Origin of the sequence: Solilutibacter pythonis (genome assembly GCF_003697345.1) — a bacterium.
GTDB lineage: Bacteria > Pseudomonadota > Gammaproteobacteria > Xanthomonadales > Xanthomonadaceae > Solilutibacter > Solilutibacter pythonis.
The window spans coordinates 57,672-113,816 of record NZ_RFLY01000008.1; the positions used below are offsets into that span (position 1 = coordinate 57,672).

The 56,145-nt window shown below is 64.4% G+C and carries 56 protein-coding genes and 2 tRNA genes (1 of these 58 cut by a window edge); 31 read left to right on the forward strand and 27 right to left on the reverse strand.

The genetic code is table 11. The features are described from left to right. Window positions 1-362: 362 nt before the first annotated feature. From EBB59_RS07015 to EBB59_RS07045, 7 genes are all read left to right on the forward strand, one after another. On the forward strand, window positions 363-587 hold the full coding sequence (locus EBB59_RS07015; RefSeq protein ID WP_122101442.1) for a hypothetical protein: 225 nt from the start codon (window positions 363-365) through the stop codon (window positions 585-587). A gap of 95 nt (window positions 588-682) precedes the next feature. After that, complete coding sequence (locus EBB59_RS07020; protein ID WP_122101443.1) at window positions 683-1,618, forward strand: ABC transporter ATP-binding protein; 936 nt, start codon at window positions 683-685, stop codon at window positions 1,616-1,618. Between the two features lie 102 nt (window positions 1,619-1,720). Next, entirely contained in the window at window positions 1,721-2,683 is a 963-nt protein-coding gene (locus tag EBB59_RS07025) for an ABC transporter permease (protein WP_122101444.1), read from the forward strand. 33 nt (window positions 2,684-2,716) lie between these two features. Then, a complete protein-coding gene (locus tag EBB59_RS07030; RefSeq protein ID WP_211327706.1) occupies window positions 2,717-3,262 on the forward strand; it encodes a zinc metalloprotease in 546 nt (181 codons plus the stop codon). Between the two features lie 23 nt (window positions 3,263-3,285). After that, window positions 3,286-3,552, forward strand: coding sequence for a hypothetical protein (locus EBB59_RS07035; protein WP_147455527.1), 267 nt, complete (start codon window positions 3,286-3,288; stop codon window positions 3,550-3,552). Window positions 3,553-3,608: 56 nt separating this feature from the next. Beyond that, the gene (locus tag EBB59_RS13445) at window positions 3,609-3,974 is read left to right on the forward strand and encodes a hypothetical protein (protein ID WP_147455528.1); all 366 of its coding nucleotides are present in this window, start codon (window positions 3,609-3,611) and stop codon (window positions 3,972-3,974) included. A gap of 87 nt (window positions 3,975-4,061) precedes the next feature. Next, window positions 4,062-4,775, forward strand: coding sequence for an ABC transporter permease (locus tag EBB59_RS07045; protein WP_147455529.1), 714 nt, complete (start codon window positions 4,062-4,064; stop codon window positions 4,773-4,775). A gap of 339 nt (window positions 4,776-5,114) precedes the next feature. Here the strand turns inward: EBB59_RS07045 and folE2 are convergent, their stop codons facing one another. The 6 genes from folE2 to efp form a co-directional block, all read right to left on the reverse strand. Continuing rightward, window positions 5,115-6,017, reverse strand: coding sequence for a GTP cyclohydrolase FolE2 (gene folE2 / locus EBB59_RS07050; RefSeq protein WP_245979126.1), 903 nt, complete (start codon window positions 6,015-6,017; stop codon window positions 5,115-5,117). A gap of 43 nt (window positions 6,018-6,060) precedes the next feature. Next, complete coding sequence (locus EBB59_RS07055) at window positions 6,061-6,648, reverse strand: isoprenoid biosynthesis enzyme family protein (RefSeq protein ID WP_147455530.1); 588 nt, start codon at window positions 6,646-6,648, stop codon at window positions 6,061-6,063. Next, window positions 6,645-7,316 carry a phosphoglycolate phosphatase gene (gph, locus tag EBB59_RS07060; RefSeq protein ID WP_245979127.1) on the reverse strand — a complete coding sequence of 224 codons (672 nt, stop codon included), beginning with the start codon at window positions 7,314-7,316 and terminating at the stop codon, window positions 6,645-6,647. The genes EBB59_RS07055 and gph overlap by 4 nt, the downstream gene beginning before the upstream one ends. Next, entirely contained in the window at window positions 7,313-8,020 is a 708-nt protein-coding gene (gene ubiG / locus EBB59_RS07065) for a bifunctional 2-polyprenyl-6-hydroxyphenol methylase/3-demethylubiquinol 3-O-methyltransferase UbiG (protein WP_122101450.1), read from the reverse strand. The genes gph and ubiG overlap by 4 nt, the downstream gene beginning before the upstream one ends. A 42-nt stretch (window positions 8,021-8,062) precedes the next feature. After that, window positions 8,063-9,409 (reverse strand): TRZ/ATZ family hydrolase, encoded by a 1,347-nt coding sequence (locus tag EBB59_RS07070; protein WP_122101451.1) that lies wholly within the window; start codon window positions 9,407-9,409, stop codon window positions 8,063-8,065. Between the two features lie 88 nt (window positions 9,410-9,497). Beyond that, entirely contained in the window at window positions 9,498-10,064 is a 567-nt protein-coding gene (gene efp / locus EBB59_RS07075; protein WP_122101452.1) for an elongation factor P, read from the reverse strand. A gap of 54 nt (window positions 10,065-10,118) precedes the next feature. Between efp and epmB the strand changes: the two genes are divergently transcribed. Together epmB and EBB59_RS07085 are read left to right on the forward strand one after the other, a co-directional pair. Beyond that, entirely contained in the window at window positions 10,119-11,138 is a 1,020-nt protein-coding gene (gene epmB, locus EBB59_RS07080) for an EF-P beta-lysylation protein EpmB (protein WP_122101453.1), read from the forward strand. A gap of 70 nt (window positions 11,139-11,208) precedes the next feature. Beyond that, entirely contained in the window at window positions 11,209-13,272 is a 2,064-nt protein-coding gene (locus EBB59_RS07085; RefSeq protein WP_122101454.1) for an EAL domain-containing protein, read from the forward strand. A gap of 72 nt (window positions 13,273-13,344) precedes the next feature. Here the strand turns inward: EBB59_RS07085 and htpX are convergent, their stop codons facing one another. Then, window positions 13,345-14,262, reverse strand: coding sequence for a protease HtpX (htpX, locus tag EBB59_RS07090; RefSeq protein ID WP_122101455.1), 918 nt, complete (start codon window positions 14,260-14,262; stop codon window positions 13,345-13,347). A gap of 65 nt (window positions 14,263-14,327) precedes the next feature. Between htpX and gluQRS the strand changes: the two genes are divergently transcribed. Together gluQRS and phbB are read left to right on the forward strand one after the other, a co-directional pair. Beyond that, a complete protein-coding gene (gene gluQRS / locus EBB59_RS07095; protein WP_122101530.1) occupies window positions 14,328-15,221 on the forward strand; it encodes a tRNA glutamyl-Q(34) synthetase GluQRS in 894 nt (297 codons plus the stop codon). Between the two features lie 57 nt (window positions 15,222-15,278). Beyond that, window positions 15,279-16,019: an acetoacetyl-CoA reductase gene (gene phbB / locus EBB59_RS07100; RefSeq protein ID WP_122101456.1), complete on the forward strand. Its 741-nt coding sequence runs from the start codon at window positions 15,279-15,281 to the stop codon at window positions 16,017-16,019. Window positions 16,020-16,241: 222 nt separating this feature from the next. On the opposite strand, the gene EBB59_RS07105 is transcribed toward phbB, so the two are convergent. Beyond that, window positions 16,242-18,437: a TonB-dependent receptor family protein gene (locus tag EBB59_RS07105; RefSeq protein ID WP_122101457.1), complete on the reverse strand. Its 2,196-nt coding sequence runs from the start codon at window positions 18,435-18,437 to the stop codon at window positions 16,242-16,244. 346 nt (window positions 18,438-18,783) lie between these two features. On the opposite strand from EBB59_RS07105, the gene phaR reads away from it, so the two are divergent. Then, window positions 18,784-19,272 (forward strand): polyhydroxyalkanoate synthesis repressor PhaR, encoded by a 489-nt coding sequence (phaR, locus tag EBB59_RS07110; protein WP_122101458.1) that lies wholly within the window; start codon window positions 18,784-18,786, stop codon window positions 19,270-19,272. Between the two features lie 131 nt (window positions 19,273-19,403). Further along, window positions 19,404-19,574 (forward strand): hypothetical protein, encoded by a 171-nt coding sequence (locus tag EBB59_RS13800; RefSeq protein WP_158601741.1) that lies wholly within the window; start codon window positions 19,404-19,406, stop codon window positions 19,572-19,574. 84 nt (window positions 19,575-19,658) lie between these two features. On the opposite strand, the gene EBB59_RS07115 is transcribed toward EBB59_RS13800, so the two are convergent. Together EBB59_RS07115 and EBB59_RS07120 are read right to left on the reverse strand one after the other, a co-directional pair. Continuing rightward, window positions 19,659-20,573, reverse strand: a complete 915-nt coding sequence (locus tag EBB59_RS07115) for a M48 family metallopeptidase (protein WP_122101459.1) — start codon at window positions 20,571-20,573, stop codon at window positions 19,659-19,661. Window positions 20,574-20,669: 96 nt separating this feature from the next. Further along, window positions 20,670-22,526 carry a formylglycine-generating enzyme family protein gene (locus EBB59_RS07120; RefSeq protein ID WP_122101460.1) on the reverse strand — a complete coding sequence of 619 codons (1,857 nt, stop codon included), beginning with the start codon at window positions 22,524-22,526 and terminating at the stop codon, window positions 20,670-20,672. Window positions 22,527-22,571: 45 nt separating this feature from the next. Here EBB59_RS07120 and rnd point away from each other — a divergent pair, with 45 nt between their 5' ends. Further along, on the forward strand, window positions 22,572-23,657 hold the full coding sequence (gene rnd, locus EBB59_RS07125) for a ribonuclease D (RefSeq protein ID WP_122101461.1): 1,086 nt from the start codon (window positions 22,572-22,574) through the stop codon (window positions 23,655-23,657). A 47-nt stretch (window positions 23,658-23,704) separates the two neighbouring features. Here the strand turns inward: rnd and EBB59_RS07130 are convergent, their stop codons facing one another. The 4 genes from EBB59_RS07130 to dnaX all read right to left on the reverse strand — a co-directional run bounded on the left by EBB59_RS07130 (window position 23,705) and on the right by dnaX (window position 26,915). Beyond that, window positions 23,705-24,052, reverse strand: a complete 348-nt coding sequence (locus tag EBB59_RS07130; RefSeq protein WP_122101462.1) for a histidine triad nucleotide-binding protein — start codon at window positions 24,050-24,052, stop codon at window positions 23,705-23,707. Between the two features lie 41 nt (window positions 24,053-24,093). After that, window positions 24,094-24,690, reverse strand: a complete 597-nt coding sequence (recR, locus tag EBB59_RS07135) for a recombination mediator RecR (protein ID WP_122101463.1) — start codon at window positions 24,688-24,690, stop codon at window positions 24,094-24,096. A 200-nt stretch (window positions 24,691-24,890) separates the two neighbouring features. Further along, window positions 24,891-25,217: a YbaB/EbfC family nucleoid-associated protein gene (locus EBB59_RS07140; RefSeq protein ID WP_122101464.1), complete on the reverse strand. Its 327-nt coding sequence runs from the start codon at window positions 25,215-25,217 to the stop codon at window positions 24,891-24,893. 27 nt (window positions 25,218-25,244) lie between these two features. Then, window positions 25,245-26,915 carry a DNA polymerase III subunit gamma/tau gene (dnaX, locus tag EBB59_RS07145; protein ID WP_122101465.1) on the reverse strand — a complete coding sequence of 557 codons (1,671 nt, stop codon included), beginning with the start codon at window positions 26,913-26,915 and terminating at the stop codon, window positions 25,245-25,247. A 115-nt stretch (window positions 26,916-27,030) separates the two neighbouring features. Here dnaX and EBB59_RS07150 point away from each other — a divergent pair. From EBB59_RS07150 to EBB59_RS07160, 3 genes are all read left to right on the forward strand, one after another. Next, window positions 27,031-27,123: transfer RNA gene (locus EBB59_RS07150), tRNA-Ser, on the forward strand. A 220-nt stretch (window positions 27,124-27,343) separates the two neighbouring features. Then, window positions 27,344-29,479, forward strand: a complete 2,136-nt coding sequence (locus tag EBB59_RS07155; protein ID WP_122101466.1) for a DEAD/DEAH box helicase — start codon at window positions 27,344-27,346, stop codon at window positions 29,477-29,479. A gap of 3 nt (window positions 29,480-29,482) precedes the next feature. Continuing rightward, complete coding sequence (locus EBB59_RS07160; protein WP_122101467.1) at window positions 29,483-30,157, forward strand: DUF2290 domain-containing protein; 675 nt, start codon at window positions 29,483-29,485, stop codon at window positions 30,155-30,157. A 3-nt stretch (window positions 30,158-30,160) separates the two neighbouring features. Here the strand turns inward: EBB59_RS07160 and EBB59_RS07165 are convergent, their stop codons facing one another. After that, entirely contained in the window at window positions 30,161-30,415 is a 255-nt protein-coding gene (locus EBB59_RS07165) for a hypothetical protein (protein ID WP_122101468.1), read from the reverse strand. Window positions 30,416-30,757: 342 nt separating this feature from the next. Then, complete coding sequence (locus EBB59_RS07170) at window positions 30,758-31,129, reverse strand: hypothetical protein (RefSeq protein WP_122101469.1); 372 nt, start codon at window positions 31,127-31,129, stop codon at window positions 30,758-30,760. A 588-nt stretch (window positions 31,130-31,717) separates the two neighbouring features. On the opposite strand from EBB59_RS07170, the gene EBB59_RS07175 reads away from it, so the two are divergent. The 8 genes from EBB59_RS07175 (at window position 31,718) to rnfB (ending at window position 39,230) form a co-directional block, all read left to right on the forward strand. Continuing rightward, window positions 31,718-32,185: a TonB-dependent receptor plug domain-containing protein gene (locus EBB59_RS07175; RefSeq protein WP_122101470.1), complete on the forward strand. Its 468-nt coding sequence runs from the start codon at window positions 31,718-31,720 to the stop codon at window positions 32,183-32,185. A 57-nt stretch (window positions 32,186-32,242) separates the two neighbouring features. Further along, window positions 32,243-32,446, forward strand: coding sequence for a hypothetical protein (locus EBB59_RS07180; RefSeq protein WP_211327707.1), 204 nt, complete (start codon window positions 32,243-32,245; stop codon window positions 32,444-32,446). Further along, window positions 32,439-33,155, forward strand: coding sequence for a nucleotidyl transferase AbiEii/AbiGii toxin family protein (locus EBB59_RS07185; RefSeq protein ID WP_122101472.1), 717 nt, complete (start codon window positions 32,439-32,441; stop codon window positions 33,153-33,155). The genes EBB59_RS07180 and EBB59_RS07185 overlap by 8 nt, the downstream gene beginning before the upstream one ends. A gap of 56 nt (window positions 33,156-33,211) precedes the next feature. Next, the gene (locus EBB59_RS07190; RefSeq protein WP_245979134.1) at window positions 33,212-34,402 is read left to right on the forward strand and encodes an ISL3 family transposase; all 1,191 of its coding nucleotides are present in this window, start codon (window positions 33,212-33,214) and stop codon (window positions 34,400-34,402) included. A gap of 319 nt (window positions 34,403-34,721) precedes the next feature. Next, entirely contained in the window at window positions 34,722-35,897 is a 1,176-nt protein-coding gene (locus EBB59_RS07195; RefSeq protein WP_281273222.1) for a TonB-dependent receptor domain-containing protein, read from the forward strand. 290 nt (window positions 35,898-36,187) lie between these two features. Then, window positions 36,188-36,613 carry a DUF2147 domain-containing protein gene (locus tag EBB59_RS07200; RefSeq protein ID WP_122101474.1) on the forward strand — a complete coding sequence of 142 codons (426 nt, stop codon included), beginning with the start codon at window positions 36,188-36,190 and terminating at the stop codon, window positions 36,611-36,613. Between the two features lie 108 nt (window positions 36,614-36,721). Continuing rightward, window positions 36,722-38,773, forward strand: a complete 2,052-nt coding sequence (metG, locus tag EBB59_RS07205) for a methionine--tRNA ligase (RefSeq protein ID WP_122101475.1) — start codon at window positions 36,722-36,724, stop codon at window positions 38,771-38,773. Continuing rightward, a complete protein-coding gene (gene rnfB, locus EBB59_RS07210; RefSeq protein ID WP_122101531.1) occupies window positions 38,739-39,230 on the forward strand; it encodes an Rnf electron transport complex subunit RnfB in 492 nt (163 codons plus the stop codon). Before metG ends, rnfB begins: the two co-directional genes overlap by 35 nt. A 27-nt stretch (window positions 39,231-39,257) precedes the next feature. On the opposite strand, the gene EBB59_RS07215 is transcribed toward rnfB, so the two are convergent. The 5 genes from EBB59_RS07215 to EBB59_RS07235 all read right to left on the reverse strand — a co-directional run bounded on the left by EBB59_RS07215 (window position 39,258) and on the right by EBB59_RS07235 (window position 45,737). After that, window positions 39,258-40,211 (reverse strand): TraB/GumN family protein, encoded by a 954-nt coding sequence (locus tag EBB59_RS07215; RefSeq protein WP_122101476.1) that lies wholly within the window; start codon window positions 40,209-40,211, stop codon window positions 39,258-39,260. A 57-nt stretch (window positions 40,212-40,268) separates the two neighbouring features. Next, on the reverse strand, window positions 40,269-42,098 hold the full coding sequence (gene mutL / locus EBB59_RS07220; protein WP_245979136.1) for a DNA mismatch repair endonuclease MutL: 1,830 nt from the start codon (window positions 42,096-42,098) through the stop codon (window positions 40,269-40,271). Between the two features lie 42 nt (window positions 42,099-42,140). Then, the gene (locus EBB59_RS07225) at window positions 42,141-43,649 is read right to left on the reverse strand and encodes an N-acetylmuramoyl-L-alanine amidase (protein WP_122101477.1); all 1,509 of its coding nucleotides are present in this window, start codon (window positions 43,647-43,649) and stop codon (window positions 42,141-42,143) included. 76 nt (window positions 43,650-43,725) lie between these two features. Further along, window positions 43,726-44,271: a tRNA (adenosine(37)-N6)-threonylcarbamoyltransferase complex ATPase subunit type 1 TsaE gene (gene tsaE, locus EBB59_RS07230; protein WP_122101478.1), complete on the reverse strand. Its 546-nt coding sequence runs from the start codon at window positions 44,269-44,271 to the stop codon at window positions 43,726-43,728. Next, window positions 44,268-45,737, reverse strand: a complete 1,470-nt coding sequence (locus tag EBB59_RS07235; RefSeq protein ID WP_122101479.1) for an NAD(P)H-hydrate dehydratase — start codon at window positions 45,735-45,737, stop codon at window positions 44,268-44,270. The genes tsaE and EBB59_RS07235 overlap by 4 nt, the downstream gene beginning before the upstream one ends. Window positions 45,738-45,759: 22 nt before the next feature. Between EBB59_RS07235 and queG the strand changes: the two genes are divergently transcribed. After that, complete coding sequence (gene queG, locus EBB59_RS07240; protein WP_122101480.1) at window positions 45,760-46,824, forward strand: tRNA epoxyqueuosine(34) reductase QueG; 1,065 nt, start codon at window positions 45,760-45,762, stop codon at window positions 46,822-46,824. 12 nt (window positions 46,825-46,836) lie between these two features. Here the strand turns inward: queG and pgi are convergent, their stop codons facing one another. The 6 genes from pgi to pcnB form a co-directional block, all read right to left on the reverse strand. Beyond that, window positions 46,837-48,417 (reverse strand): glucose-6-phosphate isomerase, encoded by a 1,581-nt coding sequence (gene pgi / locus EBB59_RS07245; protein ID WP_122101481.1) that lies wholly within the window; start codon window positions 48,415-48,417, stop codon window positions 46,837-46,839. Between the two features lie 2 nt (window positions 48,418-48,419). Further along, window positions 48,420-48,800, reverse strand: coding sequence for an aspartate 1-decarboxylase (panD, locus tag EBB59_RS07250; RefSeq protein WP_122101482.1), 381 nt, complete (start codon window positions 48,798-48,800; stop codon window positions 48,420-48,422). A gap of 77 nt (window positions 48,801-48,877) precedes the next feature. After that, entirely contained in the window at window positions 48,878-49,762 is an 885-nt protein-coding gene (panC, locus tag EBB59_RS07255) for a pantoate--beta-alanine ligase (protein WP_122101483.1), read from the reverse strand. A gap of 10 nt (window positions 49,763-49,772) precedes the next feature. After that, window positions 49,773-50,585 (reverse strand): 3-methyl-2-oxobutanoate hydroxymethyltransferase, encoded by an 813-nt coding sequence (gene panB / locus EBB59_RS07260; protein WP_122101484.1) that lies wholly within the window; start codon window positions 50,583-50,585, stop codon window positions 49,773-49,775. 30 nt (window positions 50,586-50,615) lie between these two features. Continuing rightward, the gene (gene folK, locus EBB59_RS07265) at window positions 50,616-51,119 is read right to left on the reverse strand and encodes a 2-amino-4-hydroxy-6-hydroxymethyldihydropteridine diphosphokinase (RefSeq protein ID WP_122101485.1); all 504 of its coding nucleotides are present in this window, start codon (window positions 51,117-51,119) and stop codon (window positions 50,616-50,618) included. Further along, window positions 51,116-52,525, reverse strand: a complete 1,410-nt coding sequence (gene pcnB / locus EBB59_RS07270; protein ID WP_425451812.1) for a polynucleotide adenylyltransferase PcnB — start codon at window positions 52,523-52,525, stop codon at window positions 51,116-51,118. Before pcnB ends, folK begins: the two co-directional genes overlap by 4 nt. 9 nt (window positions 52,526-52,534) lie before the next feature. Between pcnB and EBB59_RS07275 the strand changes: the two genes are divergently transcribed. The 5 genes from EBB59_RS07275 to EBB59_RS07295 form a co-directional block, all read left to right on the forward strand. Then, a tRNA-Glu gene (locus EBB59_RS07275) sits at window positions 52,535-52,610 on the forward strand. Between the two features lie 22 nt (window positions 52,611-52,632). Further along, complete coding sequence (gene fdxA / locus EBB59_RS07280; RefSeq protein ID WP_122101487.1) at window positions 52,633-52,956, forward strand: ferredoxin FdxA; 324 nt, start codon at window positions 52,633-52,635, stop codon at window positions 52,954-52,956. Between the two features lie 287 nt (window positions 52,957-53,243). Beyond that, window positions 53,244-54,035: a DUF4198 domain-containing protein gene (locus EBB59_RS07285; RefSeq protein ID WP_158601743.1), complete on the forward strand. Its 792-nt coding sequence runs from the start codon at window positions 53,244-53,246 to the stop codon at window positions 54,033-54,035. Between the two features lie 14 nt (window positions 54,036-54,049). Next, window positions 54,050-54,901, forward strand: coding sequence for an EF-hand domain-containing protein (locus EBB59_RS07290; protein WP_122101489.1), 852 nt, complete (start codon window positions 54,050-54,052; stop codon window positions 54,899-54,901). A gap of 153 nt (window positions 54,902-55,054) precedes the next feature. Continuing rightward, a protein-coding gene (locus EBB59_RS07295; protein WP_245979138.1) for a TonB-dependent hemoglobin/transferrin/lactoferrin family receptor crosses the window boundary here: on the forward strand, window positions 55,055-56,145 show its 5' portion. 1,228 nt of this gene lie beyond the right edge of the window; only the first 1,091 of its 2,319 coding nucleotides appear in the window; it begins with the start codon at window positions 55,055-55,057; its stop codon lies off the right edge, out of view.

The window sequence follows — 56,145 nt, forward strand, 5'->3', positions numbered from 1 at the left end:
CGAAGGGAGCGCTCATGATTCCCCTGCACCATGAAACGTGTACCACGACACCTCGCTGCAAAGGTGATCATGCTTCGGGGATACATTACGCCAGCACGCTTCAACGGCTGCAACCCAAGCCATTGCCGTCGCTCGTTCTTGACTTGGAGATGGCTACTGAAGCCGGGGCGATTCAGAGCAGGCATCAACCAGATCCATTCGGAACGAAAATGATGTAGGAATTCCCCCGCCCCCGCATTGCCATTTTTCCGACTTGCGCACATAAGTCTCGACTGTTAGGTTCATGAAACCTTACAAAGTCAAGATTTCGTGAAATCTCACTGTCCTCCCTGTTGATTCAACACCCTCCAAAGGAAAACCGTATGAATTTTCCAGGTACCGTCGGTGCATCCGAATTCGACATCACCATCCACCGAGATTCATCATTCGATCCATTCGCCGATGGCGAACTGAGCGTGGCCTTCAACTGCCTTGGCACCTTCGGTTGTGCGGGCACCTTCGGCACCGGCACCGGCTGCCTTGGCACCGCGGGCTGTGCAGGTACCTTCGGTTGTGGCGGCGGCGAACAACCCGTCATTACCCAGTAATTCACACTGCAAATGCCGCGCGTCGCCGGCAGCGGGGGAACAGTCCCGCTACCGGTAAGCTGCCTGCGGCCAGCCCGGACTTGTTACGGTGACTCATGGCGCAGAAGAATTTGGCAGGGACGCCCCTTGATATCCAGGCACTGACCCATCGGCTTGGCAATCGCACTGTCTTGCACGACCTCAGTTTGGAAGTGGGGCTTGGCGAACTGGTTGGCCTGCTCGGCCCAAATGGAGCTGGCAAGACCACCCTGCTGGAAATCATCGAGGGCATCCAGACACCCAGCCTGGGCGAAGTTCGGTTGTTCGGTCATCATCCACGCCGGCTTCCGCCGGCAGCGAGGGCCAGAATCGGGTTCATCTTCCAGCGTAATGCCATTCCCGAGCATGCCACGGTCGCCCAGCTCATCGAATTGTATCGACGAGTCCACGGCGACAGTTCCACCTTGCAGCAAACTCAGCAACGGCTGGGCCTTTCCCACCTTCTTACCCGTAACGCAGGTGAGCTCTCGATAGGACAACGGCAACGGGTTTCGGTGTTCGCCGCGCTGGCCGGCTCACCTTCACTGGTACTGATGGATGAACCCACCAACGCATTGGACCTGCGCTCCAAACGCGCGGTCTGGGACACGATCATCGAACGCAAACGCGAGCACACCCTGTCCGGACTGATCGCCACTCACGACATGGAGGAGGCCGAGGCACTATGCGACCGCGTCGTGTTCATCGAGGAAGGGCATCTGCGCGGCACGCTTTCGCTACTCGCACCCGCGGAAGCGATGCCGACGATGTTGAACGTGGATTTCCATGCGCCAGCCAGTTTCATCCATAGCAGTGCAGCGATGCAATCCGTGACCGTCATCGCGGCCGACCGTGGCGACCGCTGGCGGGCACGCTGCCCCAAGGAACAGATTCCGGGATTCAACGCGGCGTTGCTTGAAGCCGAACGCGAACATGGCTTCAACGCACGCCTGGGTATCAATCCAGTGGAGACTGAATCTACCTACCTCAACTACGTTTCCAAGGCCGACTGACCGATGAACAGCATCTACCCCGCGGGCGGTCGTTGATCAGTCTTCAACGCTTTCCTGGCCCAGTCCTTCAGCCACTTCCGCCGCAATGGCGTTGGCCTTGCCATGACGCTGGCCGTGCCGCTACTTTTCATGTTCATCTATGGCTACGCCTACATTTTAGGTAGCCCCGAACGCACCGTTTCCGTGGGCCTTCTGCCCGCCGCGTTGGCAGCCGACGACTGGCGGTCAGCACTGCCAGCCGACAGTTTCCGGATCAGCGAGATCGCTCCTGAAAAGCTGGAGGAGCACCTGCGTGACGGTGAACCCGCGCTGATCCTGGACCGCAACCCGACCACGGGCGAAGCCATCGTCCACACTGCGTCCTACTGGCGCCCGGTTGCCGAACTGATGCTGTGTGCGATCGAAGCCGCACCAACTCTACCTGCCGACATCGATTCGCGGTTGCGGGTGGTAGCTCCGGGTAACTCGCCGTTTTTCATGCTGCCAGCGATCATGGTGATGGCGCTACTCAATGTGGGGCTGTTCACTGCCGGAGTGAAACTGCTGCAGGAGCGTGCCCGCGGCACGTTGCGCCTATACCGTATGTTGCCTGTATCCATGATCTGGTACTTCGCCGCAGAGCTATGCACCAAGCTAGTGCTCGCCATGGCCATCGTCGCCGGCTACATGGTGCTGGCGATGGTGATGTTCGGACTCGAACTGAGCTGGATGCAGGTGGCTTGCGTGGGTTTGATATCGCTGTTGCTCTCGGCCGTTTTCATCTCCATTGGCCTGTGCCTGGGCTCGGTATTGTCAAGCTATTCACTGGGCATCCATGCCTTCACCCTGTGCAACCTGCTGGTGTTGTTCCTCGGCGACCTGTTCTTCAATGCCAGCAAGTTCGCCGCCACAAAATGGATCGCACTGGCAATGCCAACGACCTATGGCATGGACCTACTGCGCCATGTGATGTTCGATGCCTCCCTGCAGTTCCCAGTCACCCTGTCGCTGGGAGCACTGCTGTGTTGGCTGCTGACCATGCTCGCCCTCGCCCTGGGCTGCTTCAACTACAAGGCGAGGGAATAATGTCCGACAACCAGATTCCCTGCATTCACGTTCGTGCCGGTGGGCGCCTGCCTGGCCGTTGTTACCATCATCGTGCTGGCAATCCCCAAACTCTCGGTGCTGCCCTGGTGGGCAGGGTTGTTTCTGCCATTCATGCTTACAGCAACATCGTTGATCCATGAAATCGGGCATTTCCTCGTCGCCCGGCTGCACGGCCACAGTGCCTTGATCCAGATGTTCAAGCACGGGCAGTTGCAGGCGCGTTGCGTGATCGAAGCAACAGGAGAACTCCCCGACTCGCACACCACTGTGCGCATCCTCGCCTCAGGTCCCTGGACGGACTGCGCCATCCTGGTCGGTTGCGCCGTCGCAGTCCACTTCATCGCCCCGCATCCGCTCATCAACCTCTCGCTCATGTGCGCGTTACTGGGCTTTACCTTTAATTTGCTCCCCGGCAAGACATCCGACTTCGCCAGAATGCTGGGAATGGTATCGGTCCACCGCGGCCTGCTGGTCGCAGCAGCCTGGCTAGGCTCCGTGCTGCTTCTTGCAGTGGCACTGCTGACGCTTTCGCGACTGACCGGGCTGTCCCCACTCTGAACACCGCGTAGGAGATCCACACCATGAGCCCCAATGTGCCGCCCCCCCCACCTGCCAAGGTCGGCGTTGTCGTCGGTGCCATCCTCGGCCTGCTTGGCACGATGGCCGGCTTCTCCTTCGGTGTCATCCGTCCGGCGCTAGCCAGTGGGAGATGGCACGAACTCCCCATCCATTCGATCTGGCTCGGTGGACTGATCATGACTGCGATCATCGCGGTGTGCGCGCGATTCCTGCTGCGTTGGTATCGCCAGCCACACCCCGACGCATTGCTGGACGAAGACAACTGGTGAAACCAAAGCACAGCGATCGACAATCCGCGCCACCGCACGAGGTCTGCTGACCACCGATGTCCCACCTCCATATGATTCTTGTGGAATTTGGTCGCAACCGGGTCCGCAGTTCGCTGACAGTGGCCGCCATCGCTTGTGCATTCCTGTTGTTCGCGCTGTTGAACAGCGTACGCAACACCTTCCTCGACGCCGGCTCTAGCGCCCACGGTGCGGCACGATTGGTGACTCAGTCGCGACATGCTGTGTCCAGCCCGTTACCCTTGGCGCTTCAGGAACGCATGGCCACAGTGAGTGGTTTGACTGCCCATGGCCACGCCACCTGGTTCGGCGGCTACTATCAGCAGCCCAGCACCCCCCTCGCAGCATTCGCAATTTCCGACGGTTATCTCGATGTATATCCAGAAATCGAAGTCGACCCTTAGGCACGCCGCGAATTCGCAGCACAGCGCAATGGCCTCTTGGTCGGTGAAGCGATCGCACACCGATTCAAATGGCGAGTCGGGCAGACGGTGCCCCTCGGCTCGTTGGTCTTCGTCGATCGTGCAGGCAATGACCATTGGTCGTTCGTGATTGTTGGTCTGTTACGCTCGCGCGATGGCGGAGCCAGCAACTTCCATGCGAACACGGTACTGATGCACTGGGACTACTTGGATGCCGCCTCACCCTATGTGGATGGGCACGTCGGTTGGTATGCCAGCCGTGTCGCCGATGTCGGACGCTCGGATCAGCTGGCGCGGGAAATCGATGCTCTGTCGGCCAACTCAGCGACGGAAACCCACACCATGTCCGAACAGGCTGCGTTCGCCGCGCGGGTCCGGCAACTCGGAGACATTGATCTGATCACCCGTTCGATCATGAGTGCGGTATTGTTCAGCCTGCTTTTCACTACGGCTTGGACCATGGGGCAAACACTGCGTGAGCGCCGATCGGAACTGGCGACACTACGCGCAATCGGTTTCTCGACACGCCGCTTGGCACTCCTGCTGACTGCCGAGACAATCCTGCTGTTCAATGCAGGTTGCCTGCTCGGTCTGTTGGTGGCCAGCGCGGTCATCGCAGTGACGGGGCACGTCATGGGTGACGTGCTCACCTTTGCAACTGTTACCACCGCAGACGGCTTTGCTGCCATTGGGTTGGCGCTGTTACTTGGCTGCGCGGTAGGCACAGCAGCATCCCTGCGCCACCTGCGTGGGAACATCTCCAGCGTGCTGGTTCGTCATTGACCCCCTCGCTGCATCGACGTGTAAACAACCCATTGCTGGGCCAACCTCCCTAAGAACCGCATGTGGAAGGTTGCGGTCGGCTGAACTATGACAATTCGTTGGCATTTGCCCCTGATACGGCACGATCCGGCTTTCTCTCGCAACGCTCCATATGCGGCTCTTAGCCCACGCGGTCGCAGCTCCACAACGCGACCCGATATAAGCCAAGTTCCCGTCTCGCTTGAGCTTTCGGTTCCCTGACGGCTTCCGCCAAAAGATTGACGCGGGAGTTTTTTGGTGTCTGTCCGCTTCATCGATCCTCCGGGAACCACACTTCGCGCCGGGCAGGATCAACAACGCTCAGTCGTTGCGGCCACTCAGGCGCGCGACCGCGTCGTGAGCGTGCAGGCTTTCCAGGTGAGCCACACTCGCCTCCCACGCCGCCAGCCACGGCAAGGCCGCCAGCGTGGCACCCACTCGGCGCGCGGCATCCTCGCAGAACATGAGGTTCTCGGCATTGGCGCGGGCGAAAGCCTGTTCGTCCTCACGTTTGACCGCGGTCTGCACCGGCGTGCCCAACGCCGCCTCCAGCGCATCGACCAGCGCTTGCAGCGGCAAGTCTTCGAAGCCTTCGCGCAACGCCACCCGCACCGTCGCCACGCTGCGCTGGGCATGCGGCGTCGCCGCCAAGCCAGCCTTCGAGGCCAGCCAGTCGCGTACCGCATCCGCTTCGACCACGCCTTCACCGAACTCGGCGGCAAAGGCTTCGGCATTCAACTCGCGCGACAATGCCGCCGAGGCGGGACAGGTGCTGGAATACTCGACTTCGACCCGCAACCACGCGCGCAAGGCATCCTCTTCGGCCTCCAGCGCCAGTTCGACCGGGTAGCGCTTCCAGCCACGATTCGCACTGATCAACGCCGGGCGTTCGAGCAATTGGTCGAAGCGAAGCACCAGCCGCGCACGTTGGGCAATACCCTCCTGGGAATCGATCAGCCCGCGCATCAGCGCGCGCAGGTTGGCGTCATCGAGACGCGCGGATGGCAGCACCTGTTGCAGCTTGAGATACAGCCTGGACATGTGGATGCCACGTTGTCCCGCCTCGCCCAGGTTCACCGCCACATCGATGCTGGCCGGCACCCGCACGCCACCCAGCGCCAGCGGTAATGCGATGCCCTCCATGCCGACCCAATCGAGCGGCCGCGCCAGCGCTGCGGACTCGAAGGCGACATCGGGCAAGGGACGTGAAACGGACATCAACATGAACGGCTCTAATGCGAATGGCTCGCATATTGTACCGGCGGGTTCAACGCCTCGCCGCCCGCCAGCTGCAACAGAGCGTTTTCCACGGCGACAATGCCCGCTCCCCCCTGCGAGCACCGGCGAGGGCGGCGAGCAAGCGGCGTGGACGGGTGGCGGAGCCGGCCGCGACTGGTTCATCGGGCAGCCCCAGCCGTTCGCGTAATTCATGGCTGATGAGGGCGCAGCCGTCGCGGTCTTCGTCAAACAGACGGCGTTCGGCGATGTCCAGCATGCAGGCGAAGCGATCCAGAGCGGTGAGATCGTACCCATCGCCACGCCGCATCAGCGCGGGCAAAGCGGCGGCCAGCGCATTCCAGTCGACTTTTTCCTTTTGCAGCAGCGTGCCCAGCGGGTGCCGGCGCGCACCCTTGGCCCAAGCGTGCAGTTCCTCCTGCCACCAGGCCAGCTTGGCTAGGCCCGGCGCGGGATCGGGGGTGGAAGCGGCATCCAGCCATTCCTGCAACAGGGCGAACCATGCCTCGGCGACCTCACGCCGGGCCACCGGCACGAATACCCGCGCGATGCTCCACTCCGGCCAGCGCGCGCGCCATTTGTCGATGAAGCCGGCGGCCTCGGCCCGCGCCTCGCTCACGGCCAACGCTCCGCATCGAGCAGATCGGCGGGCGTTTCGATCATTACGTCGGCATGCCAGTCGTGCGGGTCATCGTCCGCCATACGGTAGCCCCAGAGCGCGGCGATCGCCGGCATGCCGGCGGCGCGCGCGGCTTCGATGTCGCGCCGGTCGTCACCGACATAGGCGCATTGCCCGGGCACCACGCCGAGCGTTTCCATCGAGTGCAGCAAGGGCAATGGATGCGGCTTGCGCGCCGGCAGCGAATCGCCGCCGATGAGCACCGCGCAGCGCGTGCTCCAGCCGAGCATCGGCAGCAGGTCGCGCGCGAGCCTCTCCGGCTTGTTGGTGACGATGCCCCAACGCCCGCCATCCCGTTCGATGGCGGCAAGCAGTGTTTCGATGCCGTCGAATGGGCTGCCGTGCTTGCCTAGCTCACCGGCATAGGTGTCGAGAAATTCCGGTACCGCGGCAAGGGTTTCCTCGTCGTTCCACCGGGGGAATGCCGCGCTGGCCATCGCCCGCGCGCCACGCGAGACGAAGGGACGAATGTCGGCCAGCGCCATCGGCGCCACGCCGCGACGCGCGCGCATCAGGTTGACCGTGGCCAGCATGTCCGGCGCGCTGTCGAGCAGCGTGCCGTCGAGATCGAACAACACCACCTCGGGGAAGCGTCGCACCCGGCTCACGCCTTCACCGCCGAAGCCAGGTAGTTGACCCCGGTGCGCGAGGTCAACCGCGCCGAATCCCGCCACGGCTCGTACATCAGGCCGCTGACATCCTCCAGCCGCAGGCCCGCCCCGCGCAGCCAGGTGGCGAGTTCGGAGGGTTTGATGAAGTCGCGGTACTGATGGGTGCCCTTCGGCAGCAGGCGGGCAACGTATTCGGCCCCGACGATCGCCAGCGCGAACGCGGCCGGCGTGCGGTTGAGGGTGGACAGGAACAGCCGCCCGCCCGGCTTCAGCAGGCGCGCGCAGGCGCCGATCACGCTGCCCGGGTCGGGAACGTGCTCCAGCATTTCCATGCAGGTGATCGCATCGAAAGCGCCGGGCATCTCGGCGGCCAACGATTCCACCGATTGCAGGCGATAGTCGATGCGATGGCCGGCTTCGAGCTGGTGCAGCTTCGCCACTTCGATCAGCTCCGGCGCCAGATCGATGGCGGTGACACGCGCGCCGGCGGCGGCCAGCGCCTCGGACAGCAAGCCCGCGCCGCAGCCGACATCCAGCCAGGTGGCGTCGGTCAATTCCGCCCGTTCGGCGACATAACCCAGCCGCGCCGGGTTCAACGCATGCAGGGCCTTCTGCGGGCCTTCCTTGTCCCACCAGCGGTTGGCCAAAGCACCGAATTTGTGCAGTTCGGACTGACGAAAATTTTGTTGTGCGTCTGACATGTCGTTCTCCTACGCTCTCGCCCACCCGCCCGGGAGGCGAGTTCAGCGCGCGCTGTCGATGGCGGCGATGCGGCTCCGCCACTGCCGCGCATTGGCGAGGATGCCGGCTTCGTCCATCCCCACCAGCTTGCGTTCGCACAGCCTGGCCTTACCGGCGATCCATACGTCGCTGACCTGATGGCGACCCGTTGCATAGATGATCTGCGAGATCGCCTCGAACATCGGCTGGCCCTCGATGCTGTCGAACGAGAGGCAGGCGATATCGGCCTGCTTGCCCGGCTCCAGGGTGCCGATCACATCCTCCACCCCCATCGCTTTCGCGCCGCCCAGCGTGGCCGCGCGTAGCGCTTCAGCGGCGGAGAACGCGGCCGCGTCCTCGGCCACCGCTTTGGCCAGCAGCGCGGCGGTGCGGGTCTCGCCCACCATGTCGAGGTCGTTATTGCTGGCCGCGCCATCGGTGCCGATGGCCAGATTGACGCCCGCCCGCAGCAGTGCGCAGGCCGGGCAGAAGCCCGAGGCGAGCTTCAGGTTGGATTCCGGGCAGTGCACCACGCTCACCCCGCGCTCGGCACAGAGCCGGATCTCCGCCTCGGTGAGCTGGGTCATGTGCACGGCGATCAAGCGATCGTTGATCAGACCGAGCCGGTCCAGGCGCGCGATCGGGCGAACACCGTATCGCTCGACCGACTGCCGCACCTCCTGCGCGGTTTCGTGCAGGTGCAGGTGAACGGGAATGTCCAACTGGTCGGCCAGCAGGCCGACGCGTTCGAAGTTCCCATCGTCCACCGTGTACGGGGCGTGCGGGGCGAAGGCGGTACGGATCAGCGCGTCGTCGCGCCAAGCATCGTGGACTTCGCCGGCGCGGTCGAAATACTCGTCGTCGCTCTTCGCCCAGGCGGTGGGGAAATCGATCACCGGCAGGCCGATGCGGGCGCGAAAGCCGAAACGCTTGTAGGTGGCGGCCTGCACGTCGGGAAAGAAGTAGTGCTCGTTGGCGCAGGTGGTGCCGCCCCGGAGCATCTCGGCGATGGCCAGCGTGCAGCCGTCGGCGACGAACTCCGGCCCGATCACCGCGCCCTCTATCGGCCAGATATGCCGCTGCAACCAGACTTTGAGCGGCAGGTCGTCGGCGACACCGCGCATCAGCGTCATCGGGTTGTGGGTATGCGCATTGACCAGGCCGGGAATCAACGCCGAATCCGGGCGCGAGACGGTTTCCCTCGGCGCATAGCGCCCGCGGGCCTCGGCGTGCGGCAGGATGGCGAGGATCACGCCCTTGTCGATGGCGACGGCATGGTCTTCCAGCACCACGCCATGCGGCGCGACCGGAATGACATGGCCCGCTTCAATCAGGAGATCGCAGGGGATGGGAGAAGTCGCTTCGTTCATGCGGCTATTCTGCCCGAACGCGATGGGGGTTCCATGAAAGACGAGGGCCGCGCGAGGCGGCCCCGATCAATCGGCGTCGAGCCGGCACTCACTTCACGCGGCTGACGTATTCGCCGCTGCGGGTATCGACCTTGATGATCTCCTCCTGGCCGACGAACAGCGGCACGCGCACCACCGCGCCGGTTTCCAGCGTGGCCGGCTTGCCGCCGCCGCCCGAGGTATCGCCGCGCACGCCGGGATCGGTCTCGGTGATCTTCAGCTCGACGAAATTCGGCGGCTGCACCGCGATCGGCACGCCGTTCCACAGCGTCACCACGCATTCCTCCTCGCCCTTCAACCACTTCTCGGCGCCGCCCATGCCGGCGGTATCGGCCTGCACCTGCTCGAACGATTCCGGGTTCATGAAATGCCAGTATTCGCCATCGGAATACAGGTATTGCATGTCGGTATCCATGACGTCGGCCACTTCCAGCGAGTCGGTCGCCTTCATGGTGATTTCCTGCACGCGGCCGGTCTTGATCTGGCGGAACTTGACGCGGGTGAAGGCCTGCCCCTTGCCCGGCTTGACGTACTCGGTCTCGGTGATGACCGCGGGTTCGTTGTTGACCAGAATCTTCTGGCCGTTCTTGACGTCGTTCATGCCCAGGCTGGCCATGCGGGGTCTCCTTCGGGCCGCGCGCGGGCGGCGATCAAATAAAATGGGTGCGACATGATACCCGCTGCCCCTCTCACGCTACAGCCCACGGGCTGGCAGGCCGAATGGCGCGATGCCGTGCGCGACCCGGTCGAGCTGCTGTCCCTGCTGGGGCTGGGGCATCTGGCCCCGCGCCTGTCCGCCGCCGCCGCCGCGCAATTCGCCCTGCGCGTACCTCGTGCCTTCGTTTCGCGCATGCGTCATGGCGATGCCGCCGACCCGCTGCTCCGCCAGGTGCTGCCGGTCGACGACGAGGAGCGCATCGTGCCCGGCTTCACGCACGACGCGGTGGGAGACGGCGCCGCCAAGGCCGCCGTTGGCGTGATTCGGAAATACCGTGGCCGCGCGCTTCTGATCGCCACCGGCAGTTGCGCCGTGAACTGCCGCTATTGCTTCCGCCGACACTTTCCCTATGCCGGCGAAACCGCCGCGCGCGGCGGCTGGGCGGACGCGGTGGCGGCCATCCAGGCCGATGAGGGCATCGAGGAAGTGCTGCTCTCCGGCGGCGATCCGCTCTCGCTCGCCACCCCGAAACTCGCCGAGCTGACCACACGGCTCGCCACGGTTCCGCATATCAAGCGGCTGCGCATCCATTCGCGACTGCCGGTGGTGCTGCCCTCGCGCATCGATACCGAGCTGACCGCTTGGCTGGCCGCCCTGCCCTGGCCGGTCGCCTTCGTCATCCATGCCAACCATGCCCGCGAGTTCGATGCCGAGGTGGATGCGGCGCTGGCCCGCCTGCGCACGGCGGGCGCCCATCTTCTCAACCAAGCGGTGCTGCTACGCGGCGTCAACGACTCGGTGAACGCATTGGCGGGGCTGTCCGAGCGCGGTTTCGCCGCCGGCGTGCTGCCCTACTACCTGCACCAGCTCGACCGCGTCCAGGGGGCCGCGCATTTCGAAGTGGACGATGCTCGCGCCCGCGAATTGCACCGGCAACTGGCGGCCCGCCTGTCCGGCTATCTGGTGCCGCGACTGGTGCGGGAAGTGGCGGGCGACAGCGGCAAACGGCCACTATCGGCACTGAATCCATGAACCACGTCCGATATAGTGACGGGCATCCCGACCGGCTCCGCCGTGCGGGTCCCACTCCCGGAGATTTCATATGCCCAAAGGCGCGGACGCCCCCATCCGTATCCTTGTAGTCAACGATGACGTTGCCGAAGCCGAGGCCACCGTCAGCAACCTGCGAAACTTCGGCATGTCCGTGCGCCCCTCGCGCCCGGCCAATGTCGGCGAATTGTCCACCCTGCTGGACAGCCATGCTTTCGACCTGGTGCTGCTGTCCTCTCCCGCCAACGTGGTCAGCGACGCCGAGACCTTCCGCCTGGTCGAAGCCAGCGGCAAGGACCTGCCACTGCTGGTGGAAGTCCCCCGCATCGACGATGCCACCCTGCTCGCCCTCACCGCCGCCGGCGCCCGCGGCGTCGTTCCGCGCGGTCGGTTCGAATACCTGCGCGACATCGTGGCGCGGGAGTTCGACGACCTCAGCGCACGGCGCGGGCTTCGCAAGCTGGAAGGCCAGCTAAGCGAAACCGAACGCCGCTGCGATGCGCTGATCGAGTCCTCTCGCGACCCCATCGCCTACGTCCACGAAGGCATGTACATCCGCGCCAACGGCGCCTACCTCGAAATGTTCGGCTACGACGACTTTGGCGACATAGAAGGCATGTCCCTGCTCGACATGGTGGCGCCGGCGCACGTCACCGAATTCAAGCAATTGCTGAAGGACCTATCGAAAGGCGAGGCGCCACCGCGCCACGAACTGCAAATGCGCGACAGCCACGGCCACGACTTCCCGGCGGTGATGGAGTTCACCCAGGCCAAGTACGAGGGCGAACCCTGCCTGCAAGTCGTGATACGCCGCCAGGAAATCGATCCGGCATTGGCGGCCGAAGTGGAGGAATTGCGCCGGCGCGACATGGCCACCGGCCTGCTCAACCGCCAGACCTTCCTTCAATACCTCGACCAATACGTGGCCGAGGCCGCGCGCGGCGAAAACGAGCACGCCCTGCTGCTGATCGAACTCGACCAGATCGCGCTATTGCGGCAACAAGTCGGGCTGGACAACATCGACGACCTCGCCGCGGCCGTCGCCGACCGCCTGCGCGAGACGCTCGGCACTGAAATGCTCATCGCGCGCATCAGCGAGAACACCTACGCGGTGCCGCTGGCCAACAGTCAGTACCGGCAGACCCTCGAAGTGGCGGAACGCATTCGCTTGGCCTTCAACAGCCGTCTGCTGGAAACCACCGAAAAGACCCTCAGCACCACCGTCAGCGTGGGCGGCGCCCAGATTGGCGAACGCATCGCCCAGGTCTCGCGCGTGCTGACCAAAGCCAGCGAGAGTCTTCAATACGCCAACAGCGTGGGGGGCAACCAGGTGCAGGTGTTCGACCCCCGCGAGACCGAACGTGCCGAAGAAGAACGCATCGCCGCCTGGACCACCCATATCCGCGACTCGATCACCAACGATGCGTTGGTGCTGCACTACCAGGCCATCGTCAACCTGCACGACGAAACAGAGCAATTCCACGAATCGCTGCTGCGAATGAACGCCAGCGACGGCCACTTGCTGCTGCCCGACCAGTTCGTCCCGCTGGCCGAGGAACATGGCCTGTCCAACGTCATCGACCGCTGGACGATCCGCCACGCGCTGAAGGAAATTCGCATCCGGCAGGATCGCGGCATGGTGGTGCGAATTCTGGCGAAGATCTCGCAATTGTCGCTGGACGACGCCACGCTGCTGGCCGATATCGAACGCATGCTCAAAGAAACCGGCGTACCGGCCGACCGCCTCGTGCTGCAATTGCCCGAGTCCAAGATATTCACCAACCTGCGTTCCGCGCAGCGCTTCAACGACGGACTCGGCAAGCTCGGCGCCAGCTTCTGCATCGAACACTTCGGCACCGGCCTCAATTCGTTGCAGATGCTGAGCCACGTCCAGCCGCGTTTCCTCAAGCTCAACGAAGACTTCATCGAAGATTTCAGCGAGTCGCAGGAAAACCTCGAACGCATCACCGAGATCGTGACCGCCGCCGACAGCCTGAACATCCCCTGCATCGCGCGCGGGGTCAAGGATGCCGCGACCATGACCGCGCTGTTCACCGCCGGTGTGAAGTACATGCAGGGCGACTTCATCGCCCCGCTAACCGAGCAACTGCCCTGAGCCGAACGGGTGGAGACAAAGAAAACGCCGGGATTTCCCCGGCGTTTTCATTTTGGATGCGGTCTGGTCGACTCAGGCGGCGATACCCTCGCGCACCGCGTTCTGGTCGAGACGCGCATCGCGCAACGCCTGGATCCGCTCATCCAGTGGCGGGTGGCTCAGCATCAGTTTCTTGAGACCGTGGCCGATGGCGCCGCTGATCCCGAAAGCGGCCACCTGCTTGGGCAGCGTGTTCTCGCCGTGGTTGAGCTTGAGGCGTTCCAGCGCGGAAATCATCTTCTCGCGGCCGGCCAACGTCGCCCCGCCAATGTCGGCGCGGAACTCGCGGTGACGCGAAAACCACATCGCGATCATGCTGGCAAAGATGCCGAAGATCATGTCCAGCACGAACACGATGGCGAAGTAGGCCAAGCCCGGGCCATCGCTGTTACGCCCGCCGGAAAGATAGCCATCGATGGCGCGCCCGACCACCCTCGCCAGTACGATCACGAACGTGTTGAGCACGCCCTGTAGCAACGCCATCGTCACCATGTCGCCGTTGGCGACGTGGGCGATCTCGTGGCCCAGCACCGCCTCGGCCTGGTCGCGGTCCATCGCCCGCAGCAGGCCGGTCGAGACCGCGACCAGAGCGTTGTTGCGGTTGGCGCCTGTGGCGAAGGCATTGATTTCCGGGGCTTCGTAGATGGCGACTTCCGGCATCCCGATACCGGCGGCCTGCGCCTGCCGCCGCACCGTGGAAAGCAGCCACTGCTCGACTTCGTTGCGAGGCTCGGCGATCACCATCGCCCCGGTAGCGCGCTTGGCCATCCACTTCGACATCAGAAGCGAGATGAAGGAGCCACCGAAGCCGAACAGCATGGCGAATACCAGCAGGCCGCCATTGTTGCCGAGACGGATGCCGAACATCGGCAGCACCACGTTCATGATGATGCCGAGCAGCAGCAGCACCGCAAGGTTGGTGGCGAGAAAAAGGAAAACGCGCTTGAACATGTTGGATTTCACAAATGGCGGAATCAATCGGGAAAATATGCCCGATGACCATTGAATTCAATGTGATGGCTGAACGAAAGCGACAGGCGACGAGCGTCCGCGGCCGTTTCGCGCCCTCGCCCACCGGGCCGCTGCATCTGGGTTCGCTGCTGGCCGCGCTTGGCAGTTGGCTGCATGCGCGCGCGCAAAACGGCGAGTGGCGGGTGCGCATCGAAGACATCGACCACGCCCGCGAGGTGCCGGGCGCCGTCGAGGCGCAACTGGAAACCCTGCGCCGGTGCGGGCTGGAGTGGGATGGCGAAGTCGTCCGCCAGTCGCAACGTGACGCACGCTACCAGGCCACGTTGGACAGGCTGCTGACGCGCGGCCTCGCCTTCGAATGCCATTGCAGCCGCGCCGATCTCGATGGCGGCGGCCCGCACCGGCGTTGCCTGGCGGTGACGAAGCGCCAAACCCCGGCCATACGCCTGCGCGTGCCGGATGATAGCCATGTGGCTCATACCGACGGCATCCACGGCCGGCGGACGCAGACGCTAGACCGCGAAGTCGGCGATTTCGTGCTGAAGCGCGCCGATGGCTACTGGGCCTACCAACTGGCGGTGGTGGTGGACGATGCCGCAATGGACATCAGTGAAGTGGTCCGCGGCGCCGATCTGCTCGACTCCACACCCCGGCAAATCTTCCTGCAACGCACACTCGGGCTGCCAACGCCCCACTACGCCCACCTTCCACTGCTGCTGGACGACAACGGACGCAAGCTCGGCAAATCGCTGGCGGCGCTGCCGGTCGATACCGGCGACCCGCTGCCCGCCCTGCGCTTCGTCTGGCAGGCGCTTGGTCAATCCACCGCAATAGTCTCCAGCGCGACCTCGCCCCAGCGGTTCCTGCGCCTTGCACTGGCCGATTTCGAGGTTTCGCGCATCCCGCGCGCACCTGTCGCGCCGCACAACATGATTTGAAGACCGCCGCTCTAGAATCGAGTCAACCATCACACCAACCTCAATGGGGGAAGCGACATGACTTCACGCGTGGCATTGGTTACCGGCGGTACCGGCGGCATCGGGACGGCAATCATCAAACAGTTGGCCGACATGGGGCACAAGGTCGCCACCAACTATCGCAACGAAGAAAAAGCGCATGCCTGGGCCGAGAAAATGAAGGCCGAGGGATACGAGGTACTGCTGGTCAAGGGCGACGTCACCTCCACCGACGAAGCATCGGCGATGGTCAAGGCGGTCGAGGAAGCGCTTGGCCCGATCGACATCCTGGTCAACAACGCCGGGATCACCCGTGACGGCACCTTCCACAAAATGCAGACCGAGCAGTGGAAGCAGGTGATCGACACCAACCTCAACTCCTGCTTCAACGTCACCCGGCAGGTGATCGAGGGCATGCGCGAACGCAAATGGGGGCGAGTCATCCAGATCAGTTCGGTCAACGGCCTCAAGGGACAATACGGTCAGGCCAACTACGCCGCCGCCAAGGCCGGCATGCACGGCTTCACCATTTCGCTAGCGCGTGAGAACGCGAAGAACGGCATCACCGTCAACACCATTTCGCCCGGCTACATCGCCACCGACATGGTGATGGCCGTGCCGGAAGAAGTGCGCGCCAAGATCGTCGCCGACATCCCTACCGGCCGCCTCGGTACGCCGGAGGAAATCGCCTACGGGGTCGGCTTCCTGGCCGACGAAAAAGCCGGCTGGATCACCGGCTCCAACCTCGACATCAACGGCGGCCACCACATGGGCTGGTGATTGCCACTTGATGCCGGCGCCTGACGACGCACCCGTACCCCAAACAGTCTCGCCCAGCATGCGGAAGGCGCGCCCGCTATGATGAATTGGTCAAAAGGGATTTCGCCCGCCATCATCGCGCGACCCTGGACGGAACGAAGCCCGCCCCGGCAATGAAAAGAAAAGGCCGGCACGCCCGATAAAGCGTGCCGGCCCATGTCACACATACCGGGATGCCGAGTATCAGAACTTCATCGAAGCCTGGAGATACAGCGTCCGTGGCTGCCCGACATAGATACCGCGATTATTGTCGTCGAACGAGCGGGTGAAGTAGCGTTTTCCAAACACGTTGCGCACCCCCACGCCCAACGTCAGATCCTTGTAATTCGAACCGAATGCATGGCTGCCATGCAGCCCCCAGACCATATGGCCGGGGATTCGGCCATTGTTGCCCGCGGGACTCTCCATCGAAGTGTTGCGGTTATCGGAAAACTGCCCCGATTGCGCGCTGCCATCCACCCCCAGCTTCCACGGCCCCTGACGGTAATCCAGCCCCATGACCAACTTGTGCCGGGACGAAAAAGGCACCTGGTTTCCCTTGTTCGGCCCCTCTTCCAGAATGCGGGCATCCACGTAGGCATAGTTCGCATAAGCGCTGAACCCACTCAGCGCGGGATGCCAACCGGCCAGCTCATAGGCAACGTTCGCCTCCAGGCCCTGGTGGCGCGTCTTGCCTCGCGCATAAACGCTATTGGTCTGCTGGTTGCTTTCGTACTGGTTGCTGAAAGTGATGGCGAACAGTCCGGCCGACACCAGCAACCCGTCGTTATCGTAACGGGTGCCAAGTTCCCAGGAGCGCCCTTTCTCTGGCGCCACGTCCCCGCTAGTGACCGCGCTCTTCATCTTGCTGTATTGCAAGGTACCGAAGGAGGTATCGGTATTGGCGTACAGATTCCATTGCTCGTTCAACGCATAGGTCACGTTCAGCGCCGGCAGTATCGCAGTGTAGTTACCCGCATCGCGTTTACTGCTGAACGCATTGATCTGTCCCGAACTGATGCGCTCGACCCGCACGCCGGGCACGATGACCCAAGGGCCATACGTGATGCGGTCATCGATGAAGAAAGCATTGGCCCGGGTATAGCCGTGCGTCTTTCGATCCAACGGGCTGGATTCGGTCGGCAAAGTGTTCCCGCTGGCGGGCAAACGATAACGCCATTCCCGGCTGGACTCGCGCACATAACGGTGGCCGACACCGATCTCGTGCAAGGATTCGCCAATGCCGAACCCCCGGCTGAAGCGGGTCTCGATCCCATCCACGGTATAGCTGCGCGGGGAAAGGGAAAAGAACGCCCCCTGATCCAGATAACCGCTGCGCAAGGTTTCGGTACGGAAGGCCTTGACCGAGAACCGGGCCGCGGTATCCGGCTCATAATCGTAACCGACCGTCAACAGATTGCGATGCCCCCAGAAACTATCCCAAGGCCGGGTGGATTGGTACGGGTCGCGCTGGTAGTTGGCCACACTCAGGCCGCCGGGCATGTCCGCCCTGCCCTCGTAACGCTGCGCCATCGCATTGAAGGCGTGCGGGCCGCTGTCAAAACGCATCTTGAGCATCAGGTCGTCGATCTTCGTGCCGCTGCGCGCGCGCCAGTCGCCGCCGCGCACGCCGCTGTAAAGCAGCGCCACTCCCAAACCATTGTCCAGCGTACCGCCCAATAACGTGCTGGCCGTGGTCTTGCCCCCCGTCTGAGCCGAATTGGGCATGAAAGCAGTCTGTACGTTGAACGTGGCCGTGGGGTTTTTCGGAATCCGCCGCGTCACGAAATTGATGATGCCGCCGACATTCTGTGGCCCGTAACGCACGGTGGCGCCGCCGCGCACCACGTCTATCGCATCCAGGTTGCCCAGCGAGACCGCGCTGAACGAAAGCTGCGGCTGCCCGTAAGGTGCGAAAGGCAGCGGAATACCGTCAATCAACACGGTGGAGCGCCCGGCCAGACGGGGATTCAGCCCGCGCACACCCAGATTGAGCGCCATATCATGACTGCCCGTGCCGTTGTTTTCCGGCGCGTTCAACCCCGGGATACGCGTCAATACTTCACGGATGGTGGTCGCGCCCTGTGCCTGAAACTGATCGCGGATAATCAAATCGCGCGTACCGGGATGGCCAAACACCGTGGTGCTCGAGGGGTTGTTCAGCCAGTTTCCGACGATGGTGACTCTGAACAAGGTGGGCGGAGTGTCGGCCGTCGCCGAATCAGCAGGCGTATTCTTTTGCGTGGATGGCGCCCGCTCCCGTTCCGGGGCAGGCGTCGAGCGCCCATCCATTTGACTTTCCGGCGCCTGCGCCACAGCGAGCGGCTGCGCCTGGGCGCTCCCCGCGAGCGCCGCGCAGGCAAGCACCATGCGAGCTACGGGGTATTTGTGTCTATTCATTCATATCTCCAAAATTATTCGTCAGATACATGGCAACGGCTCACGCACCCATGAAGGTTCGAGAAGGTGTGAAATTGCCTGGATATGCATCCCCTGGGTATTTTTCAGCACGATCGGCACGCCCCCCTGCAACGTGTCGAGCGTCGCTTGCCGAGCCAATCTCGTACGCTGCCAGCGCCGCCAATCATAAATGAATCTCATTGCCACCGCTTGACCGACATCAACCAATCGCCCTGGCACGGGGACATCGAGGAGTCGCCATGGCGAAGGGCCGCCCGCCAAGGCAGTTGCGCCACCTGTTGTGGTGCGTCATCCTGGTGGAAATTCCACAGGGGATAGACGCAGCATGGCCACGCGGATCATCAAGAAGTACCCCAATCGCCGCCTGTACGACACCGAGATCTCCAGCTACATCACGGTGGAGGAAGTGCGGCAGCTGATCCTCGACGGCGAGGAGTTCGAGGTGCGCGATGCCAAGACCGGCGAGGATCTCACCCGCCAGGTGCTGCTTCAGATCATCGCCGAGCAGGAACAGGGCGGCGCACCGGTACTGTCCACCCAGCTATTGAGCCAGATCATTCGCTTCTACGGCGACTCCATGCAGGGCTTCATGGGCAACTACCTGGAGCGCTCGATGCAGTTGTTCCTCGAACAGCAAAGCCAGTTCCGCCAGCAACTCGGCGGCATGATCGGCCAAAGCCCATGGGCGATGATGAACCAGATGGCCGAACGCAACCTCGAAGCGTGGACCCAGTTCCAGAAATTCATGGCCGGCCAGGCCGGCGTCGCCAAACCCGAACCCAGGGATGACGCCAAACCGACCGGCAAGCGCTGAGACCGGCGCTTCAAAAGCCGGTAGACCTCGCGCCGTTCAGCGCCGGCGGTGCCGGCACTGTCATCCGCGCCAACCCGCCACGCTACGGCGGGCCGTTCATCGATTTCCGCCCTCCATTGCTCCCGAAGCCCATGAGACTGACACCCCCAGCTTTCGCCACTTGGTTCATCGCGCTGCTGATCGGCGCCCTCGCCACCGCCGGGAAACTCGGCTATTTTCCCGCCGCCGCGCCCTATTCGTTCTGGATGATGACCGTGGCCTTCGTGATGCTGGTATTGGGTTCGCTGTTGAAAGGACTCTAGCTGTAGCGCCCCCGCCACCCTGCCGATGGATACGTATCGAGAACGGGCCTTGCGGCCCGTTCTCGTTCCGCTGTGGAGTGCCGCTCAGGACAGGCCGGCGACCGGCTGGGCCGCACCGCTCTGACAGAATTGCTGGCGATACTGGCGCGCCTTCGGCAGCAGCGATTGCAGGTGCTGGATGCGGCTTTCCGCACTGGGGTGGGTCGAGGCGAATTCCGGCGGGCTGTTGCCGCCCGATTGTGCCGACATCCGCTGCCACAGCGGGACGGCTTCATCGGGGTTGAAGCAGGCGGCGGCCATCAGCATCAGGCCGACTTCGTCCGCCTGCGATTCGTGACTGCGCGCATACGGCAGTTGCGAGGTCACACCGTAGGCTTGGTAGATCATCTGCTGCATCTGCGGGTCCATGCCACTGGCCGCGCCCGCCATCGCGCCGATCTGCTCCAGCTTGCCGCGCGCCATGCGCTGGGCGCCGTGGCGCATCAAGGCATGCGCGATCTCGTGGCCCATCACCACCGCCATGCCGTCGGCATTCTTCGCCACCGGGACCAAGCCGGTGTAGACCGCCATCTTCCCGCCAGGCAATGCGAAGGCATTCGCCTGCGGTGAATCGAGGACATTCACTTCCCACTTGAAATCCCTGGCGAAGTTGCCGGGTTGCAAGCCACGCTCCCGCGCCAGCGCCGACTCCACCTCATCCACCTTGTCGACCAGCCGCGCCGCGATCTCGCGCACCTGACGGGCAATCTGCGAACTGGAATCGACCGGCCGCTCCTGGGCCAGGATGTCCCGATAGGCTTGCAGGCCCAGGGCTTCTTCCCGCGAAGCATCGAGGTTCTTGTCGATCAGCACTTTTTCGCCGGTATAGGGATCCACGGTGCGGTTGGAGAAGTAGTAATAAAGCCCGTAAGCCGCGAAAGCGATCAGGATCAGAAGGCGGGGGTTGAATCCGCGACGACGCGGCTGGCGGTACTGGCCCTGGTTGGGATCTTGGCGCATCTCGATGGTTCCTCGAAGTCATCCGCAGCTTACGGCATGCCTGACGGCCGGGAAATTGGACTTCGCCCCACGCCACGACGGCGTGAAACCGGCCGCTCAGATATCCCGCACCACCCGGAATCCGGTGCGGGCGTTGGTGACGTCATGCGCTTGCGACATCCGCCAGGCCGAGCGCGTCTGCGCCGGCGCACTGGACCACGAGGCCCCGCGCACCACGCGCGTGCGACAGCCGGGGTTGTGCCAAGCGCCGCCATCGGCCGGGGCGCGACGGAAGCCGACATGCCAGCAATCCGTCACCCATTCGCTGACATTGCCGCCAAGGTCATGCAGCCCGAAGCGATTGGCGCGGAAGCTGCCCGCGGGGGCCGGCCCCCAGTAGCCGTCGCCATAGCCGGTGAAGGCGTTGCCCCAGCGCCGCCCGGATGGCGAGCGGTCGAGTGCGCCGGTCAGGTTGCCGGTCTGGCGCGGCGGCGCGCCATCGCCCCAAGGGAAGCGCGTCTGCCCGCCGGCACGCAGGGCGTACTCGAACTCCGCCTCGCTCGGCAGCCGGTAGCGCTGGCCGGTCTGGGCTGAAAGCCATTCGGAATAGGCTTCGGCATCGCGCACGTCGACATGGATCACCGGCAGATTGGGCGAGGCCGGCCTGCCGTGGTAATCGCTGCGCCAGGTAACATCGTTGCGCAACACGAAGTTACCGCTGCGCTCGTCGTATACCACCGAATAGCCGCGCCGCTCGGCACGGGTGCGGTAGCCCGTGGCATCGATGAAGCGGCGGAAATCCGCCACCGTGGTCTCGCTTCGGGCGATGGCGAAGCCGCGCCGAAACCGCACCTCGTGCCGTGGCCACTCGGCCTTGGTCGAATCCTTTTCGCTCTCCGGCGCGCCCATCAGGAAGCGGCCATGCGGCAATACCGCCAGCGGCGGGCCATGGCCGCCACCCTTCAACGGATCGGAGAATCGCTGGCCGGGGCGGTGGCGGCCGTAGTGGGCAGCCAGCAGCATCTTTTCCCGCAGGCGGGCGATACGCCAGTCGTTCTCCACCGCGATCGCGGCCATCTCGTCGATCTGTGCCTGCGCCTGACGGAAAGCACCGAACTCATCCGGCGCATCGAGAGTCTTGAGCGTGGCCGCGTAGAGCGTCGCCACACGCGCCTCACGCATCAACCGCAGTCGCCTGCGCGCTTCGTCCACCCTCCATGGCGATTCCGGCCGCAGCTTGGCCGCGCGCGCCAGCCACTCGCCGGCTTCAGCGTAACGGTCGGCGGCGCGGGCCGATTCGGCGCGGGCGATCATGGCCGCTTCCACCTGGCCGATGCCGGCTTCGGCGCGCGCATCGCCCGGACGCGCCCGCAACACTTCACGGAACGCGGTCAATGCGCCCAGCCCGGATTCCCCGAGGCGACCATCGCGCAATTCGTTTTCGCCGTGCTCCACCAGCGCTTGCAGGCGATCGGCGGCATCGACGCGATCGAGATAGGCCACCGTCTCCGGCGCGTCGCCATCGAGCGTGCGCAACACCGCGGCGATACGATGCGCCTCGGCAATGCCGGCATCGGGGCGGCCAAGCGCCGCCAGCACCGCATCCCCCTGCGCCAGCAGCTTCGTCAAGGCCGCTTGCAGACCTTCATCCGCCGCCGCATCCCGCGGGTCGCGCTTCTTCAGAGCCAGCCAGATCGGAATCGCCGAATCGGCATCGGCATACAGATCGCCGCGACGGAGCGCTTCTCGGGCGCGCTTCCGGGCAGCCTCGGCCGCCGTGTCGTCGGCAATCGCCACCAGTGGCGGCTGCCAGTCCAGCGCATAGGCCGGCAGTTCGTCCTCGCTGACACTGACCAGGCCACGGCGCAGGCGCGCTTGCGCCGAACCGGCCTCGGGCGCGGGCGTCGCGTCCTCCCCGCCGCAGGCGGCAAGCACGAGCAACCAGGACAGCAAGGCGAGGCGGAAGCGTGGCATGGCGCTTAGGGTATCGTTAGCCGCCCCGCATCGCCCGGATACCGCGTGAACCACTGGATCGACCACCCCGAAAAACTGTGCGAATTCCTCGCCACCAAGCCCACGCGCGTGGGGCTGGACACCGAATTCGTCCGCGAGCGCACCTGGTGGCCAGTGCTGGCACTGATACAGATCGCGATCGGCGAAGACATCCTGCTGGTCGATGCGCGCATACCCGGGATGAACGAGGCCATCGCCGGTCTGCTGCGCGACGAATCGATACTGAAGATCATGCACAGCCCTAGCGAGGACCTGGTCGCCTTCGGCCACGATTGCGACGCCCTGCCCTCGCCGTTGTTCGACACCCAGGCCGCGGCCGCCCTATGCGGGCTGGGCGCCGGGCTCGGCTATCAGAAGCTAGTGCAAATGCAGCTCGACATCGCACTGGAAAAAGGCGAGCAACGCTCCGACTGGCTGCGCCGCCCGCTGTCGGATTCGCAATTGCACTACGCCGCCGAGGACGTGCGTCACCTGTTCGCCCTGCATGACGATCTCTCCTCACGGCTGGCCGTCAATGGCCATGCCGCATGGCTGACGGAAGATTGCGCGCGCGCCGTACGCAATGCCGCCGCCGACGCCATCGATCCCTGGCCCCATCTCGGCGTGCGCCCGGCGCAGGATTTCAGCCGCGAGGCACAGGCCCGCCTGCTGCGGCTGATGCGCTGGCGCGAGGCCACCGCGCGCGAACGCGACCTGCCGAAGAACTGGGTGATCGACCAACCCATGGCGCTGCAACTGGCCGAACGCCCGCCGGCGGATTTCAACGCGCTGCGCGATATGCTGGAGCGCACGCCGAAATCGCCGCGCAAACTGGCAAAGGAACTGTGGGCCGCGCTGACCACCCCGCTGGCCGACGAAGCCACGATGCCGCCGGTGCGCCGTGATAACGACATCGACAAGCAAACGCTGCGCAAGCTTCAGAACGCGGTGACGGAAGTCGCCGGCGAGCACACCATCCCCGAAGGCATGCTGGCCTCGCGGCGCTGGCTGGAAGCCCTGCTCGAAAGCTGGCCGACCTGGCCGGAAGCGCTCGACGGTTGGCGGCGCGGGCTGCTGCAATCCCGCATCGAGGCCATGCTCGGCAAGCATTGACCGCGCCCCGGCCGCCCGCTGGCCGGGAGGCGTGCCGAGCGGCAACCTTAGGCCGGCGTGCCGAAACGGCCCAGCGGGGCGCCGGCCAGCAGATGCAGGTGAATCTGAAACACCGTTTGACCGGCATCGCCATTACAGTTCATGACGATGCGGTAGCCGCTCTGATCGAAACCCTGCGCCTTGGCGTAGGCGGTCGCGGCCACCACCAGGCGGCCGACGATTTCCGGCTCGTCCGCCGGTACGTCGTTGAGCGTGGCGAAATCGCGCTTGGGCACGAACAATACATGCGCCGGCGCCTGCGGCGCGATGTCGCGGAAAGCAAACAAGTGCTCGTCCTCGTAGACGATCTCGGCGGGAATCTCGCGACGCTTGATCTTATGGAAGATGGTGCTCATGGTCGGCTCCGGACATGGATGCGCCGATGATAAGCGCTGGCTCACTCCATCTCGCTGCGGCTGCCGAAAGCATGCGAGAGCGTGCCGCGATCGACGTACTCCAGCTCGCCACCAAGCGGCACGCCATGCGCGAGCCGGCTGGGCCGCACCTTGGCCTGGCGCGCCAATTGCGCCAGGTAGTGCGCGGTGGCCTCACCCTCGACGGTGGGATTGGTGGCGATGATGAGCTCGCGCACCTCGCCACCGGCCAGCCGCTCGGCCAGCGCATCGAGCCCCAACTCGGCCGGGCCGATGCCGTCAAGCGGGCTCAGCCGCCCTTGCAGGACGAAATACAGGCCGCGATAACCGGTTGCCTGCTCGATGGCGAGGCGATCGGCCGGGGTTTCAACCACGCACAACTCGGCGGCATCGCGCGCGGGATTGGCGCAGGTCGGGCAAAGATCGCCCTCGCTGAAATCGCGGCAGCGTGCGCAATGGCCGATCCTCGCCATCGCCTCGGCCATCACCCCGGCCAGTTTTTCGCCACCGCCACGCTCGCGCTCCAGCAGGTGATAGGCCATCCGCTGCGCCGATTTCTGCCCGACGCCGGGCAACACGCGCAACGCCTCGATCAGTTGTTCGAGCAAGGAAAGACTCATCGAAGCTCCATCATGCGCACGGGGAGGCCGCGCTCGCAATCCACGCAAACGACGCGAGGCGGCGCGACACCATCGTAAAAACACACATCCTCAACCGCGAAGGCGCGACCAGGAACGCCAAACGGCTCTGGACAAACACCGGCGTTTCAATTCCCACGCCCGTGCTGGCGGGATGTCACGACGGGCCATCACTCCCCCGTTCAAAACAGGCCCGGCAATTTCATTCCCGGCGGCATCGGCATGCCGGCCGTGGCCGCGCCCATCTTTTCCTGGCTGGCGGCATTGGCCTTGTTTACCGCATCGTTGAAAGCGGCGGCGACCAGATCCTCGGCCATCTCGGCATCCTCGAACACGCCGGGATCGATGCGCACCTTGCGGCACTCCATCTTGCCGGTGAGCGTCACCGTGACCATGCCGCCGCCGGCATTGCCGGTGACTTCCAGATTGGCCAGTTCTTCCTGCGCGCGTTGCAGGTTTTCCTGCATCTTCTGCGCCTGCTGCATGAGTTGGGCGATGTTGCCTCGCATGGGGAAACTCCTATGGATGTTCGTGGGTCAGTCGTCGAGCGGACGGATGGAATCGGGCACCAACTTCGCCCCCTGCGCCATCAACCGCTGTACGTCGGGATCGTTCAGAAAAACGTTCTCGGCAGCGTCGTGGCGGGCATCGCGTTCGCGCTGCTGGCGCCGGTGCAGGGTGTCGCCGGTATCGGTGGCCACTTCGAAGCGGATATCCGGCGGCGCGCCGAAGGCATCGGCCAGCGCTTCGCGGAACTGCTTGAGAGTGGAAGGCGTCTTCAGGAACTCGTCGTCGGGCGAAAGCGAAAGCCGCAGCACACCGTCTCCGTAACCGACGAAGCCGACATGCGCGGCGAACGCGCGCGCCGCGCCGCGCATGTCGGCCCGGGCCAGGATGTCGAGCCAGCGCTCGCGGTCGATCGGGCCTTCCACGGCAGCGGGGCGGGGCGGCGACGACGCCCGCATCGCCGGTTCGGGCGCCCGCGCGGCGGCCTCGCGTTCGTGGCGCGGTGCCGGCGCGGGCACGGGCCGCGCGGCGGCCTCGGCCACCGCCTGCCGGGCCTCGGCGCGCGCGGAACCGGCGGACCTGGGAAGCGACGGCGGTGCCGTTGCTTCACCGCCTTGCCCGGCCGGACGGAACGCCAGCATCCGCAGCAAGCTCATCTCGAAGCCGGCGCGCGGACTTGGCGCCAACGACAAATCGCGGCGGCCATTCAACGCCATCTGGTACCAGAGCTGCACCAGTTCGGGACGCAGCGCCTCGGCCAGCGCATCGACATCGATACCCACCTCGTCATACGCCACGGCGACGGGCACCAATTGACGCACCTGGATACGGTGCAACGACTCGGCGACGGCCTCCAGCACATGGCCCCAATCGGGCGACAGCTCGGCCAGCGCGGCAACTTCCGCCATCAAGCGCTCGCCATCGGCATCGGCCAGCGCCGCCAGCAACGCGCCGACACGGCCGCGATCGACGGTACCGAGCATCGCCGTCACCGCCGCATCGCCGACTTCGCCGCCACCGTAGGCGATGGCCTGGTCGAGCAGCGAAAGACCATCGCGCAGACTGCCATCGGCGGCGCGCGCGAGCTGGCGCAGTGCGCCCTCCTCGAAGGCAATCCCCTCGGCGCCGAGGATCTTGTGCATCTGGCCTTCGATCTGTTGCAGGTCGAGCCGCTTCAGGTTGAATTGCAGACAGCGCGAAAGCACCGTCACCGGCAGCTTCTGCGGATCGGTGGTGGCAAGCAGGAACTTGACGTGGCCCGGCGGCTCCTCCAGCGTCTTCAAGAGCGCGTTGAAGGCCGACTTCGACAGCATGTGCACTTCGTCGATCAAGTAGACCTTGACCCGGCCGCGGCTCGGCATGTACTGCGCGTTGTCAATCACCTCGCGCACATCGTCCACGCCGGTGTTGGAAGCGGCATCGATCTCCAGCAGATCGATGAAACGGCCGGCATCGATGTCCAGGCAGGTTCGGCATTCGCCGCAAGGCTCGGCCGAAGTCCCCTGCTCGCAATTCAACGACTTGGCGAAGATGCGCGCGATGGTGGTCTTGCCGACACCACGGGTGCCGGTGAACAGGAACGCATGATGGACACGACCGGTATCCAACGCATTCGACAACGCGCGTACCACATGTTCCTGGCCCACCAGCTCGGCGAACCGCTTCGGACGCCACTTGCGGGCGAGGACGAGATAGCTCATGCGGGCATTCTGCCACGCCCCGCGGCCAGCCCCGATGACGCAAAGAAACCTTTTGCCATGCACGCGGCGGACGTTTAGAATGTCCGGCCCGCTGGCCCTTGGCCGGCGGGAAGCCGGAGAGGTGTCCGAGTGGTTGAAGGAGCACGCCTGGAAAGTGTGTAAGCGTCTAAACCGCGCTTCGGGGGTTCGAATCCCCCTCTCTCCGCCAGTTATCCAGTAGGTGGTGGCTCCGGCCAGGCGGTTCCGGAACTACCCTGCTAGAAGACCTACTACGCCCGATGTGCTGGGCTATGTGGGCGAAAAGGCCGCCCACAGGGCGGCTTTTTCCTATGTGCAATTCGGATTTGATCGAAGGACGGTCTACTCAAGCGGGCATGTAAGCTCTGAACTCAGTGCCCTGAGTACCGGACTACTTACTGGAAGCGTGAATGATCGACACCATTTGGGGCACCACCTCCAAGCCTATAGCGAGCAGACAGCTCGCAGAGACGCTTGAGAAGATCGACGGTCTTGAGGGAACCCTTTACATTGGCTACCCGGTCATCGGCACTCCCGATGGAGCGTATCCGTTCGATGCTCTGCTGCTCAGCCCGTCAAAGGGAGTCGTCACCTTCCATCTCGTTGAAGGCAGGGTCCTTGACGATTACGTGTCCGTCCTTGACGAGAACTACAACAGGCTCCAAGCGAAGCTATTGAACTACAACGCGCTCACGAAGAAGCGTAATCTAGCGGTGCAGATTTCTACCATCGCCTTTGCTCCAGCGATCAACGTAGATGCCCATGAAGCCGACGAGGACCACCCTTTGGTCGGCATCGATACGCTGCCCGCCGCGCTTGAAGAGATTGACTGGGATACGCCAGAACTCTATGCAACTTTAGCCTCAACTATTCAGGCCATATCGAGCATCCGCCGCGGCAGGAAGCGCAGAGAGGTTAAGAAGGCAGATTCACGTGGCGCCCGACTGAAGGGCGTCGAAGATTCGATTGCGAACCTCGACTCGCATCAAAGCGCCGCAGTCATCGAAACGGCGGATGGCGTCCAGCGTATCAGGGGGCTGGCTGGCTCTGGCAAGACTATCGTTCTGGCCCTCAAGGTCGCCTACCTCCATGCCCAGCACCCCGACTGGAAGATCGCTGTAACCTTCAACACGCGCTCGCTTAAGGGCCAATTTGAGCGGCTCATCAACACCTTTGTCAGCGAACAAACGAACGAAGAACCGGACTGGGATCAGATCGAGATCATCAATGCATGGGGTGCGCCCGGGGACAAACAGCGCGACGGCGTGTATCACAAATTCTGCGCAATTAACAGCCTGAATTATCTTGATTTCAAAGCCGCTGAAAACGAATTCGGCTCCAAGAAAAGCTTTGAAGGGGCGTGCGAGAAAGCACTAACTGAAGCGAAAAACCCCAAACAGGTGTTTGATGCGATTCTGGTCGATGAAGCCCAAGATTTCTCGCCCAGCTTTTTGCGACTTTGCTACGCATTCCTGAAGCTACCCAAGCGACTTGTCTATGCCTATGACGAATTGCAAAGCTTAACGAGAAACTCTCTCCCTTCACCGGAAGATATTTTTGGCAAGAAGGCGAATGGCGAGCCGGTAGTTACCTTCGCTACGCCTGCACCGGGCGTACCGCGGCAAGACATCATCCTAGAGAAGTGCTACCGAAACTCGCGCCCCCTCTTGGCTACTGCTCACGCACTTGGGTTCGGCATCTATCGCGAGCCTCAAGGACTCATCCAGATGTTCGAACAAAAAGAACTCTGGCAAGACGTGGGATATCGAGTCCACAAAGGCGCGCTGGAAGATGGAAAATTTGTATCCCTCGAACGCACGGAAGAAACGAGCCCTAAGTTTCTTGAGTCCCATTCAAGCATCGATGACTTGATCCAATTTATAACATTTGATTCCGAAGAGGAACAGACCAACTGGCTTGTTCAAGAAATTGAAAAGAACATCCGCGAGGACGAGCTGAATGCGGATGACATTATTGTCATCAATCCCGACCCGCTGAAAACTAGAAATGCGGTTGGGAAGGCGCGCGCCCTACTCCTCAAGGGTGGCATCAACTCTTCTATCGCGGGCGTGACAAATTCCGCAGACATATTCTCTGAGAGTGATTCCGTCACTTTCACTGGTATTTTTCGAGCCAAAGGCAATGAAGGCGCTATGGTCTATGTGATCAATGCGCAGGATTGCTACTCAACCTTCCTTCCCAGCGAACTTGGCACAGCCAGAAATCGCCTCTTTACCGCGATCACTCGAAGCAAGGCATGGGTCAGAGTTTTGGGAATCGGCGCCAATATGAAGAAGCTAGAACAGGAATTCGCTCGCGTGAAGGAGCACGAGTTCCGACTCGAATTCAATTATCCAGATGAGGAGCAGCGCAATAAGCTCCAGATCATCAATCGCGATATGACCGCTGCTGAACGAAAGCGTCTACAGCAAAAACTTGGCGAAGGCACAAGCTTTGTTGAAGCCCTTGAAAGCGGGGAAATTGAACTCGAAGACCTCTCTCCAGAGCTGATTGATCGACTGAACAAGGTTCTGAAGGGACGCTAGTTCATGAACTCGGAACAAGTCCGCGCGCAGATCGAGAGTATCACTACTCTACTTGTAGAGTGTAGCCTGTGCGATGAACAAAATTATCCTTCAGTCAAGCACTCTGGCCCGCACACTCTCGTCACGATTCCAAACGACCCCGACCTCTCGATAGCCCTCAAGAGTGGCGTCGATTACCGAGAGATTTATCATCGCCTTGAGGAGACGCGAGCATTCAACTTCCGAATGCTCGACGGCGCGATAGCACAGTTGCTCTATGACTTTGTTGGCGAGGATTTGGTCGGGCATCGGCTCTCATACTTCCCATCGCCCACGCTGGAATCCTTCCAGAACGAGCCAGAGCTGTATGAAGATGATGAAATATACGCAGACATTCTGAAGAAGAATGTAGTCCCGTTTCCGATACGCTTCGATTACTCGTCTGATGACGCCAAGCATGTCGATATTCATCACCCAAGATCACACCTGACACTAGGCCAGTATCAGAATTGCCGAATTCCGGTGTTCGCACCTATCACACCCATCGTTTTTGTGAAATTCCTACTCAGGAACTTTTACAACACGGCTTATTGCGCTCATGAGGCTCGAATAGTCATCCCTATGACCTTTTTTGCCTCCTGCATCACCGAGAACGAACAAGGCATTCCACACTTTGTTCTGAATCGGCAGGCGGCCTAGAAGTCACAGGAATATCCACCGCGGCCCCTCGCCCAGCAGGGACCGCGGCGCGAGCCGCCAGCCCCGGGAGGTCTGGATACGCCCGGCCACGAGGCCAGCCAGCGAATCGGGCCGCAAGCCGTGTTCCTCGCGCATTTCGAGCTTGGTCCGGGAGACGATCCGCCCGGACACGACGTGCTGCCAGCGGTAGGTCCGTTCGTCTCGATGGAAGCCGCGGGCTCGCTCCCGGTAGGTGGGGTCCGCCCACCTGGCCTTCATTTGCGCGGATATGCGGGCGCGATGTTCGGGATCAGCCCATAGCCGAGCCATCGTTTCCCGCGGTGCGGTTGCCTGCCGCGTGGCGGCTTCCCCCGGCGCCGTCGCCCCACCGCCGTCGCCTACGGCGTCATTCCCGTCCGCGCCGGGGGTCGCTGGCTGGTCAGGGTGCCCCGGCGGCACAAGGCGGGCGCGATACGTCACCGCCGGGACACCCCGATTCAGTCAGCGGCCGCGGCGAGTGGTCGCCGCGCGCTTCTTCATCTTGTTGACCGTGGCGTTGCGCTCGGCCTGCTTCTTTTTCGTGGACGGCCTTCGCCTTCCGGACGTTGAGGAGCGCGCCTTTCATGCTTCGTCCTCCTCGCCCGACGCCTCGGCAATGGCCCGGGCGGCGAGCTGGTTGCTCAGGTTGGCGATGGGGTCGGCCTTGCCGCGGACGAACTGGTCATTGGCCGCGCGCGCGGTGCGCTCGGCCAGCAGGACGCCCTTGAGCTTGGCCGTGACCTCGGCGTGCTGCGCCCCACACCCTCTCGGCAAACGCCGCCGGCGGCGATCCGAAGGACGGCGGTCCACCACGGTCGTGACCGCGGCAGCCAGCGGCACGTCCCCGGTGGCAATCGCGATGATCGCGGCGGTTTCCAGTTCAACCGGGCCTGCGCCTTCGAGCTGCGTCTGGTACTGCCTGCGGCGGGCATCACCCACGCCGACACGCTCCATTCGTATCAATGCCGTTGCCAGAGTGGGCTGGCCGATGCCGCCCTTGCCCGTCCCACCTGCAATCACGTTGCGGATACCGGGGAAAGCTTGAAGTCGTGTTAAGAGCCTGAGGAAGAACTCCTTCGGACCAAGAGTTCCCTTCCTGGAGCCGCGTGTCGATCGAACGCATTACCGCAGCCCGATGTTGCTTCGCCACAATGAAACTCATCGTTCAATTCGCTCACTCGCGATCAGGGCGCGCAGACATTACGTATTCAGCATATGTTTTGATTAGCCGCCCCCCCCTATTTATCAAGTCAGGGTTGCAAGTGTGAGAACAATGTGTCAGACATGATAAACGTTCATTAAATGCCAGGAGTTCATACGGGTTCTTCCCTGGCATGTCCAACTCCGATACATCCGAAGGGGAAACGATGTCAATTCAACACCTATCCATGAAGCACCACCGTCTCAGCACCGCCTTGGCTTCTGCCTCGCTGATCGGCAACGTCCCGCTACTGGCGCAAGCCCAAAGCACCACGCACTCCCCCCCCCCCCCCCCAGAAGCAGGAGCGAGAAGAGCCCGCGCGCAAGGGGAACCTCGATACTGTGACGGTCACCGGCTCACGCATCAAACGTGCCGAAGTGGAAGGCCCTTCGCCAGTGACAGTAATCACTGCCGAACAAATCACCAAGGAAGGCTTCAATACGGTCAATGAGGTTCTTCAGACATTGACTCAAAACACCGGTTATGGACAAAACGACTTCAGCGCCAGCGGCGGCTTCACACCGAACGCCGCAGTCATCAACCTACGCGGCATGGGGCCGGGGCGCACACTTCTGCTGATCAATGGCCGTCGTGCCAACGATTACCCGTTCCCCTACAACGGCCGTAGCAATTTCCAGAATCTCAACAGCATTCCGGCAGCCGCCGTCGAGCGCATCGAAACCCTGGCTGGCGGCGCATCCGCGATTTACGGTTCCGACGCCGTGGCGGGCGTGATCAACATCATTCTGAAGAAAAACTTCGAAGGCGACATCATCAAACTAAAACGGGCATTCGGATTTCGTGATTGACAGCCAGTAGCTACGGATGTACTGTAAACTCGGATTTATTGATTGATGGAGTGCGCGATGCAACTCCGGTTGGCTGACTACCCGCAGCTCAGGCTGATCGCATGGAATCGGCGAGACGATGATCTTGTCGATGAAGAGGAGGCGCTGGCTCTCTATGAGCGCAACTGGTTCTACGTCGATGAGGCGAGCCTTCTTCCGAAGGAGCGACAGTTGATCGACCATCTCGTGCAGGCGGTCGGTAAGGGAGTGCTGCATGTTTGAAAGGCCACACCATCTGCGCATTGCGAAGCTCTTGCAGTTTTTCAACGCCGAACTTCTGCAGGACGCGAAGTGTTACTTCGGCGGCGGTACGGCCATCGTGCTCTCTTTGGGCGAGTATAGGGAGTCTATTGATGTTGATTTCCTGTGCTCCTCCAAGGAGGGTTTCCGGGTACTTCGCAACACCGTGACAATGCAGAGCCTCGGAGCCCTATTGAGGGAGCCCGTTCCGCATCGCCGGGATGTCCGTAGTGAACGTGACAAAATCGCGACGTTCTTGGACGTAGATGGCGCTCCTGTCAAAGTTGAGTTTCTTCTTGAAGGTAATCTTGAGATCAGTGGCAGCTTTGACCCGGTGTTTCAAGTACCAACCTTGTCGCGCGAGGACATGTACGCGACCAAGTTGTTGGCCAATGCGGACCGCGGATTGGACAAGTCCACCTTGAGCCGCGACATCATCGACTTGGCGATGATGATCGACCACTGGGGCGACATCCCTGAATCCGCATGGACGAAGGCCAAGGCTGCCTACGGGGGACACGTCGTCAGGGCGTACCACAGGTCTTGCGAGTTGATCTGCGACCAGACATATCTCATAGGCTGTCTGCGCAAGATGCACATGGAAGAGGGCTTGGTCGAGCGTTTGCCCGAAGTGCTCGAGTGTTCGCCACGATTGGACGCGGACGATCATGACAGCGCATGGAAGCCTTAGCCTTGGAGATTCGGGCGTCGGCTTCGCCGCTGACCTGATCGGCTACGGGCGTAAGCATGCCCGCCAATATCCTGAACCTCCCCTCCCACCGTGTAACGCGGATCGAGGAAGGCGAGCACGACTACCATATCTACGCCGAGGTCGTGCAATCCGTACCGGCCTGCATCCATTGCCAGTCCGATGAACTGGTCAGGTTCGGACGGCACGAGCGGCACATCAAAGACTTGCCGATGCACGCCCGCCGGGTAGGTCTCTACATCGACACCCGGCGTTTCCTGTGCCGGAGCTGCGGCAAGACCTTCTACGAGGCCCTGCCGGAAGTGGCTGATGGCCGTGGCCTGACCGCCCGACTGGCCCGCTGGATCGGCCAGCAAAGCCCCAAGCGACCGTTCCTGTCGATCTCGGATGAGACCGGCATCGACGAGAAGACCGTCCGCAACATCTTCCACGACTACATCAACGAGTTGGAGGCACAGGTGCAGTTCGAGACGCCCAAGATCATGAGCATCGACGAAATTCACCTGATACGGCCACGCTGTGTCATCTCCAACATCGGCAACAACACGCTGGTCGATCTTCTGCCGAACCGTAACAAGGAAACGGTGGCGAAGTACCTGTCCAAGATGGATCGCCGCGACAAGGTTCAGGTGGTCGCGATGGATATGTGGACTCCCTACCGCGACGCGGTGGAAGCGGTATTGCCAAAAGCGATCATCGTCATCGACAAGTTCCACGTCGTGCGCATGGCGAACGAGGCTGTTGAGCGGGCGCGCAAAGCGTTGCGTGCCGCGCTGACGCCCGCGCAGTGGCGCGGGCTGATGCACGACCGCTTCGTGCTCTTGAAGCGTCAGTGCGACCTAACGGACAAGGACCGTCTCAACATCGACGGCTGGACCAAAAACTACCCTGCGCTGGGCGATGCCTACCGCGCCAAGGAGGCGTTCTACGGCATCTACGACGCTCAGACGTCTGAGGAGGCCGTTCGGCGCTATGCGGCGTGGGAGCAGGCTCTCACGTCCGAGATCAGACTGTACTTCGCCGATCTACTGTGGGCATGGTCGAACTGGCAGCCGCACATCCTTAACTACTTCTACCGTCGCGTGACGAACGCCTACACCGAGAGCCTGAACAACCTGATCCGGGTCATGAACCGGCTGGGACGCGGCTACAGCTTCGAGGCGTTGCGGGCCAAGATTCTGTTCACCGAGGGTGTACACAAGCACACGTTATCCCGGCCCAAGTTCTAGCGGCGACCCTCAAAGTCCGAATTTGAAGCTCCAGCTTTCAAGCGGATATACCGGGAAGAAGATGCCATCGTCGGCGATGCGTCGCCACCTATAGCGTTCGATCCAGACAGGCACCCCAGTGCACCGAAGAACTACGGCGTGGACATCGAGTTGCTGACCCGGTTGTTGGAACGAGGTGAACTTTGAACCGGATCGGCACTGCTTACCGACATCCGTAAGCAATGGTAAGTAGCTTGGGATCAATCCCGGGGGTCAAGCAGCTTGCCGCGCTATTGAGGCCCGGATCAACCATCAATTCCGAATACCCGAAATCTATAACCTGACTGGCACAGGAGGCGGTGGCAAGCGCTCACGCTATGCCGCTGGTATCGAGTTCAGTATCCCGCTGACCTCCATGCTGCTCGCAAGCGTAGCCGGACGCTACGACAAATACGATGACATCACCAACGTCAACGACGCCCGTACTTGGGGCTTGGGCCTTGAATTCCGTCCGTTCAACAACTTTCTGCTGCGTGGCAACCTCAGCACCAGCTTCAAGGCGCCGGACATGCACTACGTATTCTCCGAACGCAGCGGCAGCTTCGGCAGAATTACCGACTATTACCGCTGCTATCTGAACAACATCAGCCCAGACCCCACCGTCTGCGGCGGTTCTGGCGGCAGGTACAGCTATCAGGTCTTCACCACCTCCCAAGGTCAACCAAGCCTGCGCGAGGAAACCGGTCGGTCCGCAACCGTTGGTTTCGTCTGGGACATCACCGATGGTTTGTCCACCTCACTCGACTGGTACCGCATTGACCTGAATGATGTCGTCAGCGTACAAAGCGGGAGTTCCATTCTGGAGGCGGAACTGGGTTGCAATACCGGCTTGTACCCCAAGGGCGAACCGTATCCATTCGCCATCGGCTCGGAGTTTTGCAACGCAACCCTGCCACGCATCAGTCGCGATGCCAATGGTACGATCACGGAAATCCGCAGCGGCCCAATCAACCTGGCCTATGTCGGCACCAAGGGCCTGGACGGCACTATCCGCTACCGCTTCCACACCGAACGTTTCGGAACCTTCAACACGTCGGTAACGTGGTCTCACGTACTGAGCCAGAAAGACCGCGCCACGCCTGCTTCCGCGACCCGGGATTATCGCGACCTGAATTCCAATGCGGGCTTCCGCAGCCGCGTCCGCGCCAGCCTGACCTGGAACAAGGACAGTTGGGATTCCACCGTATTCATGAACCGCCTGGGCAGCTTCCCGATCTGGCGGACTTCAGTGGCCGACGCCTATGGCTACAACCGGCGAATCGCACCGTTCATCGTCTGGAATATCAGCGTTGGCAAACGCTTCAACGACCGCTTCGGCATGCGCCTGAATGTCAATAACGTGTTCGACAGGATTCATCCCAACGATCCGACATTCAACTCCTACCCTTACTTCTGGAGTTCTTACGACGCGCTGGGGCGTCGGGTTGGGCTGGAATTCACTTACAAGCTCAATTGATCGCCCTGTGACCAACAAGGCCCGGCAATCACCGGGCCTTGCTCTATCGCCGTAACGATACCCACTGAACAGCGATCAACGGCTTAAAATCCGCTAGCCGACACATCGACATCCTCACTACCGCGGTGATGGCATGGTCAACATCACGGTGTATTCACACCCAACCCCCACTGGACGTTGAAGCCGACATGCTGCATCGCAACTTTCCCCCATGTGGCCCGGCATGGGATATAAACGTCATCCGCTGGCCATCACCATTGGCGGCCCACACAGGAGCAGGAGAAAAGAAAATGCGCAAGACCCTATTTGTACTCACGCTCGGCCTCGCCGCCATGCCCATGCTGGCATCGGCCCAGCAGTCGCCAGTCGGCAAGTGGAGGACCCTTGATGACGAAACCCGTAAGCCGATGACCGTGGTCGAGGTCTACGAGGCCCAGAACGGTACGCTGGCGGCCAAGATCGTGGAGAACATCGCCGCGCCGCCCACATGCACCAAGTGCAGCGGTAAGGACAAGGGCAAATCGATCATCGGCATGCCGGTACTGTGGAACCTGAAGAACAAGAACGGCGTCTGGGGCGATGGCAACGGACTGAAGCCTTCCACGGGCGACACCTTCCGTGCCAAATCGGTCGTCGTGACCGATGGCGGCAGGAAGCTGGAAGTGACCGGCTGCAAGGCGATTTTCTGTCGCACGGCCACTTGGCTACGTAATTGATCGTCGCTTCAATGCGCGGCACGTCGAAGGCCCGGGCAACCGGGCCTTCGTTTTTAGTGCGGGCAAGGCCCATGCGATAATTCCCGCCCGTTTTCGCCACCTGTCGCCATGTCCCGCCAAGCCCTCGTCACCTGTGCCCTGCCCTACGCCAATGGGCCGCTGCATCTCGGCCATCTGGTCGGTTACATCCAGGCCGACGTGTGGGTGCGGGCGCGGCGCATGGCCGGCGATACCGTGCATTTCGTCTGCGCCGACGACACCCACGGCACGCCGATCATGCTGGCGGCGGAAAAGGCCGGCACCTCGCCCGAAGCCTTCATCGCCGACATCCAGGCCGGGCATGAGGCGGATTTCGCCGCGTTCCACGTCGATTTCGATCATTACGATTCCACCAACTCGGCGCGCAACCGGGCGTTGACCGAGGCGATCTACGCGCGGCTGGAAGCCAGCGGCCACATCGGCAGGCGCACGGTGTCGCAGTTGTTCGATCCCGAGCGCGGCATGTTCCTGCCCGACCGCTACGTCAAGGGCATCTGCCCGAACTGCGAGGCGCCCGACCAGTACGGCGACAACTGCGAGGTCTGCGGCGCGACCTATTCGCCCACCGATCTGAAGGCGCCGAAGTCGGTGGTGTCCGGCGCCACGCCGGTGCTGCGCGATTCCGAGCATTACTTCTTCGAGCTGGGCCAGTTCGAGGATTTCCTGCGCGAGTGGCTCAGGGGCGATGTCGCCGTGCCGGGCGTCAAGGCCAAACTGGGCGAGTGGCTCGCGGGCGAGGGCGGGCTGCGCGCCTGGGACATTTCTCGCGATGCGCCTTACTTCGGATTCGAAATTCCCGGCGCGCCGGGCAAGTATTTCTACGTCTGGCTGGATGCGCCAATCGGCTACCTTTCCAGCTTCCAGGCGCTGTGCGAGCGCGATGGCATCGGCTTCGATGCTTTCCTCACACCCGATGGCGATGCCGAAATGCACCACTTCATCGGCAAAGACATCGTCAACTTCCACGGCCTGTTCTGGCCGGCCCTGCTGCATGGCGCCGGCCACCGCACGCCGACGCGGCTGCACGTCAACGGCTACCTGACCGTCGATGGCGCGAAGATGTCGAAATCGCGCGGCACTTTCGTGATGGCGCGTAGCTGGCTCGATCACGGCCTTGCGCCCGAGGCGCTGCGTTACTACTTCGCGGCCAAGACCTCGGGCGGCGTGGACGATCTCGATCTCAACCTCGCCGACTTCGTGCAGCGGGTGAACAGCGACATCGTAGGCAAGTTCGTCAATCTCGCCAGCCGCTGCGCCGGCTTCATCGAGAAGCGCTTCGGCGGCGAACTGGCCGCTGCGCTGCCGGAGCCGGCGATGTACGCGCGTTTCGTCGAAGCCCTGGAAGACATCCGAACCGCCTACGCCGGCAACGACGCCGCGCAAGTGCTGCGCCTGACGATGCTGCTGGCCGACGAAGCCAACAAGTACATCGACGAAAAGAAGCCGTGGGTGATCGCCAAGCAGGAAGGCGGCGATGCCGAATTGCAGGCGGTCTGCACGCAGGGGCTGAACCTGTTCCGCGTGCTGGCGCTGGCCTTGGCGCCGGTGCTGCCCGCCACCGCCGCGCGCGTATCCGCGTTCATGGGCGCGCCGCTGGCGGATTGGCGCGATTGCGATGCCGCGCTGCTCGCGCGTCGCATCGAAACCTATCAGCCGTTGTTCACCCGCATCGACCCTAAACACATTGACGCCATGACCGAAGCCAGCAAGGAAACCCTGAAGTCCGCCACCGCGACCAGTGCGGCCAAACCCGCGCCCGCCGCCGCGAAAACGGCTGAAAACGCCGTGGAATACATCGGTATCGAGGATTTCGCCAAGCTCGATCTCCGCATCGGCCGGGTGCTGGAGTGCGGCTTCGTGGAAGGCTCGGACAAGTTGCTGCGCTTCCTGCTCGACGCCGGCGAGCTCGGCCAGCGGCAAATCTTCTCGGGCATCCGCGCAAGCTATACCGAGCCGGAAAAGCTCGTCGGCCGCCATGTGGTGTTCATCGCCAACCTCGCCCCGCGCAAGATGCGTTTCGGCCTCAGCGAGGGGATGATCCTGTCCGCCGGCTTCGATGGCGGCGCGCTGGCGCTGCTGGATGCCGATGCCGGCGCGCAGCCCGGCATGCCGGTGCGCTGATCCCGGCACCGGATTTTTCCGGCCGCCCGCGATACAGGCCGAAGCCATCCATACGCCACTGGTCGAGCGCATAGACCGCCTGCTGCCGCAGACGCAATGCGGCCAGTGCGGCTACGAGGGCTGTCGCCCGTATGCCGAAGCCCTGGCGCGCGGCGAAGCCGACATCGACCACTGCCCGCCCGGCGGCGACGCCGGCGCGCGCGCGCTGGCGAAGCTGCTCGGCGTAACGGCGAAACCTTACGACCGCGCGCGAGGCGAGCACAGGCCGGGCATCGTGGCGCGGGTCGTCGAGGCCGATTGCATCGGCTGCACCAAGTGCATCCAGGCCTGTCCGGTCGATGCCATCATTGGCGCATCGAAGTTGATGCACGTCGTCATCGCACCGCTGTGCACCGGTTGCGAACTGTGCGTGCCGCCCTGCCCGGTCGATTGCATCGTGATGGATCCCTCGCCCTGAACCTGGGCGAGGCATCCGGCGGCCGCCTTATTTCCCGACGCAGGCCGAGCACACCCGTTCGACCCGATAGCCCTTTCCACGCATCCGCTCGACGACGCCATCGCTACCGAGCAGATGCATCGCGCCGACCACCACCAAGGTATCGTCGCTGCCCGGCGCTTCCAACCGCGCCTGCAACTGCGGTACCCAGGCGAGGTTGCGATCGACGTTGATCACCTGGTACAGACGCGGGTATTCGGTGCGCATCTTGTCGATGGTCTCGCGCAACAGCATGTCGGCATCGCCACGACGCCAAGCACCGTGCAGCCGGCCAATCCCGGCGGAGCCTTCGCGCGCGGCCGTCAGTGCTTCCTCCAGCATCTGCCGCTGTTGCTCGGCGCTCATGCCATCGAACAACACGACCTGGGAATCGCCGCTTTCCAGCCCCGCCACCCGCTTGCCCGCCGCCCTGGCCTTGGCCGAAATGTGATTGTCCAGGCCAAATTCGGGCTCCATGCCCATCTGCCGCATCGCCGTCATCGTGACCAGGATCGAGGCGAACCACGGCTTGAACCGTTGCAGCATCGGCACGTCGATGCCCTGCCTCGCCAATGCGTCGCGGTTGGCCTCGGCCCAGGCGTCGAACTTGGCATTGAGTTCGGGCGAAAGCGCATCTTTCAAGGTTTTGCCGTCGCGCCGCACCGCCGCCGCCATCATCTTCCGCGCCAACTGCGGCGAAGCCATTTCGTCCGGCGCGATCTCGAACGTCACCTGCGCGGCGCGGGCGAATGCGTCCTCGACATCTTTCGACAGCGGATAGTCGTCGGCCTTCAACACATGGAAGGAGCCGAGCATGTAGACGCAATTGTCGCTATCGCAGGCTTTCCACAGCAGCGGCACCGGTGGCGCGGCCACCTGTGAAGCCGCCACCGCCGGCGGTTTCGCCACGGCATTCGCCGCCAGCAATGCGATGGAAAGGGCAATCAGGCAACGCTTGGGCATGTGGCGACTCCGTTCACGTGAATCCGGATTCTAACGGTCGCCGACCAAGGCTTACGCTCAGCGCCCGCGCAGGAACCAGCGGTCGATCTCGCCCAGCGAAAAGCGGGTCCAGGTCGGGCGGCCGTGATTGCACTGCGCCGAGCGTTCGGTCGCCTCCATCTCGCGCAGCAGGGCGTTCATTTCCGGGATCGTCAGGCGGCGGTGGGCGCGCACGCTGCCGTGGCACGCCATCGTCGCCAGCAGGCAGTCGCGCGCCTCGGCCACCCGCGGGCTGTGACCGTGTTCGACGAAATCCGCCAGCACGTCACGCACCAGCGCCTCGGGATCGCCCTGCGCGAGTAGCGCCGGCACCGCGCGCACCAGCAACGACTGCGCCCCACCCGGGCTCACGTCGAAGCCCAGCGCGTGCAAGGCCGCGCTTTCGCGTTCGGCCAGCTCGGCCTCGCGCGCGGAGACGGCCAGCGACATCGGCACCAGCAAGGGTTGCTGGCGCAGCCCCTCGCCATCGAAAGCGGTTTTCAACTTCTCGTAGTTGATGCGCTCGTGGGCGGCATGCATGTCGACGACCACCAACCCCTCGGCGTTCTCGGCCAGCACGTAGATGCCATGCAACTGGGCGATGGCGAACCCGAGCGGCGGGATTTCCTCGCCTCCGGGAAGCGCCGGCGATGCGACGGGCAACGCCCCGGGCGAGGAAACGTGGGGCGCGAAAGACGATGCCGAAGCCCCATCGCCATACAGCGCGGCATAAGCGGCGGGCGCCTCCCCCACGCGCAGGCCCAGCGGCGCCTGGGGGCGCGGCCAGCGATCGAAGGGCATCGACGATGCGGATGAATCCGTATGCCCGGCACCGGCGCCGGGTGTCGCCACCGCGCCGGCACGGGTATCGGCCAGGGCATCCTTCAACGTGCGATGGACGAAATCGTGTATCAGCCGCGCGTCGCGGAAACGCACTTCGTGCTTGGCCGGGTGCACGTTGACATCGACCCGGCGCGGATCGAGCTCGAGAAACAGCACGTAAGCCGGCTGACGGCCGTGGTAGAGCACGTCGCTATAGGCCAGCTTGACCGCGTGCGCCACGCTGCGGTCGCGCACCGCGCGGCCATTGACATAGAGGTATTGCTGGTCGGCGCTGGGGCGGTTGTAGGCCGGCTGCGCGATCCAGCCGGAAAGGCGCAAGCCAGCCGCCTCGTGCTCGATGGCCAGCGCCTGGCGGGTGAACTCCTCGCCAAGCGTCTGGATCAGGCGATCGTCGGCGATCAGCGCCTCGCCGCCACCGCCGCGATAGCGCCGCATGGCCTTGCCGTTGTGGCCGAGGCGCAATTCGACATCGGGCCGGGCCAAGGCCAGTTGACGCAGCCATTCCTCGATATGCCCCAGCTCGGTACGCTCGGCACGCAGGAACTTGCGGCGCGCCGGGGTATTGAAGAACAGGTCTCTTACCTCGACCGTGGTGCCGACGGCCTGTGCCGCGGGCGCGGATGTCCCGACGCGGCCGCCCTCCACTTCCAGCGCATGGCCGTGGGTGTCGGCGGCGCGCCGGGAAGCGATGCGAAAACGGCTGACCGAGGCGATCGACGGCAATGCCTCGCCACGGAAGCCGAGCGTGGCGACCGCTTCAAGGTCATCGAGCGTGGCGATCTTGCTGGTGGCATGGCGCTGCACCGCCAGCGCGAGTTCCTCCGGGGCGATGCCGCCGCCATCGTCGCGCACCCGGATCAGACGCACGCCGCCTTCCTCCAGGTCGATATCGACGCGAGCGGCGCCGGCGTCCAGCGCGTTTTCAACCAGTTCCTTGACCACGGAGGCGGGCCGTTCCACCACTTCGCCCGCGGCGATCTGGTTGGCCAGGGTATCGGGCAGCAAGCGGATGCGGGCGTCGGTCACGGGTACGGCGTCGGTCACGGCCCGTGATTCTAAACCGCCGCGTCAGGGCGATGCGGCGGCGTTGGATACGCTGCCGGCCTGCGGGGCTTCCCGCCGGGCGGCGTAATGGGTGCCCGGCGGCGGCATGCGGGTGAAGTGCGTGTGGATACCATCGAGCACGGCGCGCGCCAACTGGCGCTGGAAGGCCGGATTCTTCAGCCTCGCTTCTTCGTCGGGATTGCTGATGAAGGCGGTCTCGACCAGCATCGAGGGCACGTCGGGCGAGCGCAACACGACGAAGTTGGCTTTCTCGATCTGGTTCTTGTGGGTTTTGCCCAGCCGCCGCAGTCCCCCCAGCACTTCGCCGGCGATACGCTCGGAGGCGCGCTGGGTGGCGCTCTGCGAGAGGTCCAGCAGTACCGAAGCCAGCGTGTTCTCCTTACCCTTCAGCTTGACGCCGCCGACCAGATCGGCGGCATTCTCGCGATCGGCCAGCCAGCGCGCGGCCTGCGAGGTCGCCCCGCGCAACGACAGCACGTAGACCGAAGAGCCGCGCGCGGCGCGGTTCTCGGCGGCATCGGCGTGGATCGACACGAAAACGTCGGCCTTGGCGCGCCGCGCGCGCTGGTAGCGCTCGGCCAGCGGGATGAAGAAATCGGCGTCGCGGGTTAGGTAGGACTTGAGGCCCGGCATCGCATCCACCTGACGCGCAAGTTCGCGTGCCACGGCCAGCGTGATGTCCTTTTCCCGGGTGCCATTCATGCCGACCGCCCCCGGGTCCTGGCCGCCGTGGCCGGCATCGATGGCGACGACGATCGACCGGAGCATCCCGGGACGATTCATCTCTTGCAGCGTACGCACCGGTGTGGCGCTGGCCGGCGGAGAAGAAGCGGCCGGCGCGGGCGGCACCGCTTGCCGGGGAGCCGGATTGGAAGCCACCTGCGGCAATCTGTCGGGTGAAGCCGGCATCGCCGCCTGCGCGGGTGACGACGATGGCGTGGCAGCGGTTGCCGGCGACGGCGGGGCAACGGTTGCCGAAGGCGATGGCGTGGCAACGGTTGCCGGCGGTGGCGGCGACGGTGTCGCAGCGGTCTGCGGCGGCGATGACGCGGCAGCGGTTGCCGAAGGCACTGGCGTGGCGGAAGCGGCGGCGGCGATCGCGGCGATGCCGTCGCCCGGCCATTCGAGGATCAACACCGCCTGGCCTTCGCGCCATTCGAGGTGGGGGCCAATCGCCACCACCGGCGCGGCCAGATCGAACACGATGCGCGTGGTGCCGGACTCTGGCTGGCCGCTGCGCACCGATTTCACCACGCCGCCACCGGCCGGCAATGCCACGCGCGGCGACATTCCGGCCTGGGCGATGTCCAGCACCAGGCGATCAGGATTGCTGAGCGAAATGGTGCGGTAATCGACACGGCTGTCCAGCGCGATCTCAGCGCGGGTTCCACTCGCGGTTTCACGCAGGGTGACGCTGCGCACCTCGCGCGCCTCGGCAAGATTCCAGACGAGCGCGGCCAGGAGCACCAGCCCCAGCAGCAATTGCTCGATTCTCAAACCCCTTGCGCGCATGCGGGGATTCAATCATCGCCACCGCCCCAAATCAACCTTTTCCCTTTGAAAATCCGTAAGTTTGGTTAACTTCCTCTCAGTTTTCCGAGGTTTGGGGGGCCTCATCGGGCGCGGAACCGGCAATCCTCGCGCCCAAGACCTGCGACGACGCCGGTTCCACCCCGCCACTGGTCGACACCTCGGTCAGCCATTCGCGCCCGGCAGGCGATGCCGCGCTGGCCCGCATGCGCCGCCCGCCACCCGTCATTTCCAGCGAAATGGCCAGATCGGCCGGGGGTAGCGCCGCGCCACCGCGCGCCGGCCACTCGACCAGCCACAGCGCCGCCTGCTCCGGCTCGATGCCGAGGAACTCCAGTTCGCCGGGGTCGCCGATGCGATAGAGATCGAGATGCAGCGCCTCGCCGCCGTCATCCAGCGGGTAGCGCTCGACCAGCGTGTAGGTCGGGCTGCGGATCGCGCCGGTCACGCCCAATGCGCGCAGGAAAGCGCGGGCGAAACTCGACTTACCGGCGCCGAGATCGCCATGCAGGTGAACGATGGCGTTGGCCGGGCGGCGGGCGGCGAAACGCCCGGCGATGGCGTCGGTGGCGGCGGGATCGGGCAGGAAGAGGTCGAAGTTCATGCCGTGCACTCCGCGATGGCCGCGCGCAGGTGGCCGATGAGATCGCCGGCGAGCAGACCGGCCTCGCCGTCGCGTGCGGCCAGATCGCCGGCACGGCCATGCAGCCAGGCGCCGGCCGAAGCGGCCTCGAACGGCGCCGCCCCCTGCGCCAGCAAACTGGCGATGACGCCGGACAGCGCATCGCCCATACCGCCCGACGCCATGCCGGGATTGCCGACCGCCAGCACACGGGAAGTCCTTCCCGGCGCGGCAATGACCGACCCCGCGCCCTTCAGCACCACCGCGCCGCCATACCGCGCGGCAATGGCTTCGGCAGCGGCATAGCGATCACGCTGCACGCTGGCCGTGTCGCTGCCAAGCAGACGCGCGGCCTCGCCCGGATGCGGTGTCAACACCGCCCCCGGCAGCGGGCGCGGCGCGGCGGCCAGCAAGTTCAACGCATCGGCATCGACCACGCAGGGTTTGCCGCTGGCCAGCGCGGCCTCGAACAGACCGTGGCTCCATTCGCCCCGCCCCAGCCCGGGGCCGAGCGCCAGCGCATCGGCATGTTCGAGCAAGGGCTGAAGGTCGACGGCGACTTCGACCGCATGCCCCATCGCCTCCGGGCGGCGGGTCAGCAACGCGGCGACGTGTTCGGCGCGGGTGGCGACCGAGACCAGCCCGGCACCGCCGCGCAAGGCCGACTCGGCCGCGATCAGGATGGCGCCGCCATAACCATGCTCACCGCCGATGGCGAGCACGTGGCCGTGGCGGCCTTTATGCGAATCGCGAGCACGGCGTGGGAAACGCGGCGATGCAGCGACCTCGGCCTTCGGCGCGAAACCGTCGAAGCAGGCGGCGGGCGCATCGAGCGTGGAAAGCGAGCGCGAGCCGACATGATCCAGCGCCGCGCCGGTGGCGAGCCCGATATGGGCGGCGATGAACTGGATGGTGTGGGCGGCGAAGATGGCGACGCCCGGCACCGCGCCACGCTCGCTGTCGATGCCGCTTGGCACGTCGAGGGCGAGGATCGGCGACGAAGCGGCATTGGCCGCCGCGATCATCGACGCCGTTTCGCCCTCCGGCGCGCGGTCGAGCCCGATACCGAACAACGCATCGACGATCACCTCGGCCACCGGCAGCACCCCCGAAAATGCCTCGGCCCGGCCGCCGGCATCGGCGTATTCCCCGGCCATCCGCATGGCCAAGGGCGTGCGCGGCGGCATCGAAGACGGATGCACGACGCATACATCCAGCCCCGAATCGCGCGCGTGCCTAGCCAGCACCCAGCCATCGCCGCCATTGTTGCCAGGCCCGGCCAGCACCACGATCCGGCGCGCGTTCGGCCAGTGTTCGAGCAAGCAGCGCCATGCGGCCTGTCCGGCACGACGCATCAGCGTGGTGTCGTCGATGTCGGGCTCGGCACATGCGCGTTTTTCCAGCTCGCGCAAAGCGGCGTTGTCGTAAAGCGCGGAGAGCGACTGCATGCGGCGATTCTATACTTCGCCGATGCCCGCCCCACGCGCCGACATCGCCCTTCTCACCACCCGCATCCGCGAGGAAGCGGCAAGCCTCGGCTTCACCCGTTTCGGCATCAGTGGCGTGGCGCTGGGCGAGGACGAATCGCATCTGCGCTCCTGGCTCGCCGAAGGGCTGCACGGCACCATGCAGTGGATGGCCGCGCACGGCGACAAGCGCTCGCGTCCGGACGAACTGATTCCCGGCACGCTGTCGGTGATATCGGTCGGGCTCGACTACGGCCGCGAGCACGAAGAAGCCTGGGCCACGCTCGAAGACGGCGAACGCGCCTACGTCGCCCGCTACGCGCTGGGCCGCGATTACCACAAGCTGATGCGCAACCGGTTGCAGAAGCTGGCCGCGCGCATCGCCGAGGTCATCGGACCGTTCGGGCACCGGGTGTTCGTCGATTCCGCGCCGGTGCTGGAACGCGCGCTGGCACGCAACGCCGGCCTCGGCTGGATCGGCAAGCACACCTGCCTGATCGACAAGGATGGCGGCTCGTGGTTTTTTCTCGGCGAGCTGTACGTCGATTTCGACCTGCCGGCTTCGGCGCCCGCCACCCATCATTGCGGCACTTGCACGCGTTGCATCGACATCTGCCCGACCCGGGCCATCATCGCGCCCTACCGGCTGGATGCGCGACGTTGCATCAGCTATCTCACCATCGAGCACGCGGGCGCGATCCCGGAGGAGTTCCGCGCGGCAATCGGCAATCGCATCTTCGGCTGCGACGATTGCCAGTTGATCTGTCCGTGGAACAAGTTCGCCAAGCGCGCCGACGAACCGGATTTCCGTGTCCGCAATGGGCTGGATCGGGCCACGCTGGTGGAGCTGTTCGCCTGGAGCGAGGACGAATTCCTGCGCCGCACCGAAGGCTCGGCGATCCGCCGCAGCGGTCACGAACGCTGGCTGCGCAACATCGCGCTCGCGCTGGGCAACGCGCCGCGCACACCGGAGGTCGCCGTGTCGCTGCGCTCACGCCGCGATCACCCATCGGAACTCGTGCGCGAACACGTGGCCTGGGCCTTGGCCCGCCACGGCATCGCCGATTGAGAACCACGCCACTCAACGCCGCGCGGCGATCTCCGCAAGCAGCGCACGGGTGACGGTGTCATCGGCCTCGGCCTCGCCAGCCAGCGCCGGCAACAACCGGTCGGCCAACTGCTTGCCCAACTCGACGCCGAACTGGTCGAAGGCGTTGATGCCCCAGATCACCGATTGCAGATAGACGCTGTGCTCGTACAAGGCGAGCAGCATGCCGAGCGCGGTTGGCGTCAGCGCGTCGAGCAACAGCAAGGTGCTGGGCCGGTTGCCGGGGTGATGGCGGTGCGGATCCGCCCCCTCCTCCCCATTGGCCAACGCCTCGCCCTGCGCCAGCAAGTTGGACAGCAACGCCACATGATTCGCCGGGTGATCGTGGTCGGGGCGGAGCACGCCGATGAAATCCACCGGCACCTTTTGCGTGCCCTGGTGCAGCGCCTGGAAGTAGCTGTGCTGGCAGTCGCTGCCCACGCCCCCCCACCACACCGGCACGGTATCGACCTCGACCTCGCCGCCATCCAGCCGCGTGCGCTTGCCCAGGCTTTCCATCACCAGTTGCTGTAGATAGGCCGGTAAGAGGCGCAGGCGCTCTTCGTAAGGCAGCACGGCCTGGCTGGCCGCGCGCAGCGCATTGCGGTTCCATATCGCGCTCAGCGCGTGCCAATACGCCAGATTGGTCTCGGGCGCGGCCCGCAACGCATGCGCATCCATCAATGCCGCGCCGGCCAGCAACGCCTCGAAGCGCTCCAGACCGATCGCCAGCGCAACCGGGAACCCGACCGCCGACCACAGCGAATAGCGGCCGCCGACCCAATCCCACATCGGCAAGGTGCGTTCGGGTGGAATACCGAAGGCGGCCGCGCGTTCGCCGTTCGCGCTGACCGCATACAGGCGGCCGTCGTCCCCCAGCCAGTCGGCGACGATGCGGCCATTGAGCAAGGTCTCGCGGGTACCGAAGCTCTTGGAGACCAGGATCGCCGCCGTGCGCCGCGGATCGAGACCGTCCAGCACGCGCTGCGCCGCGGCGCCATCCACGTTGGAAAGAAAATGCACCCGGAAGCGCGCGCCGGGTTGCGCCAACGCATCGACCAACATTCGCGGACCCAGGTCGGAGCCGCCGATGCCGATGCTGACGATATCGACAACCTCCGATTCGAACAATGCGCCGATCATCCCGGCCATGCGCGCGCGCGCCTCGGCCGCCGCCGCGCGCGCGGCTCGCGCTTCGCCGGTGGCGGACAGCCCATCGCGCAAGACAGCGCACGCGGCCGTCGCGGCGGGATCGGGGTACTGCGCGGCCATGCGTTCGATCACCGCGCTCGGCAAGGCGTCGCGCAACGCGGTATGCAGGGCGGCACGGCCTTCGGTGCCGTTGACGCTCGCGCCATCGGCCAGGCGTCTCATCGCCGCCGGCAGGCGAACCTCGCGAGCGAGCGCGAATAACGCCGCCAGCGCCTCGCGATCGTAGGACTGGCGCGCGAAGTTGGCGTACAGCGGCCCGACCCGCAGCGCGAAATCGCGCGCGCGCGCCGGGTCGGCCGCCACCATTTCCCGCAGGGAACACTTCTCCAGCCGTGCCGCTTGTTCCCTCAAGCGTATCGGCATGGTCAGACCGCCTGTGCCGGGATCGACTCGTTGGTATGGGTCAGACGGTTCTCGCGATCCACATAGACCAGCGTTGGCTTGAACGTCGCCGCCTCGGCCTCGTCGCACTGGCCGTAGGCACAAATGATGACCAGATCGCCCGGCTCGGCCTTGTGCGCGGCGGCGCCGTTGACCGAGATGATGCCGCTGCCGGCTTCGGCGCGAATGGCATAGGTGGCGAAACGCTCGCCATTGTTGATGTTGTAGATTTCGACGCGCTCGTTCTCACGGATACCGGAAATTTCCAGCAATCGGCTGTCGATGGCGCAGGAACCTTCGTAATGCAGTTCCGCGTGCGTCACCGAGGCCCGGTGGATCTTGGCTTTCAACAGGGTCAACAACATGGTACGGCTCCGGGCCGGTGAAACTGCGCGCAGTGTAGGGGCGCGGTTTGCGCGCCGCAACATCGTGGGCGCGACGTTCAGCCGCCAATGCCCCCGGCACCGACCTCGGCGTGGGGTTCGAGCTGGAATTCCAGATTGTCGATCAACCGCGTCGCGCCCAGCCGGGCGGCGATCAAGGCCACCCTCGGCCCCGGCTCGCCATCGGCGGGCGCGCGGAATTCCGGCGTGCGGATCACGGCGTAATCCGGCGCGAAGCCGGCCAACGCCAATGCGCGCGCGGCGTTGGCCTCCACCTCTTCGCGCGCCAGGCCGGCCCGCAACGCATCGCGCATCGCCGACAGGGTGCGGTGGATGACCGGCGCGGTCTCGCGTTCGGCGGGCGACAGGTACTGATTGCGCGAACTCATCGCCAGGCCGTCGTTCTCGCGCTTGATCTCGGCCCCGACGATCTCCACCGGAAACGCCAAGTCGCGCACCAGATGCCGGATCACCGCCAGTTGCTGGTAATCCTTGCGGCCGAAGATGGCGACATCCGGCAGCACTTGGTTGAACAGCCGCGCCACCACCGTCGCCACGCCGTCGAAATGCCCGGGGCGATGCGCGCCATCCAGCACCCCGGCGATGCCCGGCACGCCGACCGTGACCGCGTTGCCGACGCCCAGCGGATACATCGTGTCCACCTTCGGCAGCCACAGCAGGTCGCCGCCGGCGTCATCCAGACCGGCGGCGTCGGCTTCGGGCGTGCGCGGGTAGCGGTCGAAATCCTCGTTCGGGCCGAACTGGGTCGGATTGACGAACACACTGGCCACCACCCGGTCGGCGTGACGCCTGGCAAGCGCGATCAGCGAGTAATGCCCGGCATGCAGGTTGCCCATCGTGGGGACCAGAGCGATGCGCTGGCCGGCCTGTTTCCAGCCGCGTACCTGCGCGCGCAGCGAATCGAGTGAAGTGGCGGTGATCATGGAAGTGGAATCAAGCCTCGTAGCTATGCTCTGCGGTGGGGAAGGCGCCGCTCTTCACGGCGTCGACATAGGCGCGCACGGCACCGGCGACCGAACCACCCCCAGCCAGGAAATCGCGCACGAAGCGCGGGCGGCGATGGCCGCTGTCGAGGCCAAGCATGTCGTGCAACACCAGCACCTGTCCGTCGGTATCGGGACCGGCGCCGATGCCGATGGTGGGAATGGGCGAAGCGGCGGTGATCTCGCCCGCCAGCATCGACGGCACCGCTTCCAGCACCAGCAGCGCGGCGCCGGCCTCGGCCACGGCCAATGCCTCGGCGCGCAGCTTTTCCGCCGCCGCGTCGCCGCGCCCCTGCACCTTGAAGCCGCCGAAGCGCAGCACCGATTGCGGGGTCAGGCCCAGGTGCGCGCATACCGGAATCTCACGCTCGACCAGGAAGCGGATCGTCTCCAGCTTGTGACCGGCCCCCTCCAGCTTGACCATGCCGGCGCCGGCTTGAAGGAACTTGGTGGCGGCTTCGAGCGCGCGCTCGGGCGTGGCGTCCGCCTGGAACGGCAGGTCGGCGACGATCAGCGCGCGGCGCGTCGCGGCGGCCACGCAGCGGGTGTGATAGGCGATGTCGTCCACCGTCACCGCCAGGGTCGAATGGGCGCCTTGTACCACCATGCCCAGCGAATCGCCGATTAGGATCAGATCGATGCCGTTGCCATCGAGTGCACGGGCGAACCCGGCGTCGTAACAGGTCAGCATCGTCAGCTTGCGGCCGGCTGCGCGCAGCGCGGCCAGTTCCGGCACGGTGACGGGTTTCACGGGCGAATTCATCGCGGCTCCAGTGCGGCGGGGCGCTACAGGTTAGCGGATCGGAGCGACGCCAAGACGGTCAGCCGGGCCGAGCGCCGCCAGCGCCTCGCACACCGGGCCGAGGCCGGGAATCCGCGCCTCGGCGGCGATATCCGCCAGCGGCAGCAGCACGAAGGCACGCTCGGCCATGCGCGGATGCGGCACGTCGAGCCCATCGGCCTCGATGACCGCGTCGCCGTACATCAGCAGGTCAAGGTCGAGCGTGCGCGGCCCCCAGCGCCGTTCACGCGCGCGATCACGGCCATGCGCGCTTTCGACGGCGAGCAGCGCCCGCAGCAGCGCCGGCGCGGTCAGCGTGGTTTCGAGCTTGGCCGCCGCATTGACGAAATCGGCCTGCGCGACGCCGCCCACCGGCACGCTGCGATAGAGCGAGGACGCCGCCACGAGGCGCGTCTCCGGCAACGCGCCCAACGCTCCGAACGCGGCGCGCAGGGTGGCCTCGACATCGCCGATATTGCCGCCCAGGCCGACGAAGGCCGTGACCGGCGCGTTCATTCCACCGGCTTGCGCGGACGCCGGCGGCGGCGACGACGCGGCGCATCGGCCGCCTGCGCCGCCTCCTCGGCGGCGATCTCATCCGGGGTTTCCCCGTCTGGATCGCAGGCGACGCGCAGTTCCGGGAGCATCGACTGCTCGCCACGCCAGAAGGCGACATCGGCGGCGTGCTCGTCCGAGGCGAACTGGCGGAACTGGAGGAAATCGAAAGCGGCGCGAAAGCGCGGATGCGCCAGCAGTCGCTCGACGCGCTTGTGTTGGGCGAAACGCGGTTGCAGCAGCCAGATTTCCTGCATCGGAATCGAGAACCGGCGCGGAAGCGCGACGATCCGCGTCTGGTGCAAGGTCACTTGGTCGGCGCCGCGGCGCTGCGCCTCGGCGGTATGCATGCCCTTGTTTTGCAGCTTCATCAGCGCGTGCGCATAAGCCGGCCACAACAGCAGCGCGAACAGGAAAGCCGGCGATACCGGCTCCTCGCCAGCCACCCGCGCGTCGGTGTTGGCAAGCCCGGCCACCAGCATCCGCCGCAACGCACCGCTACGATTGCATTTCAACGCCGCGGCGGTTTCCGGCAGCAGCACCGGCAGCAAGCCGTTGCGCTCCAGGCCCTCGAAACTGGCGACGGCATGGCCGGACAGGAAGAGTTTCAGGCACTCTTCGAACAACCGCGCCGGCGCGGCTTCGGCCAGCAAGGGTGAGAGGCGCGGAATCGGCGCGGCGGTGGCCGGCTCGATCGTGAAGCCGAGCTTGGCCGCCAACCGCACCGCGCGCAGCATGCGTACCGGGTCCTCGCGATAGCGCGCTTCGGGATCGCCGATGAGCCGGAGGACGCGCGCCTGCACGTCCTCGAAACCGCCGCAGTAATCGCGCACCGAGAAATCCTCGATGGCGTAATACAGGGCGTTGGCGGTGAAATCGCGCCGCAGCGCATCTTCCTCGATACCGCCGTAGATGTTGTCGCACAGCACGCGGCCGTCGTCATCGATCTGACGATCGCCGCTGTCATCGTTGCCGGCGGCGCGGAAGGTCGCCACCTCGATGATCTCGCGGCCGAACACCACGTGCGCGAGCCGGAAGCGCCGGCCGATCAGCCGGCAATTGCGGAACAGGGCCTTGACCTCCTCCGGCGTGGCATCGGTGGCGATGTCGAAATCCTTGGGGATGACACCGATGAGCAGGTCGCGCACGGCGCCGCCGACCAGGTGAGCCTGGAAGCCGGCCTCGCGCAAACGGTAGAGAACGCGCAGCGCGCCGGAACTGATGTCCTTGCGCGAGACGTTGTGGGCATCGCGCGGGATGTGTTGCAACACCGGCGCGGCGAAAGGGGGATTGGATTGTTCGGACATTCGGCCCGGATACGTGTCAAATCGGATAAACCGCCCTATACTATCCCGCCTCGCATTCATGCGACCAATGCTCCCTTCGTCTAGCGGTCCAGGACGCGGCCCTCTCAAGGCTGAAACACGGGTTCGAGTCCCGTAGGGAGCGCCACTTTTTTCCCCGAAACCAGGCCATGCCCTTCGTCGTCACCGACAACTGCATCAAGTGCAAGTACACCGATTGCGTGGAGGTCTGCCCGGTGGACTGTTTCCACGAAGGGCCGAACTTCCTGGTGATCGATCCGGTCGAATGCATCGATTGCACCCTGTGTGAACCCGAATGCCCGGCCAACGCGATATTCCCCGAGGATGACGTGCCGGCCGGCCAGGAGCATTTCATCGCGCTCAACGCCGAGTTGACCGCCGAGTGGCCGATCATCACCACCCGCAAGGACCCGCTGCCGGACGCCCAGGAATGGGACGGCAAGCCGAACAAGCTGCCCTTCCTCGAACGCTGAAGCGCGCCCCGCAACGATGACGGACGGACGCCTTGGCGTCCGTTCCCGCATGGATATTCCATCCGCGACATTATCTCCGCCACCGGCCACCCTTGCCGCGCCTCGAAAGCGCTCCGGAGCATGACCGTCCCCGCCGTTTTCCGGCAACCGCCCGCGCATCAACGAGAACGATTCTTGTTGCGTGAGAGTGCCGGGACAACGTAAAATCGCCCCCCGCCAGCCAATCGGTCCAGCCGGTCGCCAGCAGACAACCCGTCCTGATGGACGTCTCTGACCGGGATCCACCGATGAAAGCCGCCACCTTCGGCCTGCTGTTCGCGCTGGCCGTACTGCCTGTCCGGGCGCATACGCCTTATCTCCACGCCACTGGCGACGTCGCCGCTCGGGGCGGCCTGGTATCGATGGAAGCGGCGTTCGCCGAAACCTTCTTCGTGCCGGAAGTGGCGTTCGACAACAGCGAATTCGTCGTCACCGGTCCCGATGGCCGGCATCACGCGCCGGATCGCATCGAAGTCTGGAAAGCGCGCACGCTGGCCGAGCACCGCATCGGCCAGGCACCGGGGACATGGCGCTTCAGTACCGGCCCGCGTCACGGCGCCCGCTTCCGCACCTGGGAAGTGGACGGGAAACGCCAATCCAGCCGCGACCCGGCCGTGAAGATTCCCGCCGGCGCCAAGCTGGTTTCCGACTTCCAATCGTTGACCATCGCCGAAACCTACCTCAGTGTCGGTGCGCCCAACCGCGCCGCCCTGGCGCCGCGCGGCAAGGGGCTGGAGATCGTCGCCATCGACCATCCCAACGATCTCTACGTGGGCGAGGATTTCGCCTTCCGCGTGCTGTTCGACGGACAACCGCTGGCCGGGAAAAAAATCGAGATCACCGAGGCGGTATCCGACAGCGGCAACACGCCACGGATTGTCACGCTCTCCACCGATGCCGACGGCCGCGCGGTCTTCAAATCGGAACACCCCACGCGGTGGCTGGCGCTGGTGCGCCACCGCACGCCCGCCCCGGCCTCGGTCGGCGCGGCGGAATACAGCCATTCCTACACCCTCACCTTCCGCACGCTGGCACAGTGACGCCCGGAGCCGCCATGAAACTCACCCTCGCCCTGTCGCTGCTGCTGCCGGCCGTGGTGGCCCATGCCGCCGACAAACCGGCCAGCGGCCCGCGCGCCTCGTTCAGCGGCCACGGCGAAAACGTCCGCCACTTCATCCAGGCGCACGACCTGGATGGCGACGGCGCGATCGACCGGGCCGAGTTCGAACGGTTCCGCCGCCAGCGCTTCGAGGCCACCGACCTCGACCGCGACGGCGCGATCAGCCTGCCCGAATACGTCACCGAATTCGATGCCCGCCTCGATGAAATGCTGAAGCCGGAACTGGCCGCCATCGACGGTATGACCCGTACCCGCTTCAGCGCGCTGGCCGGCGGCGGCAGCCACGTCACACGCGAGCGCTACGACGCCTCCGGCGCGCGCATTTACGCCGCCTACGCCGCGGACAAGCTGCCCACCGCACTGCCAGCGGCGGATGGCCGGCGGCGCCTGCTGGACTTGCCGACCACCCACAGCCGCAACGGCCTGATGGCGCTGTACGACCGCAACAGCGATAGCCACCTAGCGCGCGAGGAATTCGACACCGCGCGCGCCGAACAATTCGAACGCACCGACGTCAACCGCGATGGCCGCATCGGCTTCGACGAATACGCCACCGAGTACGGCGAGCGCATCGAGCGCGCCCGCCACGATCTGAACGTGCGCGCCATCCGCCAGACCCGGGTGCGCTTCGGCGTGCTCGACAAGAATCGCGACGATCGTGTCGACTGGGGTGAATACATGGCCTCCGGCCAGCGCCTGTTCGACGGCAACGACCGCAATGGCGACGGCCGGGTGGACGCCACCGACGCCACCCACCCGCCCAAGCCGCGCACTGGCGCCAACTAGCCCGTGTCCCGGACGGAGCGCCACACAGGGAGGTGTGGCGTTCCGTCTCTTTGTTTCGCGCGGCCTCGCGCCACGCATCCCCGCCAGTCCCGCCACGCACGGCCCTCTGCCCGACCGCAGCCGGAAATCGACCAACCGACCTGTGGAGTTTCCATGCAGATTCAACCCACGCGCCGCGTGCTGGCGCTTTCCATCCTCCTGGCCCTGTCGCCGGCAACCCATGCCGCCGAGGGAAGCGGCGCCGAAGCCGCCGCCTCGCTCGACCGCGTGACCGTGCATGGGCAACGCCTCAAAAAGCGTTCAGCCAACCAGAACGTCGAGCGGGTGGACGACAAGCGCCTGGCGGAGGAAATAGCCAACCGGCTCGAAGACGTGATCCGCTATATCCCCGGCGTGGAGATCGTCGACATGGGCCGCTTCGGCGAGAATGGCTTCAACATCCGCGGCCTGGAAAGCGACCGGGTATCGATGAGCATCGACGGGCTGGATCTGGCCGAATCGCTGGAAACCGCGCGCGATTACGAGTTCTTCCGCGCCGGTCGCGGCGGCCCCGACATCGACACACTGAAGCGGGTGGAGATCGTCAAAGGCGCGGACGGCATCGGCCTAGGCAGTGGCGCACTCGGCGGCGGCGTGGCCTTCGTCAGCAAGGACCCGCGCGACTACCTGGCGGCCAAAGGCAACGACACCCACCTCGGCCTCAAACTCGGCTATGCCAGCGCCAGCCGCGAGAAGATGGGCACGGCAAGCTTCGCCAACCGCGGCGGCATCGTCGAATCCATGCTGGTCCACACCCGCCGCAATGGACAGGAAACCCGTGGCTGGTACGCCGATACGCGTGCCGAAACCGGCAGTTCCCGGCGCATCCCCGACCCCGTCGACCGTGACAGCCGCAACTGGCTGGGCAAGCTGGATTTCGTGCTGAGCGAAGCGCACCGCGTCGGCATCGTCGCCGAACGCAGTCTTGGTGAAGCCCGGGTCGAAAACCTGAGCCGGGTCTCGCCCCCCGGCTATCTGCAACGCTGGGGCGACGACCGCAACCAGCGCGACCGCTACGGCCTGCGCTGGCACTGGCGGGCCGGCCATGCGCTGTTCGACACGCTGGAAGCGCAAGCCGACTGGCAAAAGACCGAAAGCACCGGCCTGACCCGCATCCTGGCCGGGCGCGGCTGCCCCGGCGGCACGGCGCCTTGCTGGCGCAGCGAAAACCGCGCCAGCCGCCAGCGGCAAAACCGCATCGCCTT

What these genes read in the sequence shown, in the direction of transcription:
- EBB59_RS07165 (WP_122101468.1), bottom strand. Translation starts at nt 30,415, where the DNA reads ATGAAGGCCAGGTGGGCGGACCCCACCTACCGGGAGCGAGCCCGCGGC.
- fdxA (WP_122101487.1), top strand. Translation starts at nt 52,633, where the DNA reads ATGCCCTTCGTCGTCACCGACAACTGCATCAAGTGCAAGTACACCGAT.
- EBB59_RS07130 (WP_122101462.1), bottom strand. Translation starts at nt 24,052, where the DNA reads ATGAGCACCATCTTCCATAAGATCAAGCGTCGCGAGATTCCCGCCGAG.
- tsaE (WP_122101478.1), bottom strand. Translation starts at nt 44,271, where the DNA reads ATGAACTTCGACCTCTTCCTGCCCGATCCCGCCGCCACCGACGCCATC.
- EBB59_RS07200 (WP_122101474.1), top strand. Translation starts at nt 36,188, where the DNA reads ATGCGCAAGACCCTATTTGTACTCACGCTCGGCCTCGCCGCCATGCCC.
- EBB59_RS07180 (WP_211327707.1), top strand. Translation starts at nt 32,243, where the DNA reads ATGCAACTCCGGTTGGCTGACTACCCGCAGCTCAGGCTGATCGCATGG.
- EBB59_RS07140 (WP_122101464.1), bottom strand. Translation starts at nt 25,217, where the DNA reads ATGCGAGGCAACATCGCCCAACTCATGCAGCAGGCGCAGAAGATGCAG.
- EBB59_RS07235 (WP_122101479.1), bottom strand. Translation starts at nt 45,737, where the DNA reads ATGCAGTCGCTCTCCGCGCTTTACGACAACGCCGCTTTGCGCGAGCTG.
- ubiG (WP_122101450.1), bottom strand. Translation starts at nt 8,020, where the DNA reads ATGTCAGACGCACAACAAAATTTTCGTCAGTCCGAACTGCACAAATTC.
- pgi (WP_122101481.1), bottom strand. Translation starts at nt 48,417, where the DNA reads ATGCCGATACGCTTGAGGGAACAAGCGGCACGGCTGGAGAAGTGTTCC.
- queG (WP_122101480.1), top strand. Translation starts at nt 45,760, where the DNA reads ATGCCCGCCCCACGCGCCGACATCGCCCTTCTCACCACCCGCATCCGC.
- folK (WP_122101485.1), bottom strand. Translation starts at nt 51,119, where the DNA reads ATGAACGCGCCGGTCACGGCCTTCGTCGGCCTGGGCGGCAATATCGGC.
- EBB59_RS07020 (WP_122101443.1), top strand. Translation starts at nt 683, where the DNA reads ATGGCGCAGAAGAATTTGGCAGGGACGCCCCTTGATATCCAGGCACTG.
- EBB59_RS07120 (WP_122101460.1), bottom strand. Translation starts at nt 22,526, where the DNA reads ATGCCACGCTTCCGCCTCGCCTTGCTGTCCTGGTTGCTCGTGCTTGCC.
- EBB59_RS07215 (WP_122101476.1), bottom strand. Translation starts at nt 40,211, where the DNA reads ATGCCCAAGCGTTGCCTGATTGCCCTTTCCATCGCATTGCTGGCGGCG.
- epmB (WP_122101453.1), top strand. Translation starts at nt 10,119, where the DNA reads ATGATACCCGCTGCCCCTCTCACGCTACAGCCCACGGGCTGGCAGGCC.
- EBB59_RS07190 (WP_245979134.1), top strand. Translation starts at nt 33,212, where the DNA reads ATGCCCGCCAATATCCTGAACCTCCCCTCCCACCGTGTAACGCGGATC.
- EBB59_RS07170 (WP_122101469.1), bottom strand. Translation starts at nt 31,129, where the DNA reads ATGGAGCGTGTCGGCGTGGGTGATGCCCGCCGCAGGCAGTACCAGACG.
- panB (WP_122101484.1), bottom strand. Translation starts at nt 50,585, where the DNA reads ATGAATTCGCCCGTGAAACCCGTCACCGTGCCGGAACTGGCCGCGCTG.
- EBB59_RS07115 (WP_122101459.1), bottom strand. Translation starts at nt 20,573, where the DNA reads ATGCGCCAAGATCCCAACCAGGGCCAGTACCGCCAGCCGCGTCGTCGC.
- recR (WP_122101463.1), bottom strand. Translation starts at nt 24,690, where the DNA reads ATGAGTCTTTCCTTGCTCGAACAACTGATCGAGGCGTTGCGCGTGTTG.
- EBB59_RS07070 (WP_122101451.1), bottom strand. Translation starts at nt 9,409, where the DNA reads ATGAACGAAGCGACTTCTCCCATCCCCTGCGATCTCCTGATTGAAGCG.
- EBB59_RS07105 (WP_122101457.1), bottom strand. Translation starts at nt 18,437, where the DNA reads ATGAATAGACACAAATACCCCGTAGCTCGCATGGTGCTTGCCTGCGCG.
- efp (WP_122101452.1), bottom strand. Translation starts at nt 10,064, where the DNA reads ATGGCCAGCCTGGGCATGAACGACGTCAAGAACGGCCAGAAGATTCTG.
- dnaX (WP_122101465.1), bottom strand. Translation starts at nt 26,915, where the DNA reads ATGAGCTATCTCGTCCTCGCCCGCAAGTGGCGTCCGAAGCGGTTCGCC.
- htpX (WP_122101455.1), bottom strand. Translation starts at nt 14,262, where the DNA reads ATGTTCAAGCGCGTTTTCCTTTTTCTCGCCACCAACCTTGCGGTGCTG.
- EBB59_RS07155 (WP_122101466.1), top strand. Translation starts at nt 27,344, where the DNA reads ATGATCGACACCATTTGGGGCACCACCTCCAAGCCTATAGCGAGCAGA.
- EBB59_RS13800 (WP_158601741.1), top strand. Translation starts at nt 19,404, where the DNA reads ATGAGACTGACACCCCCAGCTTTCGCCACTTGGTTCATCGCGCTGCTG.
- panD (WP_122101482.1), bottom strand. Translation starts at nt 48,800, where the DNA reads ATGTTGTTGACCCTGTTGAAAGCCAAGATCCACCGGGCCTCGGTGACG.
- folE2 (WP_245979126.1), bottom strand. Translation starts at nt 6,017, where the DNA reads ATGTTGATGTCCGTTTCACGTCCCTTGCCCGATGTCGCCTTCGAGTCC.
- EBB59_RS07285 (WP_158601743.1), top strand. Translation starts at nt 53,244, where the DNA reads ATGAAAGCCGCCACCTTCGGCCTGCTGTTCGCGCTGGCCGTACTGCCT.
- panC (WP_122101483.1), bottom strand. Translation starts at nt 49,762, where the DNA reads ATGATCACCGCCACTTCACTCGATTCGCTGCGCGCGCAGGTACGCGGC.
- EBB59_RS13445 (WP_147455528.1), top strand. Translation starts at nt 3,609, where the DNA reads ATGTCCCACCTCCATATGATTCTTGTGGAATTTGGTCGCAACCGGGTC.
- EBB59_RS07085 (WP_122101454.1), top strand. Translation starts at nt 11,209, where the DNA reads ATGCCCAAAGGCGCGGACGCCCCCATCCGTATCCTTGTAGTCAACGAT.
- phaR (WP_122101458.1), top strand. Translation starts at nt 18,784, where the DNA reads ATGGCCACGCGGATCATCAAGAAGTACCCCAATCGCCGCCTGTACGAC.
- EBB59_RS07160 (WP_122101467.1), top strand. Translation starts at nt 29,483, where the DNA reads ATGAACTCGGAACAAGTCCGCGCGCAGATCGAGAGTATCACTACTCTA.
- metG (WP_122101475.1), top strand. Translation starts at nt 36,722, where the DNA reads ATGTCCCGCCAAGCCCTCGTCACCTGTGCCCTGCCCTACGCCAATGGG.
- phbB (WP_122101456.1), top strand. Translation starts at nt 15,279, where the DNA reads ATGACTTCACGCGTGGCATTGGTTACCGGCGGTACCGGCGGCATCGGG.
- EBB59_RS07025 (WP_122101444.1), top strand. Translation starts at nt 1,721, where the DNA reads ATGACGCTGGCCGTGCCGCTACTTTTCATGTTCATCTATGGCTACGCC.
- rnfB (WP_122101531.1), top strand. Translation starts at nt 38,739, where the DNA reads ATGCCGGCGCGCAGCCCGGCATGCCGGTGCGCTGATCCCGGCACCGGA.
- EBB59_RS07035 (WP_147455527.1), top strand. Translation starts at nt 3,286, where the DNA reads ATGAGCCCCAATGTGCCGCCCCCCCCACCTGCCAAGGTCGGCGTTGTC.
- EBB59_RS07290 (WP_122101489.1), top strand. Translation starts at nt 54,050, where the DNA reads ATGAAACTCACCCTCGCCCTGTCGCTGCTGCTGCCGGCCGTGGTGGCC.
- pcnB (WP_425451812.1), bottom strand. Translation starts at nt 52,525, where the DNA reads ATGAATGCGAGGCGGGATAGTATAGGGCGGTTTATCCGATTTGACACG.
- EBB59_RS07185 (WP_122101472.1), top strand. Translation starts at nt 32,439, where the DNA reads ATGTTTGAAAGGCCACACCATCTGCGCATTGCGAAGCTCTTGCAGTTT.
- EBB59_RS07015 (WP_122101442.1), top strand. Translation starts at nt 363, where the DNA reads ATGAATTTTCCAGGTACCGTCGGTGCATCCGAATTCGACATCACCATC.
- EBB59_RS07225 (WP_122101477.1), bottom strand. Translation starts at nt 43,649, where the DNA reads ATGCGCGCAAGGGGTTTGAGAATCGAGCAATTGCTGCTGGGGCTGGTG.
- gluQRS (WP_122101530.1), top strand. Translation starts at nt 14,328, where the DNA reads ATGGCTGAACGAAAGCGACAGGCGACGAGCGTCCGCGGCCGTTTCGCG.